Source organism: Actinomyces procaprae, from assembly GCF_004798665.1.
In the GTDB taxonomy this organism is placed as follows: Bacteria; Actinomycetota; Actinomycetes; order Actinomycetales; family Actinomycetaceae; genus Actinomyces; species Actinomyces procaprae.
Genome location: NZ_CP039292.1, coordinates 1,497,372 through 1,555,042 on the forward strand (window position 1 = coordinate 1,497,372; position 57,671 = coordinate 1,555,042).

Genomic DNA, 57,671 nt, shown 5'->3' on the forward strand with positions numbered 1-57,671 from the left:
GTCACCTCCGAGCTGCAGGAGGGCACCAACCGGGTGCTGCGCTGGATCTCCTGGGTGATCGTGCCCGTGGCGCTGCTCCTGGTGTGGTCGCAGCTGCGGCAGAACGGCGGTGTGGCGCAGGCACTGGCCTCCGGGCAGTGGCGCGTCGCGCTGGTTGCCGGAATCGCCGGCGTGATCGGCATGGTGCCGCAGGGCCTGGTGCTGCTCACCTCCGTCAACTTCGCCACCGCCTCCCTGGCCCTGGCCCGCCGCAACGTGCTGGTGCAGGAGCTGCCCGCCGTGGAGGTGCTGGCCCGCGTGGACACCCTGTGCCTGGACAAGACCGGCACCATCACCACCGGCGCTATCCGCCTGGAGGAGGTCGCCGGCCCCGACGGCGGCCCCCCGCCCCGGGCGGTGCTGGAGGCCCTGGCCGCCCTCAGCGACGGCGAGGACCCCAACGCCACCGCCGTCGCCATCGCCCGCGGACTGGTGGACCAGCGGTACCTGGGGGAGCAGGCCGCCGCGGCCGGGGCCCGCGCGGTGGAGGCCGCCGTGCCCTTCTCCTCACGCCGCAAGTGGTCGGCCGTCCGCTACGACGGCGTCACCTGGGTGCTGGGCGCCCCCGAGATCGTCCTGGCCAGGACTCCCGGAGCCGAGGCCGCGCTGGCGCGGGTACGCGAGCGCGCCGCCGACGGCGCCCGGGTGGTGGCTCTGGCCCGCTCCGGCGAGTCCTGCGGCACCGGCGCCGACGACCACCTGCTGCCCGGCGGACTGGAGCCGGCGGCGCTGGTGGTGCTGGCCGAGGAGATTCGCCCCGACGCCGCCCGGACCCTCGACTACTTCCGGCAGCAGGGCGTAGAGGTGAAGGTGATCTCCGGGGACAACCCGGACACCGTGGCCGCCGTCGCCCGTCGGGCGGGCGTGACCGGCCCGGACGGCGGGGCTCCGGTCGCCGTCGACGCCCGCACCCTGCCGCAGGAGGCGGACCCGGACGGTCCGGAGGCCGAGCGCCTGGCCGAGGTCCTGGAGGGCGCGAGCGTGCTGGGGCGGGTGACTCCCGAGCAGAAGTGCGCCTTCGTGCGGGCGCTCAAGTCGCGGGGCCGGGTGGTGGCCATGACCGGCGACGGCGTCAACGACGCCCTCGCCCTGAAGGACGCCGACCTGGGCATCGCCATGGGCAACGGGGCGCCCGCCACCAAGGCGGTCGCCCGCCTGGTGCTGCTCAAGGGGGAGTTCTCCGCCCTGCCGGGCGTGGTGGCGCAGGGGCGGCGGGTCATGGCCAACACCGAGCGCATCGCCTCCCTGTTCCTGGCCAAGACCGTCTACGCTTCGCTGATCGCCGTGGTCGTCTCCCTGACCGCCATCGCCTACCCGTTCCTGCCGCGGCAGCTGACGATCGTGTCCTCGCTGACGATCGGTATCCCGGCCTTCATCCTCGCGCTGGCGCCCAATAGCCGCCGCTACCGGGCCGGCTTCCTGGGGCGGGTGCTGACCCTGGCGGTGCCGGCCGGGCTGGTGGCCGGCTGCGCCACCCTGGCGGCCCGTACCTGGCTGGTGGCCGTGGGGGTTTCGAGCGAGCAGGTGACCACCGGCGCGACCCTGGTGCTGGTGTGCTCCGGACTGTGGCTGCTCACCCTGACGGCCCGGCCGCTGCTGGGATGGCGACTCGGCCTGGTGGCGGCGATGGCGGGCATCGCGGTGCTGGGCGTGTTCGTGCCCGCCGTGCGCGCCTTCTTCCTGCTGGCCTGGCCCGCGGCGGGCACCTGGTGGATCATCCTGGCTGTGTCCGCTGCCGCCGTGGCAGGCATTGAGGCGGTATACCTGCTGCGCCCGCGCCTGGTCGCATACCTGCACGCCCGGGGCCTGGTGAACTGAGCCGGGCGCGGGCGGTGGGCGTCGGCTCCGGCCCTCAGGCCAGGACGCCGATCACCGGGTTCCACTCGTGGGGGATGCGCTCGGCGATGAAGCCCGCCTGGTTGAAGGGGTCCTCCTCCAGCAGGGCCAGGGCGCCGGCGGCGTCGTCGGCGCGCACCACGATGAGCGCGTCGTGCGTGCCCACGTAGGGGCCGGCGGCGAGCAGCCGGTCCTGCTCGGCCAGCGCGGCGTTGAAGGCGCGGTGGGTGGGGCGGAGGTCGGCCATGGCCTCGTCCTGGTCGGTGACGTAGTGGTACTCGACGGCGAAGATCTTGCTCATGCCGTCAGCCTAGCCATCCTCCGGCCCGGACGTCGGCCTCCGGGATTCGCGTCCTCGATCGGCTACGCTCGCGCCATGCTGAGCCGTATTCCGGAGTGGACTATCGAGGCGCCGCAGTCGCCGGTTCCCCGCGAGGTCGTGAAGGTGGGTGGTCTGCCGCTCGGCTGGCCTGTCGGCAGGGATTGGCCGTTGTGCGCCGAGTGCGGATTGCCGATGTCCTTCCTCCTCCAGGCCGGGGAGTCGGCGCAGTTACCTCACATGCCTGCGGATCAGGTCATGTTCGTGTTCAAGTGCGAGCGCGGCAGTGTCTGTGCCTTCTGGGAGCCGGGCACGGGCCGCAACTGCGTTGAGCTGGTCGGCTTCGGTGAACTGAGTGACATAGCAGTTGCTACGCCCGAGGGCACTCCGGTGTTGCTTGAACTGTGGGCACGGCGGTGGCGCGAGCATGACGACGGCGTGGATGCATCCCTGGAGCCCGCGTTCTTCGATGCCCGGCATGACGCTTTGCCGGAAAGTATTGCGTACCCGCACGACTTCAACTTCGCGCTCCAGACCAAGGTCGGCGGCCTTCCCTACTGGACGGCGAACGGGACCGTGGCCTTCCGGTACTCCGGCGGCACGGTTCTCACCGAAGGAGGGGACTGGCACTTGGTACTCCAGCTCGACACCGCGCTGAAGGTGGTCGATCCCATCGGCGCAGTGCAGGCCTACGCAGACTCGCACCCCGTGGGTCCTGCGCGTGAGGGCGCCGCTGAGGTCTATCCGGAGGACGGAAGCGTTGAGATCGCGAACTTCTGCCTGGACGGGATCGGCTATGTGCTCGTTGATGGCTCAGCGCAATCTCCGGAGCCGGTGTTTCTGATCAACCGCTGACGGGGCTGGCTTATGGAGCCGTCCGAGCCGCCACATGGCGGGGACGATCCGGAGCTTATCCGGCTCTTCCGGTTTGGGGGTGTGGTGTCTCGGGCTGCGGCAGGAGTGCTGCCGATGTCCTGGGACATGGCATGGGGTGGGGTGGGGTGTCTGGTGCGTCGGCTGGGCGTTAACAACGCTACTTAACGTTCTGCTGTATACCTCTGGGGCCTGCAGCAGACGGTTAACTGGCGTTGTTAACGCCGAAGTGGCGTTGCAGATGGCGAAGCGGCGCAGTAGACCGGGGGTGGCGCAGCAGACGGTCCCGCTTCCGGGCGCCGGAGCTGTCGGCAGCCAGGTGCAGCCAGGCCTGGCGTTCTGGCGTGGTGAGCCGGCGCAGCTCACCACGCCAGGCTCATCGCGTCCCTCACCCCGCAAGGCGCCGGCCACCACCACACCCACCAGCACCAAGAGCCAACCCGGATCGCCTGGCGGGGACTGTTCGAGGACATGGGTCAGCCGACGACGGCGAGGGCGCCCCTGCCCGGCGGACAACGCCCTCGCCAGCCCGACATCGACCTCACCACCCCAACCACAACCACCGCAACCCGGACCGAAGCCACCACGCCGGAAGCACCACACCCTCAAACCGGAAGGGCCAGGTATCAGCGGCACCCCGCCCCACGCGGTCGAACGGGTGTACGAAGACGGGGCCTTGGCCCTACACTCTGACCCCGTGAACGACTCCCTCGTCATCCGTGGCGCCCGCGAGCACAACCTGCAGGGCATCGGCATCGACCTCCCGCGGGACAAGATGATCGTCTTCACCGGCCTGTCCGGCTCGGGCAAGTCCTCCCTCGCCTTCGACACGATCTTCGCCGAGGGGCAGCGCCGCTACGTGGAGTCGCTGTCCTCCTACGCCCGCCAGTTCCTCGGCCAGATGGACAAGCCCGACGTCGACTTCATCGAGGGGCTGTCACCGGCGGTTTCCATCGACCAGAAGTCCACCTCCCGCAACCCCCGCTCCACGGTCGGTACCGTCACCGAGGTCTACGACTACCTGCGCCTGCTGTATGCGCGCGCCGGCATCCAGCACTGCCCCGTCTGCGACGCCGTCATCTCCTCCCAGACCCCCCAGCAGATCGTCGACCACATCCGCGAGATGGAGGACGGCACCCGCTTCCAGGTGCTCGCCCCCGTCATCCGCGGCCGCAAGGGCGAGTACACCGAGCTGTTCACCGAGCTGCAGGGCCGCGGCTTCTCCCGCGTCCGCGTCGACGGCGCCACCCACCGCCTGGGGGAGGTGCCCGCCCTGAACAAGAAGCTCAAGCACAACATCGAGGTGGTCGTCGACCGGCTGGTGGTGCGCGAGGGCATTCGCCAGCGGCTGACCGACTCGGTGGAGACCGCCCTGGAGCTCGCCGACGGCCTGGTCATCATCGACCTGGTGGACCTGCCCGAGGACGACCCCGGCCGCACCCGCCGCTACTCCGAGAAACGTGCCTGCCCCAACGAGCACCCGCTCCAACTGGACGAGATGGAGCCGCGCACCTTCTCCTTCAACGCCCCCTACGGCGCCTGCCCCGCCTGCACCGGCATCGGCAGCCGACTGGAGGTCGACCCCGAGCTCGTCGTCCCCGATGAGGAACTCACCCTGGCCGAGGGCGCCGTCGCCCCCTGGGCCGGCCACCAGAAGTACTTCACCCGCCAGCTCAAGGCGCTGGGCGAGGAGCTGTCCTTCGACGTCGATACCCCCTGGCGCGCGCTGCCCGAGCGCGCCAAGGACGCGATCCTGCGCGGCAAGGACTTCGAGGTCAAGGTCCGCTACCGCAATCGCTGGGGCCGGGAGCGCATCTACTCCACCGGCTTCGAGGGCGCCCTCAACTACGTCATGCGCAAGCACGACGAGACCGAGTCCGAATGGTCCAAGGACCGTTACGAGGGGTACATGCGGGAGGTCCCCTGTCCCGTCTGCAACGGCACCCGGCTCAAGCCGGAAGTACTGGCCGTACGCGTGGGCGATAAGTCCATCGCCCAGCTGTGCGACCTGTCCATCAGCGAGTGCCGTGACTTCCTGGCCGGGCTTGAGCTGACCGGCCAGGCCGCGCAGATCGCCGGCAGCGTCCTCAGTGAGATCGCCGCCCGCCTGGGCTTCCTCGTCGACGTCGGCCTGGACTACCTGAGCCTGTCGCGCGGCGCCGCCACCCTGTCCGGGGGCGAGGCACAGCGCATCCGCCTGGCCACCCAGATCGGCTCCGGGCTGGTCGGCGTCCTGTACGTGCTGGACGAGCCCAGCATCGGCCTGCACCAGCGGGACAACACCCGGCTCATCGACACCCTGGAGCGCCTGCGGGACCTGGGCAACACCCTGATCGTCGTGGAGCACGACGAGGAGACCATCCGCTCGGCCGACTATGTGGTGGACATCGGCCCCGGGGCGGGGGAGAAGGGCGGCCAGGTCGTCTACGCCGGCGAGGTCGCCGGCCTGCTTCAGGCCCGCGGCTCCGTCACCGGCGACTACCTGGCGGGCCGCCGCGCCATCGAGGTGCCCGGCAGCCGCCGCAAGCCCGCCAAGGGGAAGGCGGTTACCGTCGTCGGCGCCCGGGAGAACAATCTCAAGGACGTCACCGTCACCTTCCCGCTGGGCGTGTTCACGGCCGTCACCGGCGTGTCCGGCTCCGGGAAGTCCTCCCTGGTCAATTCGATCCTGTACCAGGTACTGGCCAACCGGCTCAACCACGCCCGGGGCGTGCCCGGGCGGCACAAGACCGTGCGCGGCCTGGACAACCTGGACAAGGTCGTGCACGTGGACCAGTCGCCCATCGGCCGCACGCCGCGCTCCAACCCGGCCACCTACACGGGCGTGTGGGACCACATCCGCAAGATCTTCGCTCAGGTGCCGGAGTCGAAGGTGCGCGGCTACGGCCCCGGCCGCTTCTCCTTCAACGTCAAGGGCGGCCGCTGCGAGGCCTGCAAGGGCGACGGCACCCTCAAGATCGAGATGAACTTCCTGCCGGACGTGTACGTGCCCTGCGAGGTGTGCGGCGGCGCCCGCTACAACCGGGAGACACTGGAGATCCGCTACAAGGACGCCACGGTCGCCGACGTCCTGGACATGACCATCAGCCAGGCCGCCGACTTCTTCGCCGCCACCCCCATCATCGCCCGCCACCTGAATACGCTGGTGGAGGTGGGACTCGGCTACGTGCGCCTGGGGCAGGCCGCCACCACCCTGTCCGGCGGTGAGGCCCAGCGCGTCAAGCTCGCCACCGAGCTGCAGCGCCGCTCCACCGGCCGCACCATCTACGTGCTGGACGAGCCCACCACCGGCCTGCACTTCGAGGACATCCGCAAGCTCCTGGGCGTGCTGCAGGGGCTGGTGGACAAGGGCAACTCCGTGGTGGTGATAGAGCACAACCTGGACGTCATCGCCAACGCCGACTGGATCATCGACATGGGCCCCGAGGGAGGCAAGAACGGCGGCACCGTGGTTGCCACCGGCACCCCCGAGCAGGTCGCCGAGGTCGAGGGCTCCTGGACCGGCCACTACCTCAAGGAGCTGCTCGAGCAGCGCCGGGCGGCGAGCTGACCGGCTCCGCCGCCCGGGGCTGCTGACCGGCTCCGCTAGGTCGTGTTGTGTAAGTCGCTGGTGCTGGTGGGGCGGTGCTGGTGATGTGGGTGGTGGCCTGGTAGCGGATGGGGAGTTCGTCGCAGCTGGTGGCTACCGGGCTCCAGTTTGAGTGGGCTGCGTGCGCCCGTCGAGGGGGCGAGTGGGTCTTTGCACCGCCCCGGTTGGACCGCCCAAGCCCCGATGGACCGCTTGCGCCCCGTTGGACCGCTTGCGCCCCGTTGGACCGCTTACTTCCCGTTGGACCGCTGTAACCGGTGGCTACGGCGGTCCAACGGTGGGACAGGGGTCCAACGGTGGGACAGGGATCCAACGGTGGGACAGGGGTCCAACGGTGGGACAGGGGTCCAACTGGCAGGCTCAACAGCCACACACCTCCGCCCAAGCACTTACACAACAGGACCTAGTCCCGGGCAGCGCGCTCCGGCCGGGGCCTAGGGCCGTAGGGGGCGAGCGCCTCCCGCAGGCGCACCAGCAGCTCCCGCAGGCGCTCGGGCCACGTGCCGGCGCAGGCCGTCCTGGGCCAGGAATCGGGTCATCGCGTCCTGCACGATCCCGGACACGGGCACGCACAGCGGACGCATCCGCTCCAGCAGCGGCGCGGGCGCGTCGTCGGCGTCGAGCAGGGGGAGGGGGAGCAGCGGATCATCGGCGTCTCCTTCCACCCCGAGCTCACCGGGGATACGACGATCCACCGCGACCTGCCGGACTGAGGCCGCCGGCGGAGTCGGCTCCGATCGCGCCGTGCTCCGCCTGCTCCTGCGCGAAGTGGTTGTATGCGAGCGACAGCCCGAAGCACACGACGCCGGCGACCATGAGCGCCAGGATCCGCGACAGCGAGTTCTGTCCGGCCAGGTCCACCACGGCCAGCTTGAACACCACCAGCAGTACCAGGGTGAGCCCGTAGTGGCGCAGTGTGGTGGCGCGCAGCCGGAATCCGATGACGATGCAGGCGGCACCGGTCGCCAGCACCACACCGGTGACCAGCAGAGAAGCTGCGGACGCGCCGGTGAGGATCATCACCGACCACCACAGGGCGAGGCTCTGTGACACGGCGATAGTCAAGGCGACGCCGGTGCTCCGCAGCCAGGGCAGCAGCATGCGTCCGCCCACGATCACCAGTGCCAGTGCGATGCCCAACAGCGGTGCCTCCAGCAGTGCGGAGCCCAGGGAGCCGGCCCGCAGCAGTACTGCTGCGGCGAGCGCCGTCAGCAGGGTGTCTCCAAGCCAGGCCGACGGCGGCGGGGTGGAGCGGAGCGGAGTATGCAGGTCGACGGCGCCCTCCAGGCGGCCGGCCCGCCCACCGGACAGCAGGGAACGGGGAGAGCACCTGGCGGTGAACAGGCCCAGGCCCGTCAGCCCCAGCGCCGCCGCACCCGCGAGCAGCGGTGCCGGCATCCGGTCCGCTTGTCCTCCGCCGTTGCGCGCTAGCAGGACATCCAGCACCCAGGGGAGGATCAGCACCAGGTCGGCGGCGAGCACCCAGGTCGCGCCCGCGAGCCACGTCGCCCGATCAGCGGACTCCCCGGACTGCGGGGGCGGCGGTGCCAGCAGCGCCTCCAGCAGCACGGTGAGGGCGACGGCCGTCAGCACCGCCAGCAGGGTCAGTAGCAGTGTGCTGCGGGCGGGGGCGAGCCCAGCCACCAGCGCGGCCACTCCCATAATCGGCAGCAACAGTACGGGGGCGCTGTAGCCGAGGCGCACCACGGGAATGGCGGCCAGGCCCACGGCCGCCACCGCCGGCAGCAGCAGGTCCGTGCTCACGGCGAAGACCGCCCCGGCGACGCCGACCACCGTCCCCAGATTCACCGGCGCGACGGCGCGCAACCACACCGGTGTCTTGGCCCGGGGCAGCAGCACCGCCGTGGAAACACATGCCAGAGCCAGGAAGATCACGGATATGCCGTTGCGGGCAGATGCGCTCACGTTTTGGGCGTATCCGAGCTGGAGCACGGCCAGCGCCTGGACGATCCCGACGGCTGCCCACTCGTACATGACAGCGCTGCCCGCCCCTGCCACGGCCAGCAGGCGCGTCGAGTGGTGCGCCTGTACCAGAAGTACCGCGCAGGGCACGGTCAGCAGCACGATCCCCGACTGCGGCTGGGCGAGCAGCCGTTGGGAAGGACCGATCAGCAGCACGGTCGCGGTCACCACCATGGAGGTGCTCGGTAACCATGGTGCCAACCGCATGCCCGAAGTGAACCGGGGTGCCGCTGCCGCCACGGCCGCCAGGGCGACGACGTAGAAGTCGATCAGCATCCAGGTCAGCGGGGCCTGGGCCGGGTGGGCGGCCACCTGCGAGGCGGCGAACCCGATGGTGACCATTGCCCCCAGCGTGGAGACGACCGCGGTGAAGAACTGGCCGGTGGCGCAGGAGACCAGCAGCAGCACGAATGCCCAGACGACCATGAGCATGAAGGCGGCGGTGCTGGGCAGGCCGGCAGTCAGCGCCGCACCAATGATGGCGATGAAGCCGAGCGCGCCGCCCGTGCCGGTGAGAGTGGCGGCCGCCACCTGCTGCTGCTGACGCCTTCTGGCAAGGATCATGCCCGAGCCGACCATGGCGATGGCGATGACACCCAGCGTCCCGACCTTGGCGGCGTCGGGGATCCGATCCCAGACCAGGGCGATCAGGCTCACTGCGGCGGATACGACAAGGAACGCCGCCGCCCCGGACAGCACATAACGGCCGATGTTCTCCTCCTGGCGGCGCTGCTGCTGGGGCTGGTGCTGCCGGGCGGCGAACGCGTCGGCGCCGACGGGTGTCTGCGGCTGGGGCACTGCTGGGACTACTGGGGGCCTCACGGAGGGTACGGGCACGGCGGGCACGGCTGGGGTAGGCCGGACGGGCACGGCGGGCACGGCTGGGGTAGGCCGGACGGGCACGGCTGGGGTAGGCCGGACGGGCACGGCGGGCACCGGATTGGACGAACGCGTCCTTGAGGCGCTTGGCGCCGGGACCGTCGCTCTGGGCGCCTGGACCTCGTCCGGCGCCAGCCGAGCCGCCACCCAGTCGAGCTTGCGCTCCAAGGTGGCCAGGCGCTCAACGACCTCATCAAGCTGCTCGCTGCTGGAATACATGCTTCAAGAATCGCGGAGCGCCGTAACGAAGTCACGTCACCGGGGTGGGGAGGACTCCCCGTCGGAGGCTCCTACCCATCCATGTCGGATGCGTCGTACCCTGCTGCTGCGGTGCGGGCCTGCCGAGCCTGCTCTTGCGCGAAGCGGTTGTAGACCAGGGACAGGCAGAAGCAGGCCAGTCCGGCGACCAGCAGCGACAGGATCTGAGCGATCGAACTCCCATCCGTCAGGTCCAGCAGCGCCAGCTTGACCACCACCAGCATCACCAGGCTCAGGCCGTAGTGACGCAGCGTCGTCGCTCGCACTCCGAAGCCGACGACGATGCACACCGTTCCGGTCGTGAGCACCAGCGCCGTCACCAGCATTGACGTGGGGGAGGCGCCCGTGAGGACCATTGCCGACCACCACAGCGCCACGCTCAAGGAGATCGCGATCGCCAGCGCGGCGCCGGAACCCCTCAGCCAGGGCAGCAGCAGGCGGGCCCCGGCCACAGTCAGCGCCATCGCCAGTAGCACCAGGGGCGTGGCGCCCAGCGAGCCGATGGCGGAGGCGGCGGCGTCGGCCCTCCCCAGCGTCAGCGCGGACTGCGCGGCCAACAGCATGTAACCGGTCCAGGCGATCGCCGGGACGGTGCTCACCGCAGGCGTGCGAAGGTCACGTGCCTCCTCGAGAGCGCCAGCGCGAGCCCCCGTTGCCAGCGTGAGCGGGGTGCAGTCGCGTGTGAACAGGCCCAGCCCCGACAGCGCCAGGGCGCTAGCGCCCGCCACCAGCGGGGCGGCGCTCGTTCCCGGTGCGAGCCGCTCAACCAGTGTCGGGAGGGCCACCACCAGATCGGCGCCGATCAGCCACGCGGCGACCGCCAGTAGTGACGCCCGCAGGTCCGAAACTGGCCGAGGCGGCGTGGCGGGGGAGTCCGGCAGGGCGGTGGGAGGCGCCAGCCTGCTCTCCAGCCAGAGGCTCAGGCCGACGGCGATAAGGAGCGCGACCAGTGCCAGCCACACGGTTGTCTTCGGCACGGGGACCATGGCGAAGGCGAGCGGCACCAGGCCGGCCAGCGGCAGGACCGCCACGGGCATGGCGCTTCCGGCGCGCACCACTGGAATGGAGGCCAGGGCCAGTGCGAGCACCGTGGGCAGGAGCAGCCGCTGATCCACTGTGCAAGCGGCCGCTCCCACACCCAGCATCGCCGCCAGGTTCACGCCGACCACGTTCCGCGGCCAGGGCCCCTCAGCGCCCTCGGGCAGGAGGGCGGCGGTCGATGCCGTTGCACACAGCAGTAGCAGCGCGGCGGCGAGGCTGGAAGTGGTCGGCGCGACCATGACCACCCGGCCGAGGCGAAGCACGGCGAGAGCCATGACGGCGCCCACTCCCGCCCATTCCCACACGACCCCCGCGTAGCCGGGGGAGCGCGACAGCAGACGCCCGGAGTGGTGCGCCTGAATCAGCAGCACCACCGCGGGTAGGCACAGGAGCATCATCCCGGTCGGCGAGTTCACAGCCAGCAGGGTTCCGGGACCGATCAGCAGCGCGGTCGCCGTGACCGCCATAGACGTGGTGGGGAGCCACTCGGCCAGACGCATGCCGGACGCGTAGCGCGGCAGCAGCGCGCACACGGCCGCGAGGGCGAGTAGGTAGCCGTTCACGAGCGTCCAGATCAGTACGGCTCGCCCGGGATGGTCGGCCGCCTGCGCGGCGGCGAAGGCGACGGTCACCAACGCTCCCAGGGTAGAGACGACCGCGGTGAAGAACTGCTGCGTCGTCCAGGAGACCAGTAGCAGGACGAGTCCCCATATGGCCATGAGCGCGAAGGCGGCGAGCGCCGGCATGCCCGCGATGAGCACTGCGCCGATGATGGTGACGAATCCCAGTGCGCCGCCAGTGCCGGTGAGAGTCGCCGCTGCGACCTGCTGGTGGGGCCGGCGCTCCGCCAGCGTGGTTCCCGCGGAGACTACGGCCAGGGAGAGCAGGGCGAGGCCGCCGACCTTCGCCGGATCCGGAATCTGCTCCCAGACCAGCGCTATCAGGCTCACCGCCGCCAACAGCACCAAAAGCGCCGCCGCGCCGGACAGCAGGTAGGAGCCGACATTGCCCTCCCCTCGGGGCGGGGCTGACTCGGCCGCGGACGGCGCCATGACCGGGGCCTGCCCCAGTTGCGGTGGCTCGGGATACGGACGCAGGGCGGCGGGGGAGGCATAAGGGTCGTATGCGTAGGGATCGTTCAAGGGCGGCTCATGAGCGGCGTCGGGCTGGTCCGGGACGGGGCGCGGTGCTGCGGGCGCGGTCGCGAGCCGCGCGAGCCGCTCCTCCAACCCATTGATCTTGTGCTCCAGGGTCTCCAGGCGTGCGCTCAACTCGTCGAGCCGTGCACTGTCGTAGTGCTCCATGAGCCAAGCATCCGACAAGTACGCGGCATTGTCACGGTTTTGATAAGAGAAGTGTCCGGCGGTGGGATAGCCTTTGCCCATGAGCACCACTGGATTGGCCGCCGCACAGGCAAAGATGCGCGACGCCGGCGTCGCGGAGCAGGCCATCGACGTTTTCAGCCACTACTACCAAGCTCTTGAGGAGGGCGCCACCGGCCTGGTCCCCGAGGACACCATCGAACCGCTTACGCAGATCGACTCGATCGACGACGTCGAGGTCGATGAGTCCGCCGCCCGGGAGGCACTGAGCAAGACCGTGCTGATCAAGCTCAACGGGGGCCTGGGGACCTCCATGGGCATGGACCGGGCGAAGTCGCTGCTGCCGGTGCGCGACGGCAAGACCTTCCTGGACCTGCTGGTGGATCAGGTCATGGCCGCCCGCGCACGCTACGGCGTGACTCTGCCGCTGATCTTCATGGACTCCTTCCGTACCCGCGAGGACACGCTCGCGGCGCTCGCCGCCCATCCGGGCATCGAGGTTGACGGTGTTCCGTTGGACTTCCTGCAGAACCGGGAGCCGAAGCTGCGTGCCGACGACCTCACCCCGGTGGAGTGGGACGCGGACCCGAGTCTGGAGTGGTGTCCGCCGGGGCACGGGGACATCTACACCGCGCTGGTCGCCTCCGGGGTGCTGGACGCCCTCCTGGAGCGCGGCTACAAGTACGCAATGACCTCGAACTCGGACAACCTGGGCGCCGCCCCGAGCGCCCGTATCGCCGGCTGGTTCGCCGCCTCCGGTGCGCCCTACGCCCCCGAGATGTGCCGCCGGACCCCCGCCGACGTCAAGGGCGGCCACCTGGCGGTGCGCAAGGCGGACGGCCGCATCATCCTGCGGGACACCGCCCAGACGCCACCAGAGGAGATGCACTACTTCACCGACCAGTACCGCCACCCCTTCTTCCACACCAACAACCTGTGGTTCGACCTGGAGGTGCTGCGGGACACGCTCACCGAGCGGCGCGGCATCCTGGGTCTGCCGCTGATCCGCAACACCAAGACGGTGGACCCCGCCGACCCCGGCTCAACCCCGGTCATCCAGCTGGAGACGGCGATGGGCGCGGCCGTTGAGGCCTTCGAGGGCGCCACCGCAGTGGAGGTGCCGCGCAGCCGCTTCCTGCCGGTCAAGACCACGAATGACCTGCTGCTGGTGCGCTCGGACGTGTATGAGGTCGACGACGACGGCCTGCTGCAGCAGGTGCCGGAGCGCGCCTGCGTGGTGGACCTTGACCCGCGCTACTACAAGCGGATCGCAGACTTCGAGGCGCGTTTCCCGCACGGTGTGCCGTCAATTCGGGAGGCGAGCTCCCTGACCGTTCGGGGTGACTGGACCTTCGGGGACGGCGTGGTCGCCGCCGGGGACGCGACCGTGGACGAGGCGGGGGCCCCCGGGGCGATCACCGACGGCGCCCGGCTGGGCTGAGCCGCCCGACGAAGGCGTGGCCTCAGGCGCTTGCCGACGCGCCTCGCCCCGAGCTTGGAAGCTGGACCGCCTGCGCCAACTTGGCCTGCCTGATTCGTCCCGTGTGTTGCACGACCGCGGGCCGCGTTCCACGACCTTGGTGTGTGTTGCACGACCACCCCGGGGTCGTGGAACGTGCACCGGGGTCGTGCTGTGTCGCCCGGGGTCGTGCAAAGCCGTCCCGGCTGCGGGTGCCGCCGCCTACACGAGGGGCGGGTCAAGCGAACCGGTCGGCGGGGACCGCAAAGTCGGTCTCAAGCACCGCGTTCGCACCGATGACTCCCGGACGAACCCACTGCACCCCCACGACACGCCCGAACCGCACACGCATTCGTGCCGATAACCCCCGATGTCGCGCTGGACCGGCGGGGAGTACACCGCGTGCCGCTCGCAGAGGGGCGTGAACGGCGTGAACAGTTGAGGCCCCGGACCAAGTGGTCCGGGGCCTCAACTGCTTCCGGTGGGCGATACTGGAATCGAACCAGTGACCTCCTCGGTGTGAACGAGGCGCTCTAACCCCTGAGCCAATCGCCCGGCGCGATGCAGACATTATCGGTGGAGGGGGGTTCACGGCAAATGGAGTGCCGGTGAGGTGGATCACCGTCCGTGCATTTGCGTGAGGCCCCCGGGCTGGTGTTATGGTTCAGCCGCGCTCAGGGGAACGCATGGTCCCCGCGAGCGGCACACACGCGGATGTGGCTCAGTTGGTAGAGCATCACCTTGCCAAGGTGAGGGTCGCGGGTTCGAGTCCCGTCATCCGCTCCGAGGCGCCGGGTCCCCCCAGCCTCTCAATGGTGGGTTGGCCGAGAGGTTAGGCACCGGCCTGCAAAGCCGTATACACCGGTTCGAATCCGGTACCCACCTCGGGCGATTGGCGCAGCGGTAGCGCGCTTCCCTGACACGGAAGAGGTCACTGGTTCGATCCCAGTATCGCCCACCACCGCCTTCACCTGCTGGCGCTCAGGCCGGCGGGAACCAGCCCTCCAGCACATGCAGTACGCCGTCCTCGTCATTGGTGGGCGCCATGAAACGTGCGGCGTCCCGGGCGGTCGGGGAGGCATTGGCCATCGCAATCCCGTAGCCCACCCGGGCCAGCATCTCCGCGTCATTGCCGGAGTCTCCGAAGGCCGCCACCTGCTCCGGCGCCAGCCCCCAGCGGTCTAGTAGCACGTCCAGCCCGGAGGCCTTATGGCGCCCGGGCACGATCAGGTCCACGCTGTCGTGCCCCGAGACCACCGGCACCATCGCCCCGTCCAGCGCCTGGGCCAGTCGGTCCAGGAAGGTCTGCGGGAATCCGCGCTCATCCACCAGGGCGATCTTGGACACGCGACGACCGTTGATGTCCGCCGTGTCCGCCACCAGCTCGTACTGCGGGTGGTAGAAGGTCAGCAGCTCCCGCATCGCGGGCGTCTCCGACTCGCGCAAGTAGGCGCCGTCGGGACCGGAGGCGATGAAGGTGAGCTCGTCGTCGAGTAGCTGCAGCGCCCGCTCCAATGCCGTCATGGGCACGTGGGTCTCCCGCAGGCGGACACCGTCGGCCAGGACGATCGCCCCGTTGTCGGAGACCACGCCGTCGGGAGCCGGTCCCTCGGCGGCCGGGAAGAACCCGAGCAGCTGCGCCTCCTGATTGCCGGAGGCGACCACGAAGCGCACCCCCGCCTCGCGCATGCGGCGCCGCAGCGGCGCGAAGCGAGACCGGTTGTAGGTGGAGCCGGTGCGCAGGAAGGTGCCGTCCATATCCACTGCGACGGCGCGCAGGTGATCCGGGAGCCGGGCGGGGGGCCGGGGCAGGACGGGCACGAGTACTCCTGGGCTGGATCGCTGGTCGGTCGGCTGCGCGCCGCGTATGAGACGGCGCTCACAGCATAGGTGGTGCGTTCGCCGCCGGCCACGACTCACCGAGTTCGGTTGTTATGACCACCGAGGTCGGTTGATATGGCGATAGGGTTCCCGCCGTGCTGCCCGATTCCCCCATGTCCGCCCCAGCCATAAGCAGGCGGGCCGTGCCAGTCGTCGCGCTGGGCACTGTCTCGCGCTTGGAGTTCAGCCTGCGCGCGACTGCGTTGATGCTACTGGCGGTCTCGGCGGGAGGGGGTGCGGTCACGACGGCGCTGATCGGAGCCGGGGCGGTGCTCCCCACGGTGCTGATGGGGCCCGCGGTTGCCCGGGTCGCTGACCGCTACGGTGCCAGAGGCGCCGCACTGTGCGGCACTGTCACGAACATCGTCCTGTATGCGGTGCTCATCCCGGTGGCGTTGGGCGCGCGGTCCGCCTGGGTGTACTGGGCGTTTTCAATCGGCTTCGGAGTCGCCCGTCCGTTCGTAGACAACGCGGTGAATATCCTGATCGTCGAGACGTCCAGGGCAGGCGCGATTGAGCGGACCAACGGCGTACTGTCCACCGGCCAGAGCCTCGGCGGGATCGCGGGGCCGGCGCTGGCCGGCACGCTGTTCGCCTGGTTGCGGGTATCGCCACTGTTCGCCGCGATCGTCTTCGCCGTCATCGCGCTCGCATGTGTATTGTGTACTGCGGGTGCGACGCGTCCGGAACGGACCCAGGCGCGGGAGGTGGAATCCTCCTGGAGGCTGTTGCGTGCTAATCGAATGACGCTGGCACTCAGCATCAGTGGTTGTCTCTCGAACGTGTTCGCCGGCTGCTATTCCGCGGTGATTCCGCTGTACCTGTTGAAGATCGTGCAGATGCCGCCGCAGGTGTACGGCGCGAATTCCTCCATCGTCTCGGTCGGCGTCGTGCTGGCCAATGCCGCTTACTTGCTCGTCGTTGCGCGCGTACCCAGTTGGCGGATCGCGGCCTTCGCCGGCGCGCTCAGCGGCATGGCGATGATCGCTATGTCCACGACGCGCGCCGTCCCCCTGCTGCTCGTCTGTACCGGGGTGTATGGAATCGGGCTGGGCGGCTGGAACTCGGGCACCTCCAGCGCGCTGCTGCGCTCCGCGCGCGGCCCGGGACTGCACGGCATCACCACCCTCTACCGTTCCATCGTCTTTGCGGGCGCGCCCCTGGGCAGCGGCCTCGGCGCTCTGCTGGGCTCGCTCGGCCCGGGTTGGGGCGTGCTCGTGGCGGGAGCCGGGACGGCCGCCTGCGCCGTAGTCCTGGCCACCATGGCGGGTGGCGAGGCGGGCGCATAATCTCCTGCCATGGCCGACCCGTCGACATACCGTCCCGCCCCCGGCGACATCCCGACCTCTCCGGGCGTGTATCGGTTCCTGGACGCCGAGGGACGCGTCATCTACGTCGGCAAGGCCAAGAACCTGCGCCAGCGGCTCGGCAACTACTTCCAGGACCTGAGCGCACTGCACCCGCGCACCCAGAAGATGGTCACCACCGCCTGCGCGGTGGAGTGGACGGTGGTGTCCACCGAGGTCGAGTCACTCGCCCTGGAGTACTCCTGGATCAAGGAGTTCAACCCTCGTTTCAACGTCAAGTACAAGGATGACAAGTCCTACCCGTACCTGGCGGTCACCATGCAGGAGACCTACCCCCGCGCCCAGATCGTCCGCGGCGCCCGGCGTCCCGGCGTGCGCTACTTCGGGCCCTTCGTGCAGGTGTGGTCCATCCGCGAGACCCTCGACCAGTTGCTGCGCGTGTTTCCCATCCGCTCCTGCTCGGCCGGCGTGTTCAAGCGCGCCCCCACGCCTCCGGGCGCCCCTGCCTGCTGGGCTACATCGACAAGTGCTCCGCCCCCTGCGTGGGCCGCATCGGGCCCGCCGACCACCGGGCCCTGGCCGAGGACTTCTGCGCCTTCATGTCCGGTCGTACCGGCCCCTACCTGCGCGAGGTCGAGGCGCAGATGCGGGCCGCCGCCCAGGCGCTCGACTTCGAAAAGGCGGCCCGCCTGCGCGACGACGCCGAGGCCCTGCGCAAGGTCATCGAGCAGAATGCGGTGGTGCTGCCGGAGGCCACCGACGTGGACGTGTTCGCACTGGCCCGGGACGAGCTCACCGCCGCCGCCGTCCAGGTGTTCCACGTGCGCGGCGGGCGAGTGCGCGGCCAGCGCGGCTGGGTGATCGACCTGGTTGAGGACGCCACCGACGCCGAGCTGATCGAGCGGCTCCTCCAGCAGGTCTACTCCGACCTGCTCGACCCGGCCGACGACGCCGCCGCACCCGCGGGCACTGCCGCCGGTGCGCCCGCCCGCTCGGGGCCGACCACCTCCCTCGGCGTGGGCGACCGCGCCCCGCCGCCCCGCTGGAGCGCACCGCCCCCGACAACGGCGGCCGCTCGGGCGGGCGCGAGCGGGCCGCCACCAGCGTCGACGACGTTGCGCACACCGCCACCACCGCCGTCCCCCGGGAGGTCCTGGTGCCCGCCCTGCCGCCCGACGCCGAGGCCGTGCGCGACTGGCTGACCGGTCTGCGCGGCGCCCGGGTGGAGCTGCGTGTGCCGCTGCGCGGTGACAAGGCCGCCCTCATGGACAACGTGCGCAAGAATGCCGAGGAGGCGCTGCGCCAGCACAAGACCCGCCGCGCCGGCGACCTCACCCAGCGCTCCCAGGCGCTGGAGGAACTGGCCGAGGCCCTGGAGCTGCCCGAGGCGCCGCTGCGGGTGGAGTGCTACGACATCTCCCACACGCAGGGCACCTACCAGGTCGGCTCCATGGTCGTCTTCGAGGACGGCGCCCCCAAGAAGTCCGACTACCGGCGCTTCATCATCCGCGGCGCGGACGGCACCGGCACCGCCGACGACACCGCCGCCATGCACGAGGTACTCACCCGCCGCTTCAAGCGGCTGCTGGCCGAGCAGAACAGCCCCGGCCCGGTGTCCGGATCCGTGCCCGCCGACGTCGGCGGGCAGTACGTGGAGGAGGCGGCCGACGACGTCGTGGTGGACGCCCCCGGTGGCAGGCCCGCGGGCGCAGTCGGCGGCGCGACGGCGTCGGGAACCGGCTCCGACGGCGTCACGGTGCCGGTATCCGGCCCCGTCGACCCCGACACCGGCCGCCCCCGCCGCTTCTCCTACACGCCCGGGCTCGTCGTCGTCGACGGCGGCCTGCCGCAGGTCAATGCCGCCCGGGCGGTCCTCGACGAACTCGGTGTAGATGTGCCGCTGGTGGGCCTGGCCAAGCGGCTGGAGGAGGTGTGGGTGCCGGGGGAGGAGTTCCCGATCGTGCTGCCACGCACCTCTCCGGCCCTGTACCTGCTGCAGTACCTGCGCGACGAGTCCCACCGCTTCGCGATCACCCATCACCGCAAGAAGCGGTCCGCCGGAATGACACGCTCCGTGCTCGACTCCATTCCCGGCCTCGGCCCCGCCCGGCAGGCGGCGCTGCTGAAGGAGTTCGGCTCGGTCAAGCGGATCCGGGCGGCATCCGCCGAGCAGATCGCGGCGGTGAAGGGTATCGGTCCAACGCTGGCCGCCACGATCCAGCAGCGCCTCACCGCCGAGGGAGGCGCCGGGGGGACCGCAGAAGACCGTGCGCAGCGGACCAGTGCGGCCGCGGCGTCGCCCGCTGCATCCCGGCCGGATCGGTGACACAATCCCGCAGGTGGAGATCCTGCGGGTGTTCAACAACAACGTGGTCCTGGCGCGTGACGAGCTGGGACGCGAGGTGGTCCTGACCGGGCGCGGCCTGGGCTTCCAGCGCAAGCCGGGCCAGGACGCCGACAACTCCCGGGTGGCGCGCCGCTATGTGCTGGCACAGAACGCCGAGAGCGTCGGCGAGGTGATGGCGGCGATCCCGTTGGAGCGCATCGCCCTGATCGAGCGCACCTTCCGCGCCGCCGCCAGGGACCTGGGCACTACCGTGCCGTCGTCGACGATCGTGGCCGTGGTTGACCACGTGAACCAGGCCATGGAGCGGGCGGCCGCGGGCATCGTCATGGACTATCCGCTGCGCGCCGAGGCCGCCCACCTGCACCCGGAGGAGCTGCGGCTGGCGGAGCGGATGGTGGCCGAGCTCAATCACGCCCAGGAGGTCCAGCTGCCCGACGGCGAGGCGGTGGCCCTGGCCCTGCACCTGTTCGCCGCCGCCGTGGGCGCCCCCTCCACGCGGGAGGCCGCCAGGCAGTCGAAGCTGATCGGGCAGGTCATGGGAATCCTCGAGGCCGCTTACGGTGATGACTTCCGCCCCGACTCGATCGACGCGGCACGCTTCGCAGTGCACCTGCGCTACTTCCTGGTGCGTGCCCGCACCGGTGAGCAGCTGGACGACGGCACCGGCACCGCCATCGCCGAGTCTCTGCGCACCCGCTACCCGGGGGCCTATCGAGTGGCCGTGCGGGTGAAGGAGCTGCTGGAGATGCGGCTGGGGATCGCCGTGCGCGATGATGAGACGGCTTACCTGACCATGCACGTGGCCCGCCTGGAGGCCGGCATCGACCGGGCCCGTCCCCAAGCGGACCAGGGGCTGTGACCAAAGGCACCGAGCCGGGTCGTCCCGCCGCGTCGTGGGCAGGCTATATGCTTACCAGAGAGCCCCGAACGGGGCCCAGGATTGTTACCCGCAAGGGGCAAGACCTGAGACGACTCGCATTCTTATGCGCAGCCGCCTCGGGTCTTTTTTGTTTTCCCGCCGCTTGCGGACACCGGATCGAGGAGGATCAGCATGGCCAAGGTCGACTACGCGGCGCTGGCGCCGCAACTGCTGGAGAAGGTCGGAGGTGAGGGCAACGTCCGCTCCATGACCCACTGCGCCACACGCCTGCGCCTGGTCCTGGCAGACGAGTCCAAGGCGGCGACGGCGCAGATCAAGCAGCTGCCCGGCGTTGTCACCGTCGTGCAGGCCGGCGGCCAGTACCAGGTCGTCATCGGCAACGACGTGCCCGTGCTGTATGAGGAGCTGGGGCGGATCACCTCACTGGGGGCGGCCGACTCGGGTGCCGAGCAGCCCGCGGAGGAGGGGAACCTCTTCGACCGGTTCATCAAGCTCATTTCGGCGCTGATCCACCCGGTGCTGTGGACCCTGGCGGGTGCCGGCCTGATCAAGGCGCTGCTGGCGCTGCTGACGACCCTGGGCTGGATGTCAGAAGAAGGCACCACCTACACGATCCTGAACGCGGCCGGCGACTCCGTGTTCTACTTCCTGCCGGTCGTGCTCGCGATCTCCGCGGCGCGCCGCTTCAAGGCCAACGAGATCACCGCGGTCGCCATCGCCGGAGCGCTGGTGTACCCCGACATCGTCGCCCTGGCGGACGCCGACTCGGTCACCTTCATCGGCATCCCCGTGGTGATGGCCTCCTACAGCTCATCCCTGCTGCCGATCATCTTCTCCACCTGGATTCAGGGCTACCTGGAGCGCTGGCTCAAGCGCGTACTGCCCAGTACCATCCGCAACTTCATGGTGCCGCTGCTGGTCCTCGCCATCATGGTGCCGCTGGTGCTGATGACGATCGGCCCGGTTACGACCGCGCTGTCCAACGGCATCTCCGGTGGCATCCAGTCCCTGTTCCGGATTGCGCCCTGGGCCGCGGGCGCGATCATGGGCGCCTTCTGGCAGGTGTTCGTCATGTTCGGCATCCACTGGGGCTTCGTGCCCATCATGCTCGCCGACTACGACAACCCCGGCTACTCGGTCATGACCGCCCCACTGTTCGCCGCCGTCCTGGCCCAGGCCGCCGCCATGCTCGCCGTCATGATCCGCACCCGCTCCGCGCAGATGCGGCAGGTCGCGGGGCCGGCCGCCCTGTCGGCCTTCCTCGCCGGCATCACCGAGCCCGGCATCTACGGTGTGAACCTGCCGCTGAAGCGCCCCTTCATCGCCGGCTGCATCGGCGGTGCCGTGGGCGGTGCCATCATCGCCATCGGCGGCGGGGCCTCATCCGCCTTCGTCTTCCCCTCCCTGATCGCCATGCCCGCCCTGCTGCAGTACGGGAACGTGGCAGCCACCTTCGTCGGGATCGGCGTGGCCGTGGCGATCGGCTTCATACTGGCCTTCGTGCTCGGTTTCAACGAGGCCGACGCCGACTCCGATGCGGTTGACGCCGAGGCGGACGCGCAGGCCACGGCCCCCGCGGAGCCCACCACCACCCTGGGCGCGCCGGTCGCCGGCCGGGCCATGCCGCTGGAGCGGGTCTCCGACCCGGTCTTCTCCTCCGGCGCACTGGGTGGGGGCGTGGCCGTGAGGCCCAGTGGCTCCGGGCGGATCGTGGTCACGGCGCCCGCAGCCGGCACGCTGCTGACGGTTATGGACTCCGGACACGCCTACGGCATCAAGACCGACGACGGCGTGGAACTGCTGGTACACGTCGGCCTGGACACGGTCCAGCTTGAGGGCAGGGGCTTCTCCCCGAAGGTTACGGTGGGGCAGCGGGTGGCCCGCGGCCAGGAGCTGGCCGAGGTCGACCTGGAGGTGGTGCGCGAGGGCGGATACGACCCCACCACCATCCTCGTGGTCACCAACACGGCTAGCCTGGCCGGTGTGGTGCCGGTTGTGGACGCCGATGTGCAGGCCGACGACGTCGTCGTCGAGATCGACCACTGAACCACGAGCAGGCAGCAAGCATTCGCGGTATTCCCGCGTCAAGGAGAATCAGACATGAATACACCGACCACCTTCCCCGACAACTTCCTGTGGGGCGGCGCGCTGGCCGCCAACCAGTACGAGGGCGCCTACGACGCCGACGGCAAGGGCCTGAGCGTGCAGGACGTCATGCCCCAGGGCATCGTCGGCCCCCGCACCGAGGCCCCCACGCCGGACAACCTCAAGCTGGTGGGCATCGACTTCTACCACCGCTACAAGGAGGACATCGCCCTGCTCGCTGAGATGGGCTTCAAGGTCTTCCGCTTCTCCATCGCCTGGTCCCGCATCTTCCCCAACGGTGATGAGACCGAGCCCAACGAGGCCGGCCTGGCCTTCTACGACCGGGTCCTGGACGAGCTGGAGAAGTACGGCATCGAGCCGCTGGTGACCATCAGCCACTACGAGACCCCGCTGCACCTGACCAAGACCTACAACGGCTGGGCGGACCGGCGCATGATCGGCTTCTTCGAGCGCTACGCCCGCACCCTGTTCGAACGCTACGGCAAGCGGGTCAAGTACTGGCTGACCTTCAACGAGATCAACTCCGTGCTCCACGAGCCCTTCATGTCCGGTGGCATCAACACGCCCAAGGAGGAGCTCAGCGAGCAGGACCTGTACCAGGCCATCCACCATGAGCTGGTCGCCTCCGCCTCCGCCACCCGCATCGCCCACGAGGTGAGCCCCGAGCTGCAGGTCGGCTGCATGATCCTGGCGATCCCCTTCTACCCGCTGACCCCCGACCCTCGGGATGTATGGGCGGCCAAGCAGGCCGAGCGCGACAATTACACCTTCGGGGACGTGCACGTGCGCGGCGCATACCCCGGCTACTTCCTGCGCAAGCTGCGGGACAAGGGCATCGAGCTGGACATCACCGAGGCGGACCGCCGCACCCTGGCCGAGCACACGGTCGACTTCGTGTCCTTCTCCTACTACATGTCCTCCTGTGAGACCGCCACCCAGCAGCGCGAGGCCAGCGGCGGAAACCTCATGGGCGGCGTCGTCAACCCCACCCTGGAGGTCTCCCAGTGGGGCTGGGCCATCGACCCGCGCGGCCTGCGCACCATCCTCAACGACTACTGGGACCGCTGGGGCAAGCCCCTGTTCATCGTCGAGAACGGCCTGGGTGCGCGCGACGAGCTGGTCACCGGCCCCGACGGGACCCCGACTGTGGCTGATGACTACCGCATCGACTACATGAACGACCACCTGGTCCAGGTGCGTGAGGCCATCGCCGACGGCGTGCAGGTCATCGGCTACACCTCCTGGGGCTGCATCGACTGCGTCTCCGCGTCCACCGCCCAGATGTCCAAGCGCTACGGCTTCATCTACGTGGACCGCAACGACGACGGCACCGGCACCCTGGAGCGCTACCGCAAGCAGTCCTTCGGCTGGTACCGGGATGTGATCGCCTCGAACGGGGCCAGCCTGAAGGCCTGATCGGCCGCATAACCGAGTAGTGGCCGCAGTCGGCTCGCGGCGGGCGCAACGGGTACTGGGTAGTCTGTGCCGATGCCTGAGGAACGCGCCCCGCTGAGTCGACTGCGGCTGCTGCCGTTGCGCCTGGTCCAGTTCACCGCCATCCAGCTGGCCTGCTGCGCCTTCCCGATCGCGGTGTTCGTCGGCATGGCGGTTTCCGTGCTCGTCTGGAACCGGTTCGACATGCCTTTGGCCCGGTACGACGCGCTGCTCATCTACGTGGTAGTCGTGCAGGTCGCCTTCGTGGCGTTGCGCCTGGAGACCTGGCGGGAGCTGGCGGTGATCTGCGCCTTCCACCTGATCGGCCTGGCGCTGGAGGTCTTCAAGGTGCGTGTCGGCTCCTGGACCTACCCGGACGCCGGCACGGTGCGCCTGGGCGGGGTGCCGATCTTCTCCGGCTTCATGTACGCCTCGGTCGGCTCCTATCTTTGTCAGGCCTTTCGGCGTTTTGATCTGCGCATCTCCGACTTCCGCCGCGGGCCGGTCACCGCCCTGGCAGTGGCCGCCTACGCGAACTTCTACACCCACCACTTCATCTGGGACCTGCGCGGGGCGGTGGCGGTCGGCTTCATCCTGGCCCTGTGGGGCTCCGCGGCGCACTTCACCGTGGGCGGCGACCGCTACCGCATGCCCACCGCGGTCTCATTCGCGCTCATCGGTGTCTTCCTGTGGCTGGCGGAGAACATCGGCACGTTCCTAAATGCCTGGCGCTACCCGGACCAGCAGGCCGGATGGCACCTGGTGCACGTGGGCAAGCTCGGCAGCTGGGCGCTGCTGGTCACGCTCAGCTTCGTGCTGGTGGCCGCCGTCAAGGCGGAGGAGGGCGTGCGCTACGGCGACGGCGAGGCGCGGGTCACCCCGCCGCGGCGCCGTCGCCGCATCCGCTGACCGCCGCTGAGCTAGTGCCCGGGGCGGGAGACGGTGATGGCCTCGGCTGCCTCGCGTGCCCGGCGGCGCGCCGAGTCGACGTCGGCGGCCGCCGCCACTGCCACGCCCATGCGGCGGCCCGGATGCGCGTCGGGCTTGCCGAACAGGCGCACATCGGCACCCGGGACCGCCAGCGCCTGCGCCACGCCCCGGTAGGTGACCCCGGCGCCGGGCTCGGACTCAATGGGGGACTTGACCACGGCGGAGGCGGCGGGGGAGCGCAAAGTGGCATCCACCGGCAGTCCCAGCAGTGCCCGGGCGTGCAGTTCGAACTCGCTCAGCCGCTGGCTCGCGAGGGTCACCATGCCGGTGTCGTGCGGGCGGGGGGATACCTCGGAGAAAAGCACCTCCTGACCACAGACGAACAGCTCCACCCCGAACAGGCCCCAGCCGCCGAGGGCACCGGTCACCGCCGCGGCCACCTCCTGCGCCCGGCGCAGGGCGGCCTCCGGGAGCGGATGCGGCTGCCAGGACTCCACGTAGTCGCCGCCCACCTGCCGGTGGCCGACCGGCTCACAGAAGGAGGTGACGGTCTGCCCGGTGTGCGGGTCGCGGGAGCGGACCGTCAGTAGCGTGATCTCGGAGTCGAAGTCGACGAAGCCCTCCACGATCACCCGGCCCCGGTCCACTCTTCCCTCAGCCGCGGCCTGATGCCAGGCGGCCGCGACATCGTCGGGTCCGCGCAGCACCGACTGGCCGTGCCCGGAGGAGGACATGACCGGCTTGACGATGCACGGGAAGCCGACCAGCGCGGCGGCCGCGGAGAGCTCTGCCTGGGAGGAGGCGAATGCGTAAGGGCTTGTGGGCAGGCCGAGCTCCTCCGCGGCCAGCCGGCGGATGCCCTCACGGTCCATGGTCAGCCGGGCGGCGTGCGCCGTCGGCACTACCCGCACCCGGCCCGCCTCCTCGAGCGCAACCAGGGCGTCGGTTGCCAGTGCCTCAATCTCCGGTACGACGATCTGTGCCCCGGTCGACTCGATCGCTTCCGTCAGCGCCGCCGGGTCGGACATGTCCACGGTCAGGGCGTGCCGGGCGACCTGCTGGGCGGGCGCGCCCGCGTACCGGTCGATGGCGGTGACCTCAACGCCCAGGCGCGCGAGCGCGATCGCCACCTCCTTGCCGAGCTCACCGGAGCCGAGCAGTGCCACTCTCGTGGCGGACGCCGTGCCCGGAGTGCCGATGCCGGTGGCGGGGGAGTGGGATGCGGACACGATCGCCTCCAAGTCCATGCGGGCGCCCGACGCGGGCGCGCCAGGCCGCGGCGTCGCAGCGCCGACTGGTGTGACCACGGTACCGAAACTCGGCGAGCCCATCACAGCCGGTTGTGCAATGCTGTGGGCATGGATGCGAAGGACCCAGCCGAGCCCGGCCGCCGACACGACGACCACGGTGGCAACCGGATTCCGCCGTCGGTGCCGGCCCGGGGTGCCCGGCAGGCCGCTCCGCAGCCCACGAGCGTGCCGCCGCGCCGAACGGTGCGTCACGCCGCCGCGGCCGGCGGGGCGCAGCGGCCGCGCAACCCGATGAAGGACACGGTTCCGCGTGGCATCCCCGCGATCGATGAGGCCGCCGCCCCGGTGCCTCCTGCCAAGCGTCCCGAGATGATCATTGTCACCGGCATGTCCGGTGCGGGGCGCTCACGGGCGGCGAACGCCCTGGAGGACCTCGACTGGTACGTGGTGGACAACCTGCCTCCCCAGCTGCTGCCGGCGCTGGCGGGCATGATGACCACCGTCGGCGCGGGAGTCCACCGGCTGGCCGCAGTAGTCGATGTGCGCAGCCGCGAGTTCTTCGCCTCCTTCATGCAGTACCTGGGGCAGCTGCGCGACGGCGGCGTCAATGTGCGGCTGATCTTCCTGGATGCCTCCGACGCCGCCCTCATCCGCCGCTTCGAGTCCTCCCGCCGCCCTCACCCGCTGCAAGGCACCGGATCGATCCTGGACGGTATCGAGCATGAGCGCACGCTCCTGGCCGGGCTCAAGGGCACCGCGGACGAGGTCATCAACACCACCGACTACTCGGTGCACGACCTGGCCCGACGCATTCGGGAGCTGGTGGCCCACGAGTCGGACCTGGGCCTGCGCGTCACGGTCATGTCCTTCGGGTTCAAGTACGGGCTGCCCATGGACGCCGACCATGTATTGGACGTGCGCTTCATCCCCAACCCGTACTGGGTCACCGAGCTGCGGCACCTGACCGGAAGGGACACGCCGGTGGCCGACTACGTGTTCCAGCAGGACGGTGCGGCCGCCTTCGTCGACGGCTACGTGAATCTGTTGATTCAGGCGCTGCCCAGGTACGTCGAGGAGCTCAAGCCGAATGTCACCATCGCGGTCGGGTGCACGGGCGGCAAGCACCGCTCGGTCGCGACCGCCGAGCGGATCACCGCCGGCCTGCGGGCGGCGGGCTTCAAGGTCGCGGTGCAGCACCGGGACCTGGGCAGGGAGTGAGGCAGTCGTGAGCGAGTCTGTCAGGCCGGACCTGGGCAGGGCACTGAGCGGAGCGGTTGGGGCCGCCGCATCCGGGCGGCGCCCGGCCCGCGCCACCATAGACGCCGCCGGCTGGAGTCGCCGCGGGGAGGAGGGGCCCGCCGTCGTCGCCCTCGGGGGCGGCCACGGCCTGTCCGCCACCCTGCGGGCGCTGCGGCACGTGACCCACCGGCTCACCGCCGTGGTCACTGTCGCCGACGACGGCGGGTCCTCGGGCAGGCTGCGCCGCGAGTTCGACTGCCTGCCGCCCGGCGACCTGCGTATGGCGCTGGCCGCACTCACCGACGAGACCGAGTGGGGGCTGACCTGGCGCGACGTGCTTCAGCACCGTTTCTCCGGCGAGGGCGAGCTGAACAATCACGCCCTGGGAAACCTGCTCATCCTGGCGCTGTGGCAGCTGCTGGGCGATGAGGTCGAGGGGCTCGACTGGGTGGGGCGGCTGCTGAGCATTCACGGCCGCGTCATACCCATGAGTGCCTCGCCGCTGGTGATCGAGGCGGACATAGTCGACGGCGAGACCCGGCAGCGCGTCTCCGGCCAGGTGGCCGTGGCCACGACCCGCGGCCGCATGGAGAATGTGCGCGTGGTCCCGGAGGACGCCGACGCCCACCCCGAGGCGATACGCGCCATCGACGCCGCCGACTGGGTGATCCTGGGCCCCGGCTCCTGGTACACCTCCGTGCTGCCGCACCTGATCCTGCCGTCGATGCGTGAGGCGCTGGTGGGAACGCGCGCCCGCAAGCTGGTTGTGCTGAACCTGTCCGCGCAGAGCGGCGAGACCGATGACATGACCGTTGCCGACCACCTGCGGGTCCTGGCCGAATACGCGCCCGAGCTGCGCCTGGACGTGGTCGTCGCCGACCCCAGCGTGGTTGAGGACACCGCTGACCTTGAGGCCGTGGCGGCCTCCATGGGGGCGGTGCTCGTACTGCGGCAGGTGCGTACCGGGGACGCACTGTGCCACCATGACCCGTTGCGGCTGGCCGCCGTCTTCCGGGACGCCTTCGACGGCGTTGTGGGGGACATCGCCTTCCCGCCGAGCGGCGCCTGAACGCCCTCGTACACCTCATTCCACCCGCCACAGGACCAGGAGCACCACCAAATGTCGCTGACGGTGACCGTCAAGGACGAGCTCGCACGCGTGACCACCGACAACGCCGCCCAGAGGCGAGCCGAAGTGGCCTCCATGCTGCGCTTCGCCGGTGGCCTGCATATCGTGTCCGGCCGCATCGTGGTCGAGGCGGAGCTGGACCACGGCGGCGCGGTGCGTCGGCTGCACCGCGACCTGCGCGAGCTGTTCGGCATGACTCCCGAGGTGCTGGTGGTGCAGGCCGGTTCTCTGCACCGGGGCAGCCGCTACGTGCTGCGCGTGGCCGACCGGGGCCGGGACCTGGCCCGCCTGACCGGCCTGGTGGACGCCCACGGGCGGCCCGTGCGCGGCATGCCGGTCGCCGTGGTGCAGGGAGGCCGTAATGCCTCGGCCGCCGCGTGGCGCGGCGCCTTCCTCGCCCGCGGCTCACTGACGGAGCCGGGCCGCTCATCGGCCCTGGAGGTCACCTGCCCCGGCAGCGAGGCCGCGCTCGCCCTGGTGGGGGCCGCCCGCCGCTTCGAGGTCGCCGCCAAGGCGCGCGAGGTTCGCGGCGCGGACCGCGTCGTCGTCCGCGACGGCGAGGCCATCAGCATCCTGCTGCAGCGGATGGGTGCGGTTGAGGCGAACGCCGTCTGGGTGGAGCGCCGCTCCCGGCGCGAGACCCGTGGCGCCGCGAATCGACTGGCGAACTTCGACGACGCCAACCTGCGCCGCTCGGTGCGGGCCGCCGTCACCTCGGGCGCTCGCGTTGAGCGCGCCTTCGAGATCCTGGGCGACGATGTTCCCGAGCACCTGGTACAGGCCGGCAGGCTGCGCATCCAGAACAAGCAGGCGAGCCTGGAGGAGCTTGGTCGCATGGCCGATCCGCAGCTGACCAAGGACGCGGTTGCCGGGCGCATCCGCCGACTGCTGGCGATGGCTGACAAGCGCGCGCACGAGCTGGGCATCCCGGACACCGAGTCCGTACTCACCCAAGACATGCTCGACATGTGAGATGTTCCGGCGTGTTCGCCCGTGGCGTGCCCGAACCCGCGCGGCGAAGGTCACGTGACGCTAGACTTCACGTGCCGGATCGGACGGGGACTCCCCCGCGAAGGCCGGGGCACACCATGTGTGCGCAAGTACGAGTACGTGCGCCCTTTGGCGCACTAGGAGGACACAAAGTGACCACCCGCGTTGGTATCAACGGCTTCGGCCGCATCGGCCGCAACTTCTTCCGCGCCGCCCTCGAGCAGGGCGCCGACTTCGAGGTCGTGGCCGTCAACGACCTGACCGACATCAAGACCCTCGCCCACCTCCTGAAGTTCGACTCCATCATGGGCCGCCTCGCCGCCGAGGTCACCTACGACGAGCAGAACATCATCGTTGATGGCAAGCCGATCCGCGTCCTGGCGGAGCGCGAGCCCGGCAACCTGCCCTGGGCGGACCTGGGCGTTGACGTCGTCGTGGAGTCCACCGGCTTCTTCACCGACGCCACCAAGGCCAAGGCGCACATCGACGCCGGCGCCAAGAAGGTCGTCATCTCCGCTCCGGCGAAGAACGAGGACGGCACCTTCGTGGTCGGCGTGAACGAGCAGGACTACGACAACGCCAAGCACAACATCATCTCGAACGCCTCCTGCACCACCAACTGCCTCGCCCCCGTGGCGAAGGTGCTGGACGAGGCCTTCGGCATCGAGAACGGCCTCATGGTCACGGTTCACGCCTACACCGGTGACCAGCGCATCCACGACGCGCCGCACAAGGACCTGCGTCGCGCCCGCGCCGCCGCCCTCAACATCGTTCCCACCTCCACCGGTGCCGCCCGCGCCGTTGCCCTCGTCCTCCCGCAGCTCAAGGGCAAGCTGGACGGCTACGCCATGCGCGTTCCGGTCCCGACCGGCTCGGTCACGGACCTGACCTTCAAGCCCACCAAGCCGGCCACCGTCGAGGAGATCAACGCCGCCGTCAAGGCTGCTGCCGAGGGCCCGCTCAAGGGCGTTCTGGCCTACTCCGAGGAGGACCTGGTCTCCACCGACATCGTCGGCGACTCCCACTCCTCCATCTTCGACTCGAAGCTGACCAAGGTTCAGGGCGACCAGGTCAAGGTCGTCTCCTGGTACGACAACGAGTGGGGCTACTCCAACCGCCTCGTCCAGCTGACCGCGCTGGTCTGCGAGAAGCTCGCCTGAGCTCGAGCTGGCAGATACTCACACAGTGAGCACCTGACGGACGCCCGCGCACGCAATCAGCGTGCGCGGGCGTCCGCCCGTTCAAACCAACAAACACTCATCAACACATGCGAGGTTTCATGAAGACCATCGAGTCCCTGGGCGACCTGAAGGGCAAGCGCGTACTGGTCCGCTCCGACTTCAACGTTCCGCTCGACGACGACAAGAACATCACCGACGATGGCCGCATCCGCGCGGCACTACCGACCCTCAAGGCGCTGCTCGACGCCGACGCCAAGGTCATCATTGCCGCGCACCTGGGGCGCCCTAAGGGCAAGGTCAACCCCGACTTCTCCCTCGCCCCGGTCGCGCAGCGGCTCGCCGAGCTGACCGGCGTGAACGTCACGCTGGCCGAGGACACTGTCGGCGAGGGCGCCAAGGCGGCCGTCGCCGCCCTCGAGCCCGGCAACATCGTGCTGCTGGAGAATGTGCGCTTCGACGCCGCCGAGACCTCCAAGGACGACGCGGAGCGCGCCGCCTTCGCCGAGCAGCTCGCCGCCCTGGCGGACGTGTTCGTGTCCGACGGCTTCGGGGTTGTGCACCGCAAGCAGGCCTCCGTGTACGACGTCGCCCGCATCCTCCCGGCCGCCTCCGGGCTGCTGGTCGCCAAGGAGATCGAGTCCCTCGGTAAGGCCGTCAACGACCCCGAGCGCCCCTACACCGTGGTGCTGGGCGGTTCCAAGGTCTCCGACAAGCTGGGCGTCATCGCCAACCTGCTGGGCAAGGCCGACCGCCTCCTGATCGGTGGTGGCATGGCCTACACCTTCCTTGCCGCGCAGGGCCACGAGGTCGGCACCTCCCTGCTGGAGAAGGACCAGATCGACACGGTCAAGGGCTACCTCGAGACCGCCAAGGCCAACGGCGTCGAGCTGCTGCTGCCCGTCGACACCGTAGTCGCCCCCGAGTTCAAGCCGGACGCCCCGGCCACCGTGGTCGACTCCGACGCGATCCCCGCCGACCAGATGGGCCTCGACATCGGCCCCAAGACCCGTGAGCTGTTCGCCCAGGCGATCGCCTCCTCCAAGACCGTGGTCTGGAACGGCCCCATGGGCGTGTTCGAGTTCGCCGCCTTCGCCGAGGGAACCAAGGCCGTCGCCCAGGCGATCTCGGCCTCCGAAGCGTTCTCCGTGATCGGCGGCGGCGACTCCGCCGCGGCCGTGCGCACGCTCGGCTTCGACGAGTCCACCTTCTCCCACATCTCTACCGGCGGCGGCGCGTCCCTGGAGCTGCTGGAGGGCAAGACGCTCCCCGGAATCGCCGTCCTCGAGGACTGAGCGCTCAGCTCCGTTTCCAACCGACCCCATATCGACCGTATCCACTGTTAGGAACATCCACTATGAGCAACCGCACCCCGCTGATGGCGGGCAACTGGAAGATGAACCTCGACCACCTCGAGGCCAACCACCTGGTGCAGGGCCTGGCCATGGCGCTGAGCGACGCCGGCCACGACTACGCCAAGTGCGAGGTCCTGGTCATTCCTCCGTTCACGGACATCCGCACCGTGCAGACGGTCGTTGAGGCCGACTCCCTGGACATCAAGTACGGCGCCCAGGACGTGTCCATTCACGACAACGGCGCCTACACCGGCGAGATCTCCACCGCCATGCTCACCAAGCTCGGCTGCAGTTACGTGGTGATGGGGCACTCCGAGCGCCGCGAGTACCACAATGAGTCGGACGAGCTGGTCGGCGCCAAGGCGCGCAAGGTCCTGGACGCGGGTATGACCCCGATCCTGTGCTGCGGTGAGGCGCTGGAGATCCGCAAGGCGGGCACCCACGTCGAGTTCGTGCTCGGTCAGATCCGTGCCGCTCTCGCCGGCTGGTCCGCCGAGGACGTCGCCAAGATCGTGATCGCCTACGAGCCCATCTGGGCCATCGGTACCGGCGAGACCGCCACTGCCGCGGACGCCCAGGAGGTGTGCGGTGCCATCCGTGAGGCCCTGCGCGCCGACTACGGTGACGCCACCGCGGACGCCACGCGCATCCTGTACGGCGGCTCCGCCAAGCCCGCCAACATCAAGGAGCTTATGGCCGAGGCCGACGTCGACGGCGCCCTCGTCGGCGGAGCATCGCTGAAGGCCGACTCCTTCGCGCAGATGGCCGGCTTCTACGCGTGATCCGAGCAGCTGACCAGGTCGCTTGATCAGCACCGGCGTGTGCGCCCGGTCCCAGAGGGGGACCGGGCGCACACGCGTATTTGACCCGGGATCGGGTATCCTCGCCATGAGCGGGGCCTCTGCGGCCCCTTTGCGACCAGGGCCTGATCGGCCTGAACGACGACGAAGGGAATACGGCGTGGGAGCGCTGACCATCATCCTGCAGGTGCTGCTGGTGCTTTCGAGCTTCTTCCTGATCATGACGATCCTCATGCACAAGGGCAAGGGTGGTGGCCTGTCCGACATGTTCGGAGGCGGCATCACCTCATCGGCGGGCGCCTCGGGCGTGGCTGAGCGCAACCTGAACCGCATCACCATCGGGGTCGCCGTGGTCTGGGCGGCGACCATCATCGGCCTCGGGCTGGTCGCCCGCTTCGCCTGACCGCGCCGGGCAGAACCATCACCGAGTCGCTGAAGGACGCCGTCGACGCCCGGTCCACCGCCGTCGACCCCCGAGGAGACGCGCTTGAGCGGGCGCGGGCTGGCTACCTGGCTCACCTGCGAGTCGAGCGCGGCCTGAGCCCCAACACGCTGGCCGCCTACGAGCGCGACCTCGGGCGGTACGCGGACTTCCTCCGCTCCCGCTCCATATGTACCCCCGGCCGGGTCGGCGAAGCCGACGTGGCCGCCTTCCTGGAGGCCCTGCGCACCGGCTCCGACGGCGGAAGGCCGCTGGCCGCATCCTCGGCGTCCCGCACTGTAACCGCCGTGCGCGGCTGGCACAGGTTCCTTCACGCGGAGGGCACCACCGACACGGACCCGTCCGCGGCCGTGCGCCCGCCCCAGGTGGGGCGGCGGCTGCCGAAGGCACTGACGGTGGAGGAGGTTCGGCGCCTGCTGGAGTCCGCGGGGGTCGACGACTCACCGGTCTCCCTGCGGGACCGGGCCCTGCTGGAGGTGCTGTACGCCACTGGCGCGCGTATTTCGGAGGCGGTGGGCCTGGTCGTGGACGACCTGGATTCCGGCTCCGGCTGCCTGCGCCTGTTCGGGAAGGGACGCAAGGAGCGGATCGTGCCCATGGGCCAGTACGCGTGGGAGGCGCTGGAGGCCTATCTGGTGCGCGGTCGCCCGGTCCTGGCCGCGAAGGGGCGGGGAGTGCCCCAGGTCTTCCTGAACACGCTTGGGCGGCCCCTGTCGAGGCAGTCCGCCTGGGCGGTGCTGCAGCAAGCCGCACAGCGTGCCGGGCTGGCCGCCGGCGCGGACGGTCCGGACGGGGAGGACCGTCACATCTCCCCACACACGCTGCGCCACTCCTTCGCCACCCACCTGCTCGCCGGCGGTGCGGATGTGCGCGTCGTCCAGGAGATGCTCGGCCACGCCTCGGTGACCACTACCCAGATCTACACCAAGGTTACCGTCGACCACCTGCGCGAGGTGTACGCCACCAGCCACCCGCGGGCCCGCGGCTGACGGTCGGCGGGCTCGTCTGAGAGCCCCCGCGGCCACACTTCGACTAGGCTGCCCGTGTGAGTGACGCCAAGCAGCCCGGACTGATCGACCCGCCCGAGAACTCCGCCGAGGGCAAGCAGGAGGAAGAGGAGAAGGTCTTCCCCGTCCCGGCGCCGCTTGAATCACACGGTCCGGCACGCGTCATCGCCATGTGCAACCAGAAGGGTGGCGTCGGTAAGACCACCACCACCATCAACCTGGGCGCCGCACTGGCCGAGTACGGGCGCAGGGTGCTGATCGTGGACTTCGACCCCCAGGGTGCGGCCAGCGCCGGCCTGGGCATCAACGCCCACGAGCTGGACAAGACCATCTACGACATGCTGGTGGCGGCCCGCCCCGACGTGCGCCCGATCATATCCACTCCACCTCCGTGGAGGGACTGGACCTGGTGCCCGCCAACATCGACCTGTCCGCCGCGGAGGTGCAGCTGGTCGGCGAGGTCGCCCGCGAGCAGGCTCTCGCCCGCGTCCTGCGCCCCGTCCTGGACGACTACGACGCGATCATCGTGGACTGCCAGCCGTCACTGGGCCTGCTGACCGTCAACGCGCTCACCGCCGCACACGGCGTCATCATTCCCCTGGAGACGGAGTTCTTCGCGCTGCGCGGGGTGGCGCTGCTGGTGGAGACCGTGGACCGGGTGCGCGACCGCATCAACCCGCGCCTGCAGATCGACGGCATCCTCGCAACCATGGTGGACCCGCGCACCCTGCACTCCCGGGAGGTGCTCGAGCGCCTGTCCGAAGCCTTCGGCGACAAGCTATTCGACACGCAGATCCGCCGCACCATCAAGTTCCCGGATGCCTCGGTCGCCGCCGAGCCCATCACCAGCTACGCCTCCGGGCACCCCGGCGCCGAGGCCTACCGGCGCCTGGCCCGGGAGGTCATCGCCCGCGGCAATGTCGCCTGAGCGCACGCCCGGCCAGTCCCCGCACGCCTCTCAGCCGCAACTGGAGACCGATGCCGAGGCCGCGTCGCCCGTCCCCGCGCAGGTGCCCGGCTTCAGCGTGAACCTGCCTCAATTCGAGGGCCCCTTCGACCTGCTGCTCACACTGATCGCCCGTAAGCGGCTCGATATCACCGAACTCGCCTTGGCCGAGGTCACCGATGAGTTCATCGCCTACATGCGCGCCGACTGGGACCTGGGGCGTGCCTCCGAGTTCCTGGTCGTCGCCTCCACTCTCCTGGCCCTCAAGGCTCACCGGCTGCTCCCGCACGATCCCGATGAGGCCGATGAGGACATGGAACTGCTGGAGGCACGCGACCTGCTGTTCGCCCGCCTACTCCAGTACCGTGCCTACAAGGAGGCCGCCGCCGCCCTACGGGCCCGCGCCGAGACCGCGTCCCGCAGCCACCCGCGCGTGGTGCCCCTGCCGCCCGAGCTGGCGGCCCTGCTGCCCCGGCTCGTGGCGACCATCGACGGCGAGGACCTGGCCCGCATTGCCGCGGATGTCCTCAGCCGCCCCCGCGACCCGGGGGTGCAGACCATCCACCTGCACGAGCGCGTCCCGGTGGGGGAGCAGCTGCGTATTCTCGCCGACCGGCTGCGCCGCCGGGGCAGCCTGACCTTCACCGAGCTGACCGCGGATGCGGGACGCACCGCCGTCGTCGTCGCCCGCTTCCTGGCTGTGCTGATCCTGTACCGTCAGGGCGCCGTAGACCTGGCTCAGGACGCCCCCATGGAGGAGATTACGGTCACCTGGCGCGTGGAGGCGGACGCGTCCGGCATGGCGTCCCTTGAGCTGGAGGAGGAGTTCGCATGAGTGATTCGGGATCATTGACGACGGCGGCGGACCGGCTGCCGGCGCCAGTGGAGGAGGCGGAACTGCGGGCCGCCGTCGAGGCGGTGCTGGTGGTGGCCGACGAGCCGGTCACAGCCGCAGCGCTGGCCGCCGCGCTGGGCCGGGAGGAGCCTGAAATCGTGGCGCTGCTGGAGTCGCTCGCCGACGAGTATGCGGGGGAGCACTCCACGGACTCGGGGACGGAGGCCGGCGGGCGTCAGCATGGATTCGTGCTGCGGCACGCCGCCGGCGGATGGCGGCTGGCCTCTGCACCCAGGTTCAGCGAGCTGGTGGAGCGCTTCGTCGGCGGCGCCACTGCGCCGTCTGTCGCAGGCGGCCCTGGAGACGCTGGCTGTGATCGCCTACCGTCAGCCCATTACCCGCGGTCGGATCGCGGCCGTGCGCGGCGTCAACGTGGACGGGGTGGTGCGCACCCTGCACGCGCGCGGCCTGATTGAGGAGGCGGGCACCGAGCCCTCGGGCGCGATCCTTTACCGCACCACCTCCGAGTTCCTGGAGTACCTGGGCCTGGACTCCGTCGATGACCTGCCGCCCCTGGCCCCCTACCTGCCGGACGTCTCCGCCCTGGGGGACATTGAGGACGAGATCAACGGGAGAGTGTTGCCGTGAGTGCGAGGAAGTACGACGCCCACGCTGACCGCGCGGATGAAGAAGCACGATTCGGAGTGGACTTCGGTGCCGAGGAGTTCTACGACGACGATGACCTGGAGGAGATCGACTACGAAGTCGACGCCCCGGCGCCCGAGGAGGGCGCCGGGGCGGCCGGGGCGCGGGCCTCACGTGCGGATGACCCCTACGTTGTTGGCGGGCAGCGGCTGCAGAAGGTGCTCGCGCACGCCGGCGTCGGATCCCGGCGCGTATGCGAGCAGCTGATCGCCGCGGGGAGGGTGAGCGTGGACGGCGTGCGGGTGACCGAGCCCGGGGTGCGTGTGGACCCGGCCATTCAGGAGATCCGGGTTGACGGCTCGCGGGTGCTGACCGATCCCGACGTCATCACCATCATGCTGCACAAGCCGACCGGAGTGGTCACCACCATGGAGGACCCTGAGGGGCGTCCTACGGTCGCCGAGTACGCGGAGCGGTTCCTGACCGAGCACGCCGAGCAGCTGGGCGGCGCGGAGAAGGCTGCCGCCCTGCGGCTGGTGCATGTGGGGCGGCTGGACGCCGACACCGAGGGACTGCTGCTGCTGTCCAATGACGGCGAGCTCACCCACCGGCTCACGCACCCCAGCTACGAGGTCGCCAAGACCTACGTGGCCGTGGTCGAGGGCCGGGTGGGCGCGGGCCTGCCGCAGCGGCTCCGGCGGGGCGTGGAGCTGGAGGACGGGCCGATCGCCGCGGACCGGGTGGTGATCAAGGAGGCCCGGCCGAGCGGCTCGATCGTGGAGGTCACCCTGCACTCGGGGCGGAACCGGATCGTGCGCCGCATGCTGGCCGCCGTCGGCCACCCCGTCATCCGCCTGTCCCGCACCCGGCTGGGATCACTGACCCTTGGCGGTCTGCGCCCCGGGCAGATGCGGGCGCTCACGGGTGCGGAGATCAACGCCCTGCAGCAGGAGGTCGGCCTGTGAGCGCCGCCGGAAACCCGTCCGCGCCGTTGGCCACGCGCGGCCCGGTGCTGGTGGTCGGCACCGGCCTGCTGGGCACCTCCCTGGCACTGGCCCTGACCGCCGCGGGCGTTCCGGTGCAGCTATCCGACACCTCGCCCACCTCGCTGGCGCTCGCCCGCGATATGGGTGCCGGGCAGGTGCGTGAGGCGCACAGTCCCGAACCGGACCTCATCGTGGTTGCCACCCCACCGGATGTGGCCGCGGGCGTGGTTCTGCGCGAACTGGACGCGCACCCGGACGCGGTGGTCACGGATGTCGCGAGCGTCAAGGGACGGATCGCGGCCGAGGTGCGCCGCCACGGCGGGCGGGACGCGCGTCGCTATGTGGGTTCCCACCCCATGGCCGGGAGGGAGCGGTCGGGGGCGGGCGCGGCCGACTCCGACCTGTTCGCCGGCCGTCCCTGGGTGGTGGTTGCGGATGGGGCGGCCCCGGAGGCTGAACTGGCTGTGCGCAACCTGGCCGTCGACGTCGGCGCCACCCCGGTGAGGATGAGCGCTGCCGAGCATGACGCCGCCGTCGCCGCCGTCAGTCACGTACCCCAGCTGGTCAGCTCGCTCCTGGCCGCACGGCTGGAGACCACCCCGGAGAACGCGCTCGGCCTGGCCGGGCAGGGACTGCGTGACACCACCCGCATCGCCGCCTCCGATCCGCGGCTGTGGTCGGCGATCGTGGTCGGCAACGCCGGGCCGGTGGTGGACATGCTGCGTCGGCTGCGCGGGGACCTGGACGCCCTGATCGACGGGATTGCACCTGCCGCAGTGGACCCTGCCGACCCCGCATACACGGCCGCCGGGGACGCCGCGACCATCGCCCCGGGCGCCGTCGGCGCCATAACCGACCTGATGACCCGCGGCAATGCCGGGCAGGCCCGCATACCGGGCAAGCACGGCGGGGCGCCGCGCCGCTACGCACAGGTGCAAGTGCTGGTGCCCGACTCCGCCGGCTCGCTCGGCCGGCTGTTCTCCGACGTCGGCGAGGCGGGCGTCAACATTGAGGACTTCGCCATGGAGCACTCGCCCGGGCAGAGCGCCGGCCTGGCCATGCTCTCGGTCATGCCGGCCGCCGCGCAGGGGCTGGAGGAGGCCCTGGACGCCCGCGGCTGGCGCGTGGTCGTGTCCTGAGGAGCCCGCGGCGGTCGTCCCGGCGCGGCTGTGGGCGGACTCATCTGCTGCGGATCCGCGTCCGGCCGCGTGATTGTGGGACGCTTACCCCTTGAGGCCGACCGGGCTCGCCGGGGCCCGCGGGGTTGAGTGTTGGAGGAGCACATGGGAATCGTCGTCGCCATTGACGGGCCGTCCGGGTCCGGCAAGTCCACGGTGTCCAAGCGGGTTGCGGCCGCGCTGGGGCTGGCCTACCTGGACACCGGCGCCATGTACCGGGCAGCCGCCTGGTGGTGCGAGCGCACCGGCATCGACCTGGACGACGCCGAGGCCGTCACCCATGCCGTGCAGGCCATGCCGCTGGTGATGGGGCTGGACCCCGAGGCGCCCGGCGTCACCTGCGACGGGGTGGACCTTGCCGAGGCCATCCGCGACCCGCACATCTCGACCGTGGTCTCCAAGGTGGCCACCAACCTGGACGTGCGCGCCGAAATGGCCCGGCTCCAGCGGGAGATCATCCGAGCCGAGGCGACCGGCCTGGCAGGCTCCTTCTCCCGCGGCGCTGGCATCATCGCCGAGGGGCGCGACATCACCACCGTCGTCGCACCGGATGCGGACGTGCGCCTGCTGCTGACCGCCACCGAGCAGGCCCGGCTGGAGCGTCGCGCCGCCGACCTGGACGCGGCCGGCAAGACCGTGGATGCCGCCGCTTTGCGCGATCAGGTGGTGCGCCGCGACCGCGACGACGCCACCGTCTCCCAGTTCCTCACCGCCCCCGAGGGCGTCACTCTCGTCGACACCTCGGAGCTGACCCTGGAGGAGACGATTGCCCGCGTCACCGAGCTGGTGGAGCGGGCGCGTGCCGAGGCCGCCGAGCGCGAGCAGCTGGAGGAGGCTCGCGCCGACGCCCTGCGCTCGGGCCTGGACGACTACGTGCTCGACGAGGAGGACCGGGCGCTGCTGGAGGGGGAGGAGATCCCCAGCGCCCAGGCGGGGCTGGAGGCAGGATTGCCGGTGCTGGCCGTCGTCGGCCGACCGAACGTCGGCAAGTCCACCCTGGTGAACCGGGTGCTGGGCCGCCGGGAGGCCGTGGTGCAGGACGTGCCCGGCGTTACCCGTGACCGTGTCTCCTACCCGGCCGAGTGGGCCGGCAAGCGCTTCACCATCGTCGACACCGGCGGCTGGGAGGTGGACGTGGCGGGGCTGGACGCCGCCGTTGCCGCGCAGGCCGAGGCCGCCGTGGACCTGGCCGACGCCGTGCTGCTGGTGGTGGATGCCCGCGTGGGCATCACCGAGGCGGACGACCGGATCGTCAAGATGCTTCGCCGCTCCGGCAAGCCGGTGGTGCTGGCCGCCAACAAGGTCGACTCGCCCGTGCAGGAGGGCGATGCGGCGGCTCTGTGGGCCCTGGGCCTGGGCGAGCCCTACGCCGTCTCCGCCCTGCACGGCCGGGGCAGCGGGGAGCTGCTGGACGCCGCCGTCGCCATCCTGCCGGAGGTGTCAGCCGTGGCCGGGCCGGAGCGCAGCGACGACCTGCACCGCATCGCCCTGGTGGGGCGCCCCAACGTCGGCAAGTCCTCCCTGCTGAACCAGCTCGCCGGCAGCGAGCGAGTGGTGGTCAACGAGCTGGCCGGCACCACGCGCGACCCGGTGGACGAGGTCGTCGAGTTCGACGGCCGCCAGTGGGTGCTGGTGGACACCGCCGGCATCCGCCGCCGCATCCGCCAGGCGCGCGGCGCCGACTACTACGCGGTGCTGCGCACCCAGGGGGCGGTGGAGAAGGCCGAGGTCGGCGTGGTGCTGCTGGACGCCTCAGAGGCCATCACCGAGCAGGACATCCGCGTGATCCAGCAGGTGGTGGACGCCGGCCGCGCGCTGGTGATCGTCAACAACAAGTGGGACCTGGTTGACGAGGACCGCCGCAAGCAGCTGGCGTGGGAGGCGGAGCACGAGCTCGCCCATGTGGACTGGGCGCCGCGCATCAACCTCTCCGCCCGCACCGGCTGGCACACCAACCGGCTGGCGCGCGCCCTGGACACCGCGCTGGCCGGCTGGAACACGCGCGTGCCCACGGGACGACTGAACGCCTTCCTGGGTGAGTTGCAGGCGGCCAGCCCGCACCCGGTTCGCGGCGGCAAGCAGCCGCGCATCCTGTTCGCCACCCAGGTGCAGACCGCCCCGCCGCGCATCGTCATCTTCACCACCGGCTTCCTGGACGCCGGCTACCGGCGCTTCATCGAGAACCGGCTGCGTGAGGAGTTTGGCTTCGCCGGCACCCCCATCCAGATCGGTGTGCGCGTGCGCGAGCGCCGGCAGCGGCGTTGAGGGCGGCGGTTTTGGCCCGAAACCGGCCATAGGATTCGTAGGCTGAGGCGGTGGAGTCACAGCGCACCGATTACCTGGCGTGGTTGTGCGCGGACACCTCCTGGCAGCTGGGCTCGGTGGTCGGCACCTTCGCGCTGACAATGGTCGCGCTGGACGTCACCGGGTCGACGGCGCAGGCGGGCCTGGTCTCGACGGTCGCCGGATTGGCGGCTGCGGCGCTTTCAATACCCGGCGGCGTGGCGATGGATCGCGTGGATCGACGCTGGGCCATCATTGCCTCCGGGATGCTGCGGGCCGTGCTCTATTCCGCGGTTGCTCTCATGTGCGTGACCGGCAAGCTTTCGCTCGGCCTGCTCGCCGGGTGCGCCGGAGCCGCGGGGCTCATCACCGGTGTGTTCGGCACGGCGTCGGACGCTGCCCTGCCAAGCATTGTCTCCGGCGAACGGCTGCCCGGCGCGCTGGCCGTGAACCGGGGACGTGACGGCGTCGTCAACATAATCGGGCAGCCGATTTCTGGGCTATTTCTGGCGGTGGGCTCCTGGGTGCCATTCGTGGCCTCGGTGGTCGGTGCACTCGGTCAGGCCGTCGGCATCAGTCGCGTGCGGGCGGACCTGCACCCGCTTGCCGACGACGCCCACAGTGCGGCTGCACCAGCGCCGGAACGCGCGGTGACCTGGCGGTGCCTGCTGCGAATACTCACCCGACCGGCCGTGTTGGCCCTGGCATCTTCGGCCATGCTGTCAAACCTCGAGGTCTTGCTCCTGATAGACGGGATGCAGATGGCCCTGCGCGTGGCCGGCGCCTCCACCGCCGCAGTAGGACTGCTGAACACGTTCATGGCGGTGGGCTTGCTCGTCGGTGCGCTGCCCGCGTCGTGGCTAATTCAACGCGTGCGGGCCGGCAGGATCATCGCCGTGGGATCGCTGCTGTGCACGCTCTTGGTGCTTCCCGTATTGGTCCAACCGCGACCCGTCGTCCAGGCGGTTACGCTGGCACTCGTCGGGTTGCCCACCGCGGCCACGAGTGGCTGCACCTTCGGTTACATCCAACACGTGGTGCCGAAAGCCGGACAGGGACGCGCCCTGGCGCTGGTGGGGCTGGTCATCGCCGCGATCTCGGCGGTCGTGCCGGTCACGGCCGGGGTGCTGCTCGAACTCGGCGGCCTGCGCCTGTGCGTGTTGGTCGCCCTCGGCCTCGGGGCGGCGGCAACCGCTGTGGTTGTAGCAGTCACGCCCGCGAGGCGTCTGGCGCGCGCCTCCGAGTGGTGAGGTCTCTGTCCGGGCGGCGCGCCTGCCCGTACGATGCGGCCTTAGCGTTGGGATGACTAACGTTGCCCGGTTGTATCGCCCTTCCCCTCACCGTACGATCGCGGCATGGTCGACACATCGACGTGGATCGCTGAGCTCAAGGAGCTGGAAGCCAAGGACTGGCCCGCCTACCTGAACCAGCGCTCTGGGCTTCCCGGCCCCCGCGCGAACATCGAGCTGATCGCGACGGCCGCGCTGGTAGCCGACTCCGCGGTAGTCGAGGAGCTGCTGGCCGACGGCGGCGAGTACACCACTGCCTGTGCGGCCGCTGCGCTGGGCTACCGGGCGGCCGACGCGGCCTTTGAGCGGCGGGCGCGGGAGCTGGCCACCGACGAGCGCTGGCGTGTGCGCGAGGCCGTCACCATCGGCCTGCAACTACTGGGTGATTCCGACCCGCAAACATTGTTCTCCCTCGTCCTGGCATGGGCGGATGACACGGACCCGTTGGTACAGCGCGCCGCCGCGGTGGCGATCTGCGAGCCGCGGCTGCTGCGTACCGTCGATGGTGCTCGGATCGCCATCGACGTGTGCCGACGCACCACCGATCACCTCATTGCGCTGCCCCCACAGGACCGCAAGGCCCCGGCGGCGCGGACGCTGCGCAAGTCCCTGGGCTACTGCTGGAGCGTGGCCGTGGCGGCCGACCCCGGCGCGGGGCTCCCCGTATTCGCGGCGCTCGACGTCGGCGACCCCGACGTGGCCTGGATCGTCACCCAGAACCGCCGCAAGAAGCGCCTGTCCAAGCTCCTCGGCAACCTAGGCTGACCCCGTAGAGGTGTTGCCTGGGCGGCTCGGCGTGCCACCGGACCGGCGGTGTCAAGATCGATGACAAACGCCGGGGAAGCGCTCTTCTACGCCACTCGGCACCCGCATGGTTCCAACGTTTTGTGAAGCGCCTGGAGCGCTGCGGATGTCGTTTGTCATCGTTTTTGACAGCAAGAGCGCGCTGGCGCCGGGAAGCACCTGACGGCCGCTCGCTAGCCCCACACCCCGGAGGAGCCGCGCCGCCAGGAGCCCACCAGGTGGGTGTCCACGATGCCGATGGCCTCCATGAGTGCGAAGACCGTCGTCGGGCCGACGAACCGGAAGCCCAGGCGCTTGAGCCGGCGAGCCAGCGCCTCCGACTCCGGTGAGCGCGTGGGCGTCTCCGCCAGGGTGTGCGGGGCGGGCGTGGCCGCCGGCCGGTAGGACCACACCAGGCCGGCCAGGCCGCCGTCGACGTCGTCGGCGCCCCGCAGCGCCACGGTGGCCCGGGCATTGTTGATGGTGGCCAGGATCTTCGCCCGGTTGCGCACGATCCTGGTGTCGGCCAGCAGGCGGGCCACGTCGTCGTCCCCGAAGGCGGCCACCGCCTCCGGCTGGAAGCTCGCGAAGGCCTCCCGGAAGGCGGGCCGCTTGACCAGGATGGTGCGCCAGGACAGGCCCGACTGGAAGGCCTCCAGGCTGAGGCGCTCGAACACGCCGCGCTCATCGCGCACGGGCATGCCCCACTCGGTGTCGTAGTAGTCGCGCAGCAGCGGGTCGGCGGCGGCCCACACCGGCCGGGCCAGCCCGTCCTCGCCGATCACCAGGTCTCCCATGCGGTAACCGTAGCGGACGGCCTAGACTGCTTCCATGTCGACAACACGCACACCGGTTGACCCCACCGCCACGGCCGCCTGGAAGCGGCTTACCGAGCTGCACCAGTCCATGGAGCCCGACCTGCGCGCCTGGTTCGCCCAGGACCCGCAGCGCGCCGAGCGCTACTCCTACGAGGTGGGCGACCTGTTCGTCGACCTGTCCAAGAACTTCCTGACCGATGAGGTCCGCGACGCCCTGGTGGAACTCGCCGAGGCCGTGGACGTTCCCGGCCGCCGCGACGCCATGTTCGCCGGAGAGCACATCAACATCACCGAGGACCGCGCCGTCCTGCACACCGCCCTGCGCCGCCCCGCCACCGACACCCTCACCGTTGACGGGCAGGACGTCGTAGCCGACGTGCACGAGGTCCTGGAGAAGATCTACGCCTTCGCCCGCCGCGTGCGCTCGGGGGAGTGGACCGGCGTGACCGGCAAGCCCATCAAGACGGTCGTCAACATCGGTATCGGCGGCAGCGACCTCGGCCCGGTCATGGTCTACGAGGCCCTGCGCCCCTACGTCCAGGAGGGCCTCGAGGCCCGCTTCATCTCCAACATCGACCCCAACGACTGCGCCGAGAAGGTCTCCGACCTGGACCCGGAGACCACCCTGTTCATCATCGCCTCCAAGACCTTCACCACCCTGGAGACCCTCACCAACGCCCGCATGGCCCGCACCTGGCTGCTGGAGGCGCTGGCCGCGCGCGGCATCAGCACCGACGGCGCCGTCGCCAAGCACTTCGTGGCCGTGTCCACCGCCCTGGACAAGGTGGAGGCCTTCGGCATCGACCCGGCCAACGCCTTCGGCTTCTGGAACTGGGTGGGCGGGCGCTACTCGGTGGACTCCGCCGTCGGCACCGTGCTGGCCGTGGCCGTCGGCCCGGAGAACTTCGCCGACTTCCTGTCCGGCTTCCACGCCGTCGACGAGCACTTCGCCACCAAGGCGCCGGCGGAGAACGTGCCCATGCTCATGGGCCTGCTGGGCGTCTGGTACGTGAACTTCTTCCAGGCCGCCTCCCACGCGGTGCTGCCCTACGCCCAGTACCTGCACCGCTTCCCGGCGTACCTGCAGCAGCTGACCATGGAGTCCAACGGCAAGTCCGTGCGCTGGGACGGCAGCCCCGTGGTGGCCGACACCGGGGAGATCTTCTGGGGCGAGCCCGGCACCAACGGCCAGCACGCCTTCTTCCAGCTGCTGCACCAGGGCACCCGGCTGATCCCCGCCGACTTCATCACCGTCGCCAACCCGGCCCACCCGGTCAAGGACGGCGAGGCGGACGTGCACGAGCTGCTGCTGTCCAACTTCCTGGCCCAGACCGCCGCCCTCGCCTTCGGCAAGACCGCCGATGAGGTGCGCGCGGAGGGCACCCCGGAGGCGATCGTCCCGGCCCGCGTGTTCAGCGGAAACCGGCCGACGACGTCGATCCTCGCCCCGGCCCTCACCCCCGCCGTGGTCGGGCAGCTGATCGCCCTGTACGAGCACATCACCTTCACCGAGGGCATCGTGTGGGGCATCGACTCCTTCGACCAGTGGGGCGTGGAGCTCGGTAAGAAGCTGGCCCTGGAGATCGCCCCCGCGGTACGCGGAGACGAGGCCGCCTACGCCGGCCAGGACGCCTCCACCCGGCAGCTGATCGACCGCTACCGCGGCCTGCGGCACTGACCGCGGACGACTCGGTACAGGCATGACGCCGGGAGCGGGGGAGACCTACCCCTCGCTGATCGACGACGCCCGCCTGCGCCCGCTCACCACCGCCGAGCAGCAGCGCTACTCGCGCAATGCACTCGTGCCTCAGGTGGGCGGGCGCGGGCAGCAGCGTATCCGCGCCTCCCGCATCCTGGTGGTGGGCGCCGGCGCCCTGGGCTCGCCCGCCGTCCTGTACCTGGCCGCGGCCGGCGTGGGCACGCTCGGCATCATCGACGACGACGACGTCACCATCTCCAACCTGCAGCGCCAGGTGCTGCACACCACTGCCGCCGCGGGGCGGCCCAAGGTTGACTCCGCCCGGGATGCCGTAGCCGCCCTGAACCCGGACGTGGAGGTGGTCACTCACCGGGAGGCCCTGACCAGCGCCAACGCCATGGAGCTGTTGCGCGGCTGGGACGTGGTGATCGACGGCACCGACAACTTCCCCACCCGCTACCTGCTCGGGGACGCCTGCGTGCTGCTCGGAATCCCGCTCGTGCACGGGGCGGTGCTGCGCTTCGACGGTGAGGTGACGGTCTTCGACGCCGAACGCGGTCCCTGCTACCGCTGCGTGCACCCGGCACCGCCCGACCCGGGCGCGGTACCGTCCTGCGCCGAGGCCGGGGTACTGGGGGTGCTGCCCGGAATCGTCGGAGCCATGCAGGCCGCCGAGGCACTGAAGCTAGTGATCGGGGGAGCGCGCCCCCTGGTGGGCCGCATGCTTCTGGTCAACGCCTGGGACGGGCGCGGTGCGGAACTGCCGATAAGCAAGAACCCCGACTGCCCGCTGTGCGGCACCCAGCCAACCATCACCGAGCTGGTGGACTATGAGGCCTTCTGCGGCGCCCGGCCGCAGGGGAGGATGACTCTTGCAGAGGAGAGCGATATGAACACGATCACCGCCGACGGTCTGCGTGACCGCATCGCCGCCGGGGAACTGCCCGGGCGGGCCTTCACACTGCTGGACGTGCGCGAGCCGCACGAGGTCGAGCTCGAGACGATCGATGGCTCCGTGCACATCCCGCTCGCCCAGGTGGTCGAGCGCCGTGGGGAGCTCGATCCGAGCCGGGAGCTGATCGTCTACTGCGCCGGTGGCGTGCGCTCCGCCCGCGCCATTGCGGCCCTGGAGGACGCCGGATACGCCGGCCCCATGACCAACCTGGACGGCGGTATCAAGGCCTGGGCCGCCTCCGCCTGACCCGCCGAGGTCGGTAGATCTTACGTGCCGAGGTCGGTAGATCTTACGTACTGAGGTCGGTTGAAGTGGCTGCGATGGACCTGCGGGAACGGTGAGCGGTGTCACCGCCCTCGGATTTCGACGACGGCGCCCGGATGGGCTATCGTCTTCCATGTTCCGAGTGGCGCGAGCCGCGCGGGCACGGGCTGTGGCGCAGCTTGGTAGCGCACTTGACTGGGGGTCAAGGGGTCGTGGGTTCAAATCCCGCCAGCCCGACCAAATCCTCCTAAGCGCCCGCTTCGCGATGACACTTGGCGCTTGTGTGAACCGGTGTCCTCTTGAACGAGTCGGAGAACGCACCGACAATGGCTATCAGGAGAATTCACTTGACCACAGACCGCGCCGAAGACAGTAGCAGCAGCGTTGATTTGGAAGAGACACGGTCCTCCCTCGTTGCCGAACCCGACGACGCCGAGCTGGCGTTGATGCTGGCAACGGCAACTGGCATGGGGCGTGCTCAGCTGCGTGAGCTCATTGAGCGGCGGGCGCGTGAGCGGGAGGCGGGTAACTGACACCTCTCTGTGGTTCCGGTAGGCGTGTCCGCCCTGGTAATGTTCGGGCCGCTCACGCTGGGAGGCGAAATGCGTCTCACCAGGTCAAGACCATCGACCCAACCGATGCAAGGAAGCAGCAGGTGCCGATATGGCCTTCGACTACAAGAAGGAATACAAGGAGTTCTACGCCCCGCCCAGGCGGCCGGGCATCGTTACCGTTCCCGTGATGAACTTCATCGCCGTGCAAGGCAGCGGCGACCCCAACCGCGAGGACGGCGAGTATCAGCAGGCAATGAGCTTGCTTTACGCCATCGCCTTCACCATCAAGATGAGCAAGCGGTCCGGACACCTGATGGAGGGGTATTTCGACTACGTCGTGCCGCCGTTGGAGGGGTTCTGGTGGCAGGAGGGTATCGACGGCGTCGACTACGCCCACAAGGACCAGTTCCAGTGGGTCTGCGCGATCCGGCTGCCCGACTTCGTAACCGAGGCCGAGTTCGCCTGGGCCGTCGAGGAGGCGACGCGCAAGAAGGGCACCGACTACTCCAAAGTGAAGTTCATGACACTCCAAGAGGGGCTATGCGTGCAGTGCCTTCACGTGGGTCCCTACGATGACGAGCCCGCGACCATAGCGCTCATGCACGAATTCGCGCGATCAGAAGGCTATGCCCCAGACTTCTCCGAAGCGCGCCGCCATCACGAGATCTACCTGAGCGACGCTCGGCGAGTCGCTCCCGAGAGACTCAGAACTGTGATTCGGCATCCAATCGCCGGGATCTCGTAGGACTCACCAGGGGAAGGAGCGATCTCCTCTCAGGGAGGTAGAGACGTTCTGTATCATATCGTGCTTCCGAATGATTCAAACGGCATCGCTTTTGCTAACAATCTTTCCTTGTAACCATGAGGGTGCCGCGACAGCCAGGAAGGAACACGCACCGACGATGCAGACCCACGATTCCCTATTCCCAAGGCTCCTGCCAACACTGCTATGCGTCGTTGCCGTGCTCGCGCTGGCGGACAGCGTGCTGGGCACCACACCCGGGATCGGACCGGTCCTGGAGTTCATCTTCCTGTGGATCATTCCGCTGCCCTCTATAGACTGGCTGACCGCGGTTGTGCTGTTCCTGCTTGCGGCGAGCACGGATAAGCGCAAGCGGGCAGCCTGGACGGCGCTTACCGTGATGACCGTGCTGGTGACACTGCTGTACGCACTCGTGCTGGTCACAGCGCTTCAGGACGATGAATTGGCGGACATGCGCTACTTCCTGACGGTTAATGTGGCCACGCTGCTGGCGTTCCTCGTGCTTCTGGCGTTGTACCGCCGCAGCTACACGGTGCGTTCCCAGCCCGGCAACACCTGGCGCGCCCTGGCGGTCTTCCTAGTCTCGGCGGGATCCGTCACACTGGTCGCCATCGTCATCAAGTTCGCCATATCGGGTGTGGGCCTGCAGCAGCTGAGCGAGTTGTTCGTCGGGGATGTGTCGCCCCAATGGCTGGTCAGCCTGCTCGGCTTCGCGTGGGCGGTCAGCTTCCTCGCCGCCTTCTGGATGCTGTTGCGCTCCCAGAAGCAGATCGCGCAGATGTCCGTTGCGGAGGAGACCCGTGTGCGCACATTGCTGGCTGAACATCCGGCGGACTCACTGGGGTACTTCGCCACTCGTCGGGACAGGTCCGTACTCCTGGTCGGCGACTCCGCCGTGGTTTACCGGGTGGCCAAGGGCGTGGCCCTGGCCTCCGGCGACCCCCTGGGGGACCCCTCCACCTGGTCGGCGGCCGCGCGTGCCTTCACCCGCCGTGCGGTGGAATTCGGCTGGACTCCAGCCGTGATCGGGGTCTCCGAGGCGGGCGCCCGGGCATATGCCGATGCCGGCCTGCGGGCGCTGCACATTGGGGACGAGGCCGTGCTCAACTTCGCACGCGCACGGATCGATGACATGCCCGAGGTACGCCGGCCGGTTCGTCGCCTCAAGGAACTCGGGTACACGGTACGGATACGCCGGCATCGCACGATCCCCGCCGACGAGCTAGCGGCCCTGGCCTACCTAGCACAGGACTGGCTGGGAGGTGAGACGGAGCGCGGCTTCTCCATGGCGCTCGGCCGCCTGGGCGACGCCTCCGACGGCGAGTGCGTAATGGTGGAGGCGCTCTTCCCGCCCGGTGACGAGCGCGGGGAGGTCGCCGCTCTGCTCTCCTTCGCCCCGTGGGGATCCGACGGCCTGAGCCTTGATGTGATGAGACGTCACCCAGAGGCTGATAACGGCGTAACTGAGCTGATGGTTTATGCCCTGATGACAGAGGGCGTTGAGCTCGGCATCACTCGGGCTTCACTCAACTTCGCGGTCTTCCGGTCTGCGTTCGTGGAGGGTGAGAGGATCGGTGCCGGCCCCGTTCGGCGTCTGTGGCGCCGACTGCTGCTGCTCGCCTCACGCTGGTGGCAGCTGGAGTCCCTCTACCGTTCCAATGCGAAGTACAATCCCGACTGGTTCCCACGGATGATCTGCTACCCCGATGGCGGGGATATGGCCCGCGTGGCCTTTGCCATGGGAGTCGCGGAAGGATTCGTGTCCCCTCCCGCATGGTTGTCATCGACCACAGGTATTCAGCAGCCGCGCCGCGACGACGAGGAGTCGGCCCGCCTGGCGGCCATTACCAAGGGAACGGTCAGTACCACCCCGCCCAGGCAGTACACCAAGCAGTTCGCGTCGCGTCTGGCTTCACGAGAGTCCATGCTCGCCGTCGGACTCGACCCATACCCGCCATCGGTCCAGGTCACGGACTCCTGCGTTGACGCCTCCGGAACGTGCTCTGTGGCCGGCAGAGTCTTGGCGGTACGCGACCACGGCGGCGTCGTCTTCGCTGATCTTCGGGACCGCAGCGGCGACTTGCAGATTCTCCTCGAGCGTTCCACGACCGGCGCCGACGACGTTGCCCGGTTCCGGCGGTTGATACGCGCCGGTGACCAGGTGGTCGTCTCCGGCACGATGGGAGCGTCGCGTACCGGAACACGCAGCCTGCTGGCGTCCAACTGGTCCGTCACCTCCAAGGCGCTGCGGCCCCTGCCGGACAAGTGGCGGGGCATACGCGATCCCGAGACTCGGGTGCGGCAACGTCACCTGGCGCTGATCGTCGACCCGAAGGAGCGTGCGATGGTGACGGCCCGGTCCACAGCCATCCAGGCGGTCCGCCGGGAGCTAATGGGACGCGACTACCTGGAGGTGGAGACGCCCATACTCCAACCCGTGCATGGCGGCGCGAACGCACGCCCGTTCAAGACACACATCAACGCCTATGATCTGGACCTGTACCTGCGTATCGCCCCGGAGCTGTATCTCAAGCGACTCATGGTCGGCGGCATGGAGCGGGTCTTCGAGATCGGCCGCAACTTCCGCAATGAGGGCGCCGACGCCACGCACAACCCGGAGTTCACCATGCTGGAGGCCTATCAGGCTTACGCCGACTATGGCGTCATGAAGGACGTGGCGCGTGATCTGATCGTGGGCGCGGCACGGGCAGCGCTTGGCACCACCGTGATTCGTGGCAGGGTGGCCGGTGTGGACCATGAAATCGATCTGGCGGAGCCGTGGCGGACGGTGAGTGTGTGCCAAGCCGTTTGTGAGGGGCTGGGTGAGGAGGTCGGACCGGATACTCCCGTCGAGATGCTGCGCCGGCACGCCGACGCCATCGACATGCGCTACGACCCGCGTTGGGGCTGGGGAACGATGATGCAGGAGCTGTACGAGCATCTGGCGGAATCCACCACCGTCGCCCCGACCTTCTTCACCGACTTTCCGGCGGAGACCTCTCCGTTGACCAGGCCACACCGCGAGGACGCCCGGTTGGCCGAGCGCTGGGACCTGATCGTATTCGGCGCCGAGGTGGGCACCGCCTACTCCGAGCTGGTGGATCCGGTGATTCAGCGTGAACGCTTGACTGCTCAGTCCTTGGCGGCCGCCGGGGGTGATCCCGAGGCCATGGAGCTGGACGAGGCCTTCCTAGCGGCGCTGGAGCAGGGAATGCCGCCCTCGGGTGGGCTGGGCATGGGGCTGGACCGGTTGGTCATGATGCTCACCGGCGCGTCGATTCGCGAGACGATCGCCTTCCCGCTGGTCAGGCCGGAGCTATGACCGGTCACCGAGGACGACTCGTACTCGCTTTGTTGACCGTTGTCACCTACAACAGCTGGCTGGCGTGGGGGCTGAACGGCGACCCGCAGGCGTTATCCGGCTACCTGTCCGAACTGGCGGCGCAGGACCAGCCATACCAGTGGTTCTTCCGCTTGGGGGACTTGGCGGCCGCCGTCGTCTTCGTCGTCATCGCCGCGCTGGGACGACACGGTTGGAGCCGCTGGCTCGGCGGCCGCGCCCCGCATGTAGCGGTGGCGCTGGCGCTGGTGGCCGTCGGCACGGCTCTGGATACCCTGTTCAACCTGCCGTGCGCGGAGAGCCGGGACCCGGTGTGCGCGGGAACCCCCAGCGTGATCAGGCACTTGCATGAGGCGGCCTCGGTGCTCGTGTCCGTGGCGCTGGTGGCGATGATCGCCCTGGTGGCGTTGGGGATGTTCGAGCGGGACGGCTGGACTGGGCGGGTATGGGCCGTGGTCGGTTTCGCCGTCGTCGTCGGGGCGCTGCTGCTTTTCAGCGCGGCCGCACCGGCACTGGCGCCGGGGACGCAGGGCGCGGTGCAGATCATTCAGGTGGTGGCGTGCTCGGCGTGGATTGCGCTGTTGGCGTGGCGGCTCGAGGATAAAGGTGAGGACCAGAAGGAGGAGAATGGCAGACGATCGGCGAATCACTGAGCGGCGTTGCGCGAGCGGACACACGGTCCGGGCGCGAGACGGATACGGACCGGCCGTGGTGTTCCTGAACGGTTGCGGACTGTCCGCCGCCGGATGGAACGAGGTGGTCGCCGCTCTGGAGGGAAGACGGGTTATCACTCTTGACCGTCCCGGGCACAACGGCACCAGGGCTGCGGGGCCGCCGTCACTTGCGGACGAGACCCGCCTCCTCGCGGAGCTGCTGGACGCGGAGGCGGCGCCGGTGGTCGTAGTGGCGCATTCCATGGCCTCCTTCCAGGCGGAGGCGATCGCCCGCCTACGTCCCGAGCGGCTGGTCGGGGTGGTGCTGGTGGATCCTTCGGTGCCGCCGCCTTGCGCCCGGTCCTCCGCTGCGGCGGGGGCGTTGGCAAGCCTCGCGGCGCGCATGGTGCGGCTGGGGCCGGTACGTGGTGTAGCCGGCAGGATGCTGCGGGCGGGCATGCGGTCCCAGACGGTACGGCCGCAGGCAATCGACTCCCCCCGGTGGCGTTCCCTGTGGAGCGGCGAACAGGCCCTGGCGGCCGCGGCGGCCGAGTGGCTGTCCTACCGCGACCAGGCGGCCCAGTTGCTGGTTCTGCGCGCCAGGCAGAAGGCGCCGGCACCCGCCCGAGTCGCCGTGCTGGAGGCACCGCCGTTCAACGGCGCGACGGCGGTTGTGAGCCTGCTTTCGGCCTTCCGCACGTCACGCATACGGCGCGTGTCCGGTTCCCGGCACCTGATGATGCTGGATGCACCACCGGTGATCGTGGAGGAGATTGAGCGGCTGTCCTAGCCCAGCGGCGTTCCGGTCGCCTGCTCCAGTTCGGCCAGCAGCCGATCCTGGAAGTCGACGTCGGTGGCACGCCGGTCGGGTTGCTGAGTGCGCTGGTGGTGCCAGTAGGCGCTTACGTGGGTGCGTGGGTCCTCACCGAGGGCCAGCCAGGCCTGGGTGCGGTGCCCGGCCTCCAGGTCGTCCGGGGCGCCGGCGCCGCCCATGCGGGTGGGCACCCAGCCCGGGTCGACGGCGTTGGCCCACGTGCCCGGACGGAGCCGACCCACCGCGGCGGCCAGCGCCGTCACCAGCAGTTTGGAGTCCGAGTACGACACCGTCGGCCGCGTGCCCGTCCAGTCGACTCCTGCCAGGCGGGTGGTGTTGAGCCGGGCACCGCGGTGCATGCTGGAGGAGAGGTACACGTGGCGCTGTGCGGGCACTAGGGCGGTGAGCAGGTAGGGGGCGATGACGTTGACGGCCAGCACCAGGGCCTCGTCCATGGTGCCGGCATTGTGGACGACGGCGTCCACACCTCCCAGAGCGGCTACCTGCTCGGCCACCTCCCGCACCTGCGTCTGCTCCGCCAGGTCCCCGACGACGCCGGGCACGTCCGCACCCACGGCGCGGCCGACGGTGTCGAGCTGCTCGGGGCGGCGCACATGCGCCACCACCTGTGCCCCGGCGTCCAGCAGGTCGCCCAGGGCGCCGAGGCCCAGACCTTGGCTCGTTCCGGTCACCAGTACACGTGTCACTGTGGTGTTCTCCATTCTCCTCGGTCGGCTTGACGATAACGTTACCGCCTCACGGTCGAGGAGCGGCGGTCATGAACGATCGTGGCCGGCTGCCGCAAGTAAGAGTTCCGCCCCGGCGTGTGCGGCGACCAGTACGGGCAGGGAGGCAGCCAGCCCGGCCGGCGACACGCGGGAGGGCACGCCCTGGGCCCGAAGTGCGCAGCGCGCCCAGGCGCCGTAGCCGATCACCAGCGGTGCGGTGAGAGCCCCGGACACGTACCCGCCCCGGACCGCACACGCCGCCAGATGGGCGAAGCCGTGCAGGCCCCAGGCCGCGGCCGCGTTCTGGAACCAGGCGGAGCGACCGCCGCTGCGGAATCCCGCCACCGAGGCGCCGACCCAGTGAATCCCGATCAGGGCGATCGCCAGACGCACATGCGCCTGACTCCACCCCTCGCGCCGCGCCCCTTCCGGAAGCGGCATCCATTCCGGCGCGCGGCGTAGCAGCCAGGTGGAGGAGGCCCGGTAGGTGAATAGTTCCTCTCCGTCGTTGAGCAGATAGCAGGCGGCCAGCCCCAGCGCCGCCGCCTTGACGCCGGCGGGCCGCGTCATGAGGTGAAGCTCCGCCAGCGCCGCGCGGCCAGGTACCCGGCCCCGTGCAGCGCGACGCCGACGACGGGGAAGGCCGGAATGGTCCACCGGGCCGCCCTCGGCTCGACGCCGTCGGCCCGCAGAGCCGCCTTGGCGAAGCCCCAGAACGGGAGCACGACCGGGAGGGCGGTGGCGCAGCCGGGCGTGTAGCCGCGGGCCAGTGCTGCCGAGCCCAGGTGCAGGAAGGCGTGCATGCCGTAGCCGTAGAGCATCGCCTGGTAGAAGCCCGAGCGGCCGCGGGTGCGGTAGCCGTCCGCGGAGGCCGCCGCCATCAACACCCCCATCAGGCTCAGTGCCACATACACCTGGTCGCGCGACATCCCCCGCGTGCGTACGTCCTCGGGCAGCAGTGGCAGGGCGTGGAGGAAGGGGGGACGGCGCCCGGGCATGGTCGCGTACTCCTCCAGGTCGTGGACCGGCCAGGAGAGAAACAGTCCTGAAGTCGCCAAGTCAACTCTGTCCATGGGGCCTCCCAGGATATCGCTACCAATAGTTGCGCAACCTACAGTAGCGGAAGTGGGTGTCAGATGGAAGAATTGCGTGCGATCCGGTGACAGGATGAGGAGGACGCCGTGGCGGGCAGGCCAGACGACACGGGTGAGGCGGGCCGACGGGCCGGGCTGCGCGCCGGCACTGCTCGGCGCACAGATGCGGGCCGCGGCGGACGGCCGCGCGACACTGCGCTGGACGAACGCATCCTGCGGGAAACCTTCGCTCTGTTGACCGAGGTGGGGCTGCGCGGTCTGCGCATCGACGCGGTAGCTGCGCGTGCGGGCGTCCCCAAGTCCACGATCTACCGGCGCTGGCACTCCCTGGCCGAGATTGCCGTCGACGCCGTCGACGCCGCCCTCGGGCCGCGGGAGTTCCCGGCGGGTAAGGACCCTTTGGTCGACCTCGCTCGCATCATCGTCCACACCTGGCGACTGCTCATGCGCCCGCCCCTGACGACGGCGCTGCCCGGCCTGGGTATGGAGCTCGCCGGGCACCCCCGGGCGGCCGCCGCCTACCGGGAACGCGTGATCGCGCCCCTGCGGGACGGGGCGATTGCCGCCGTCGCCCGCGCGGTGGACACCGGAGCGTGGAACGGACCGGACCCGGAGACCTCCGTGGACATGCTGGTGGGCACTTTCCTGTACCGGCTGACCTACCTTGGTCAGACCCCGGACCTGGAGGAGGTGTTCCGCGTGGCGGAGCTGATTGCCGGACGGGAGCTGCCGAGGTCTCGCGTGAAGCAGCACTCCGAGATATAGCGGCGCTTCGAGTTCTGGGTGCGGTGGACTTCGGGCTTGCCCACCAGGGGTCTGCCGGAACTGGGTCTGTGCGTGGGGAGGGGTGAGGCGCTTACGCCTCTCCGACCCTCCGAACCGGCATGGCGAACTCTCAAACGCGAGGAGCCAGATTGATGCCGCGTTTACGTCCCGGAAAACCGCAGCCTAATTTCATTGTTTTCCCAGATTGGGTGCTCGCCGTATCGAATTGGTGAATTCTCCCACGGTTGCATGAGTGGCGTACTAAATTGCCTCCCAGGTGGTCGGCCGACGCCACCCAGTCAATACTTCATCAGTGCTCACACATGAAAAGAGGCTCCCATGTGCACGGGAATCAGGTTCACGGACAATGAAGGCAATATGTACTTCGGGCGAAACCTGGACTGGAGCACCTCCTACGGCGAGCGCGTCGTCGTCGTGCCCCCGGGCTTCATGATCCGCTCGGCGTTCGGCGAGGACGCTCCGGCAGCACACGCGGTGATCGGCATGGGCATCGTCTACGAGGACTACCCCCTGTACTTCGACTGCGGCAACGACGCCGGCCTGGCCGTCGCCGGGCTGAACTTCCCCGGCTACGCCTGCTACCAGGACGGGCCGGTGGTCGGCAAGACGAATGTGGCCGCCTATGAGTTCCCGCTGTGGATCGCCGCCAACTTCACCAGCGTCGACGAGGCGGAGGCGGCGCTGGCGGAGACGGCCATCGTGGCCAAACCGGTCAGTGACAGCCTCGGCGTCTCGCTACTGCACTGGATCATCGGCGACGGGCGGCGCAGCATCGTGGTGGAATACATGAAGGACGGCATGCACATTCACCACAACCCGGTGGACGCATTGGCCAACCAGCCCACCTTCGACTGGCACATGGAGAATCTGCGCACCTTCATCACCGCCAGCGGCGACCTTCCCGATGCCGCCCATTGGCGCGACGCCGAACTCACGCCCTTCGGGTCCGGCGCCGGCATGCGGGGAATACCCGGCGACTACTACTCGCCGTCAAGATTCGCCAAGGCCGCATTCCTCAACGCCCATTACCCGGTTAAGGACAACGAGGCGGAGAACGTCTCCCGCATGTTCCACACGCTCGGCAACGTCTCCATGGTGGATGGGGCCGCGCTCATGGCCGACGGCGCCTACGAGCGCACGCTGTACACCGGCTGCTTCTCAACGCGCACCGGCACCTACTACTACTCGACCTACGACGACCCGGCGCTTCGCTGCGTGAGCCTGGCCGACTGCGCGGCTGCCGATGCGGCCCGGCTGCTTGAGCCGGAGCCGCGTATCTGGCGCCCATAGCGGCGGCGGTCGGGACTGCTGCAGGACCAAGCCGCTCCGGTCGGCGGTGCGCGCCGTATCCGCGACCTGGCGGAGACGGCGCGCACCGCCGTCGTCTGGAACAATCTTCGCCGTGACAAGTTCCGTACCTCCCGCCCCCGGTATCAGTCGCCCCTTGCTGCCGTCAGCGCCCATAGACCTGCGCCTGGTCGTCTCGGACATGGACGGCACGCTGCTCGACGGAAACGGCCTGCTGCCGGCCGGTTTCGCCGACGCCGTCGCCCGCATGCAAGCGCACGGAGTGCTGTTCGCCCCGGCCTCCGGTCGCCAACTCGCCAACCTGCGCGCCGTGCTCGGTGAGGCGGTGTCACGCTCACCGATCATCGCTGAGAACGGCACCCTGGTGGTTCAGGGCGACCAGGTGATCCACTGCGAGACGATAAGCGTCGATGACACGATCGCCGCCGTCGACACCACCCGCGACCTGCGCATCGACGGCTACGACGTCGGCGCCGTCCTGGCCGGAGTCGACTGCGCCTACATCGACCGGCAGGACCCGCCGTTCGTGGAGGAGGTCTCCCGCTACTACCACGAGCTCGAGGTAGTCGACGACCTGCTGGCCGTGCCACTGGACCGCACCCTGAAGGTGGCCGTCTACGACTTCGGCGACGTCGAGGCCGGCAGCTCCCAGGCACTGAAGACCGCCGTCCCCGGCGTTCAGGCCGTGGTCTCCGGCGAGCACTGGACCGACCTCATGCCCCGTGCCGCGTCCAAGGGCCGGGCACTGGCCGCCCTACAGGAGCGCACCGGCATCACCCCGGAGCAGACGGCGGTATTCGGTGACTACCTCAATGACTTGGACATGTACGACCACGCCGCACTGTCCTTCGCCATGGCCAACGCCCACCCCGGCATTCAAGCCGTCGCCCACTGGATCGCGCCGGCGAACACTGACAACGGGGTCCTGCGCACCATCGACGTCCTGCTGGACCGGCTCGGCTGACGCCGATCCGACCCGGCGCTGCCAGGGCCAGTAGTCCTGCTGTACGCGGCGCCACACCGGGCGCCACTGCTCAACACGGGCTGTTCAAGGCCGCTCCCAATGCGGACACGGCC

46 protein-coding genes, 5 tRNA genes and 3 pseudogenes (2 of these 54 cut by a window edge) are annotated in these 57,671 nt (G+C 69.8%); 43 read left to right on the plus strand and 11 right to left on the minus strand.

The window, feature by feature from the left end; genetic code table 11:
- Positions 1-1,857 carry the 3' portion of an HAD-IC family P-type ATPase gene (locus E4J16_RS05945; protein WP_136313507.1) on the plus strand. Its footprint begins 624 nt before the window's first position, so only the last 1,857 of its 2,481 coding nucleotides appear in the window; its start codon lies beyond the left edge, outside the window; the stop codon is at positions 1,855-1,857.
- 34 nt (positions 1,858-1,891) lie between these two features.
- On the opposite strand, the gene E4J16_RS05950 is transcribed toward E4J16_RS05945, so the two are convergent.
- Positions 1,892-2,176 (minus strand): YciI family protein, encoded by a 285-nt coding sequence (locus tag E4J16_RS05950; protein ID WP_073332442.1) that lies wholly within the window; start codon positions 2,174-2,176, stop codon positions 1,892-1,894.
- 75 nt (positions 2,177-2,251) lie between these two features.
- Here E4J16_RS05950 and E4J16_RS05955 point away from each other — a divergent pair, with 75 nt between their 5' ends.
- The 3 genes from E4J16_RS05955 to E4J16_RS15680 all read left to right on the plus strand — a co-directional run bounded on the left by E4J16_RS05955 (position 2,252) and on the right by E4J16_RS15680 (position 7,369).
- Entirely contained in the window at positions 2,252-3,049 is a 798-nt protein-coding gene (locus tag E4J16_RS05955) for a hypothetical protein (RefSeq protein WP_136313508.1), read from the plus strand.
- Between the two features lie 715 nt (positions 3,050-3,764).
- Positions 3,765-6,617, plus strand: a complete 2,853-nt coding sequence (gene uvrA, locus E4J16_RS05960; RefSeq protein ID WP_136313509.1) for an excinuclease ABC subunit UvrA — start codon at positions 3,765-3,767, stop codon at positions 6,615-6,617.
- A gap of 539 nt (positions 6,618-7,156) precedes the next feature.
- Entirely contained in the window at positions 7,157-7,369 is a 213-nt protein-coding gene (locus E4J16_RS15680) for a hypothetical protein (RefSeq protein WP_240038310.1), read from the plus strand.
- On the opposite strand, the gene E4J16_RS05970 is transcribed toward E4J16_RS15680, so the two are convergent.
- Positions 7,329-9,437, minus strand: coding sequence for a DUF2157 domain-containing protein (locus tag E4J16_RS05970; protein WP_168709466.1), 2,109 nt, complete (start codon positions 9,435-9,437; stop codon positions 7,329-7,331). The genes E4J16_RS15680 and E4J16_RS05970 overlap by 41 nt on opposite strands.
- 371 nt (positions 9,438-9,808) lie before the next feature.
- Positions 9,809-12,121 carry a DUF2339 domain-containing protein gene (locus E4J16_RS05975; RefSeq protein ID WP_168709467.1) on the minus strand — a complete coding sequence of 771 codons (2,313 nt, stop codon included), beginning with the start codon at positions 12,119-12,121 and terminating at the stop codon, positions 9,809-9,811.
- A 79-nt stretch (positions 12,122-12,200) separates the two neighbouring features.
- On the opposite strand from E4J16_RS05975, the gene E4J16_RS05980 reads away from it, so the two are divergent.
- Complete coding sequence (locus E4J16_RS05980; protein ID WP_136313512.1) at positions 12,201-13,580, plus strand: UTP--glucose-1-phosphate uridylyltransferase; 1,380 nt, start codon at positions 12,201-12,203, stop codon at positions 13,578-13,580.
- Between the two features lie 500 nt (positions 13,581-14,080).
- Here E4J16_RS05980 and E4J16_RS05985 read toward each other — a convergent pair.
- Positions 14,081-14,153: transfer RNA gene (locus E4J16_RS05985), tRNA-Val, on the minus strand.
- A 155-nt stretch (positions 14,154-14,308) separates the two neighbouring features.
- Between E4J16_RS05985 and E4J16_RS05990 the strand changes: the two genes are divergently transcribed.
- From E4J16_RS05990 to E4J16_RS06000, 3 genes are all read left to right on the plus strand, one after another.
- Positions 14,309-14,381: transfer RNA gene (locus E4J16_RS05990), tRNA-Gly, on the plus strand.
- Between the two features lie 31 nt (positions 14,382-14,412).
- A tRNA-Cys gene (locus E4J16_RS05995) sits at positions 14,413-14,483 on the plus strand.
- 1 nt (position 14,484) lies between these two features.
- Positions 14,485-14,559: transfer RNA gene (locus E4J16_RS06000), tRNA-Val, on the plus strand.
- Between the two features lie 20 nt (positions 14,560-14,579).
- Here the strand turns inward: E4J16_RS06000 and E4J16_RS06005 are convergent.
- Positions 14,580-15,419 carry a Cof-type HAD-IIB family hydrolase gene (locus tag E4J16_RS06005; RefSeq protein ID WP_136313513.1) on the minus strand — a complete coding sequence of 280 codons (840 nt, stop codon included), beginning with the start codon at positions 15,417-15,419 and terminating at the stop codon, positions 14,580-14,582.
- A gap of 173 nt (positions 15,420-15,592) precedes the next feature.
- Here E4J16_RS06005 and E4J16_RS06010 point away from each other — a divergent pair, with 173 nt between their 5' ends.
- The 8 genes and pseudogenes from E4J16_RS06010 to E4J16_RS06035 all read left to right on the plus strand — a co-directional run bounded on the left by E4J16_RS06010 (position 15,593) and on the right by E4J16_RS06035 (position 24,462).
- Entirely contained in the window at positions 15,593-16,768 is a 1,176-nt protein-coding gene (locus E4J16_RS06010) for an MFS transporter (protein ID WP_136313514.1), read from the plus strand.
- Positions 16,769-16,777: 9 nt separating this feature from the next.
- A pseudogene (locus E4J16_RS16200) lies at positions 16,778-16,993 on the plus strand (GIY-YIG nuclease family protein); the annotation flags it as partial.
- A 335-nt stretch (positions 16,994-17,328) separates the two neighbouring features.
- Positions 17,329-17,988, plus strand: coding sequence for a UvrB/UvrC motif-containing protein (locus tag E4J16_RS16205; protein WP_420809328.1), 660 nt, complete (start codon positions 17,329-17,331; stop codon positions 17,986-17,988).
- On the plus strand, positions 17,943-19,112 hold the full coding sequence (gene uvrC, locus E4J16_RS16210) for an excinuclease ABC subunit UvrC (RefSeq protein WP_420809329.1): 1,170 nt from the start codon (positions 17,943-17,945) through the stop codon (positions 19,110-19,112). Before E4J16_RS16205 ends, uvrC begins: the two co-directional genes overlap by 46 nt.
- Positions 19,113-19,125: 13 nt before the next feature.
- Positions 19,126-19,992, plus strand: coding sequence for a PRD domain-containing protein (locus tag E4J16_RS06020; protein ID WP_136313515.1), 867 nt, complete (start codon positions 19,126-19,128; stop codon positions 19,990-19,992).
- A 192-nt stretch (positions 19,993-20,184) separates the two neighbouring features.
- The gene (locus E4J16_RS06025; protein WP_136313516.1) at positions 20,185-22,059 is read left to right on the plus strand and encodes a beta-glucoside-specific PTS transporter subunit IIABC; all 1,875 of its coding nucleotides are present in this window, start codon (positions 20,185-20,187) and stop codon (positions 22,057-22,059) included.
- A gap of 54 nt (positions 22,060-22,113) precedes the next feature.
- On the plus strand, positions 22,114-23,535 hold the full coding sequence (locus E4J16_RS06030; protein ID WP_136313517.1) for a glycoside hydrolase family 1 protein: 1,422 nt from the start codon (positions 22,114-22,116) through the stop codon (positions 23,533-23,535).
- A 72-nt stretch (positions 23,536-23,607) separates the two neighbouring features.
- Entirely contained in the window at positions 23,608-24,462 is an 855-nt protein-coding gene (locus E4J16_RS06035; protein ID WP_136313518.1) for a DUF817 domain-containing protein, read from the plus strand.
- Positions 24,463-24,473: 11 nt separating this feature from the next.
- Here E4J16_RS06035 and purT read toward each other — a convergent pair whose 3' ends face one another.
- On the minus strand, positions 24,474-25,712 hold the full coding sequence (gene purT / locus E4J16_RS06040) for a formate-dependent phosphoribosylglycinamide formyltransferase (protein WP_240038312.1): 1,239 nt from the start codon (positions 25,710-25,712) through the stop codon (positions 24,474-24,476).
- A 312-nt stretch (positions 25,713-26,024) separates the two neighbouring features.
- Between purT and rapZ the strand changes: the two genes are divergently transcribed.
- The 16 genes and pseudogenes from rapZ to E4J16_RS06120 all read left to right on the plus strand — a co-directional run bounded on the left by rapZ (position 26,025) and on the right by E4J16_RS06120 (position 42,800).
- Positions 26,025-26,951: an RNase adapter RapZ gene (rapZ, locus tag E4J16_RS06045; protein WP_136193139.1), complete on the plus strand. Its 927-nt coding sequence runs from the start codon at positions 26,025-26,027 to the stop codon at positions 26,949-26,951.
- Positions 26,952-26,994: 43 nt separating this feature from the next.
- Positions 26,995-28,041, plus strand: coding sequence for a gluconeogenesis factor YvcK family protein (locus tag E4J16_RS06050; RefSeq protein ID WP_136193138.1), 1,047 nt, complete (start codon positions 26,995-26,997; stop codon positions 28,039-28,041).
- Between the two features lie 51 nt (positions 28,042-28,092).
- A complete protein-coding gene (gene whiA / locus E4J16_RS06055) occupies positions 28,093-29,073 on the plus strand; it encodes a DNA-binding protein WhiA (protein WP_136193096.1) in 981 nt (326 codons plus the stop codon).
- 170 nt (positions 29,074-29,243) lie between these two features.
- On the plus strand, positions 29,244-30,251 hold the full coding sequence (gene gap / locus E4J16_RS06060) for a type I glyceraldehyde-3-phosphate dehydrogenase (protein ID WP_136193095.1): 1,008 nt from the start codon (positions 29,244-29,246) through the stop codon (positions 30,249-30,251).
- Positions 30,252-30,370: 119 nt separating this feature from the next.
- Complete coding sequence (locus E4J16_RS06065) at positions 30,371-31,564, plus strand: phosphoglycerate kinase (protein WP_136313519.1); 1,194 nt, start codon at positions 30,371-30,373, stop codon at positions 31,562-31,564.
- A 62-nt stretch (positions 31,565-31,626) separates the two neighbouring features.
- Positions 31,627-32,406: a triose-phosphate isomerase gene (gene tpiA, locus E4J16_RS06070; RefSeq protein ID WP_136193093.1), complete on the plus strand. Its 780-nt coding sequence runs from the start codon at positions 31,627-31,629 to the stop codon at positions 32,404-32,406.
- Positions 32,407-32,584: 178 nt separating this feature from the next.
- Positions 32,585-32,827, plus strand: coding sequence for a preprotein translocase subunit SecG (gene secG, locus E4J16_RS06075; RefSeq protein ID WP_136193092.1), 243 nt, complete (start codon positions 32,585-32,587; stop codon positions 32,825-32,827).
- A 107-nt stretch (positions 32,828-32,934) separates the two neighbouring features.
- A complete protein-coding gene (locus tag E4J16_RS06080) occupies positions 32,935-33,855 on the plus strand; it encodes a site-specific tyrosine recombinase XerD (RefSeq protein WP_204520014.1) in 921 nt (306 codons plus the stop codon).
- Positions 33,856-33,911: 56 nt separating this feature from the next.
- Positions 33,912-34,801: pseudogene (locus E4J16_RS06085) on the plus strand (ParA family protein).
- Positions 34,791-35,654 carry a segregation and condensation protein A gene (locus E4J16_RS06090; RefSeq protein ID WP_136313521.1) on the plus strand — a complete coding sequence of 288 codons (864 nt, stop codon included), beginning with the start codon at positions 34,791-34,793 and terminating at the stop codon, positions 35,652-35,654. The pseudogene E4J16_RS06085 and the gene E4J16_RS06090 overlap by 11 nt, the downstream one beginning before the upstream one ends.
- Positions 35,651-36,302, plus strand: a pseudogene (gene scpB, locus E4J16_RS06095) (SMC-Scp complex subunit ScpB). The gene E4J16_RS06090 and the pseudogene scpB overlap by 4 nt, the downstream one beginning before the upstream one ends.
- Before the next feature lie 56 nt (positions 36,303-36,358).
- Positions 36,359-37,264: a pseudouridine synthase gene (locus E4J16_RS06100; RefSeq protein ID WP_136314609.1), complete on the plus strand. Its 906-nt coding sequence runs from the start codon at positions 36,359-36,361 to the stop codon at positions 37,262-37,264.
- Positions 37,261-38,424: a prephenate dehydrogenase gene (locus E4J16_RS06105; protein WP_136193087.1), complete on the plus strand. Its 1,164-nt coding sequence runs from the start codon at positions 37,261-37,263 to the stop codon at positions 38,422-38,424. Before E4J16_RS06100 ends, E4J16_RS06105 begins: the two co-directional genes overlap by 4 nt.
- Before the next feature lie 144 nt (positions 38,425-38,568).
- On the plus strand, positions 38,569-40,728 hold the full coding sequence (gene der, locus E4J16_RS06110) for a bifunctional cytidylate kinase/GTPase Der (protein WP_136313522.1): 2,160 nt from the start codon (positions 38,569-38,571) through the stop codon (positions 40,726-40,728).
- A gap of 50 nt (positions 40,729-40,778) precedes the next feature.
- Positions 40,779-41,996: an MFS transporter gene (locus E4J16_RS06115; RefSeq protein ID WP_136313523.1), complete on the plus strand. Its 1,218-nt coding sequence runs from the start codon at positions 40,779-40,781 to the stop codon at positions 41,994-41,996.
- A 105-nt stretch (positions 41,997-42,101) separates the two neighbouring features.
- The gene (locus E4J16_RS06120; RefSeq protein ID WP_136313524.1) at positions 42,102-42,800 is read left to right on the plus strand and encodes a HEAT repeat domain-containing protein; all 699 of its coding nucleotides are present in this window, start codon (positions 42,102-42,104) and stop codon (positions 42,798-42,800) included.
- A gap of 212 nt (positions 42,801-43,012) precedes the next feature.
- Here the strand turns inward: E4J16_RS06120 and E4J16_RS06125 are convergent, their stop codons facing one another.
- Positions 43,013-43,615: a DNA-3-methyladenine glycosylase I gene (locus tag E4J16_RS06125; protein WP_136313525.1), complete on the minus strand. Its 603-nt coding sequence runs from the start codon at positions 43,613-43,615 to the stop codon at positions 43,013-43,015.
- Positions 43,616-43,649: 34 nt separating this feature from the next.
- Between E4J16_RS06125 and pgi the strand changes: the two genes are divergently transcribed.
- The 8 genes from pgi (at position 43,650) to E4J16_RS06165 (ending at position 52,654) form a co-directional block, all read left to right on the plus strand.
- Entirely contained in the window at positions 43,650-45,314 is a 1,665-nt protein-coding gene (gene pgi / locus E4J16_RS06130; protein ID WP_136313526.1) for a glucose-6-phosphate isomerase, read from the plus strand.
- A 22-nt stretch (positions 45,315-45,336) separates the two neighbouring features.
- The gene (gene moeB / locus E4J16_RS06135) at positions 45,337-46,536 is read left to right on the plus strand and encodes a molybdopterin-synthase adenylyltransferase MoeB (protein ID WP_136313527.1); all 1,200 of its coding nucleotides are present in this window, start codon (positions 45,337-45,339) and stop codon (positions 46,534-46,536) included.
- Positions 46,537-46,717: 181 nt separating this feature from the next.
- Positions 46,718-46,794 (plus strand) — tRNA-Pro (locus tag E4J16_RS06140).
- 107 nt (positions 46,795-46,901) lie between these two features.
- Positions 46,902-47,087, plus strand: coding sequence for a hypothetical protein (locus E4J16_RS06145; protein ID WP_136193080.1), 186 nt, complete (start codon positions 46,902-46,904; stop codon positions 47,085-47,087).
- Between the two features lie 130 nt (positions 47,088-47,217).
- Entirely contained in the window at positions 47,218-47,853 is a 636-nt protein-coding gene (locus E4J16_RS06150) for a GyrI-like domain-containing protein (protein WP_136193079.1), read from the plus strand.
- A gap of 157 nt (positions 47,854-48,010) precedes the next feature.
- Positions 48,011-51,193 carry a bifunctional lysylphosphatidylglycerol synthetase/lysine--tRNA ligase LysX gene (lysX, locus tag E4J16_RS06155; RefSeq protein WP_136313528.1) on the plus strand — a complete coding sequence of 1,061 codons (3,183 nt, stop codon included), beginning with the start codon at positions 48,011-48,013 and terminating at the stop codon, positions 51,191-51,193.
- 32 nt (positions 51,194-51,225) lie between these two features.
- Positions 51,226-51,864 (plus strand): DUF998 domain-containing protein, encoded by a 639-nt coding sequence (locus tag E4J16_RS06160; protein WP_240038314.1) that lies wholly within the window; start codon positions 51,226-51,228, stop codon positions 51,862-51,864.
- A gap of 55 nt (positions 51,865-51,919) precedes the next feature.
- Entirely contained in the window at positions 51,920-52,654 is a 735-nt protein-coding gene (locus tag E4J16_RS06165; RefSeq protein WP_168708127.1) for an alpha/beta fold hydrolase, read from the plus strand.
- Here E4J16_RS06165 and E4J16_RS06170 read toward each other — a convergent pair.
- From E4J16_RS06170 to E4J16_RS06180, 3 genes are read right to left on the minus strand one after another with little or no spacing between them, the layout of a single operon-like run.
- Entirely contained in the window at positions 52,651-53,400 is a 750-nt protein-coding gene (locus E4J16_RS06170; RefSeq protein ID WP_204519963.1) for an SDR family NAD(P)-dependent oxidoreductase, read from the minus strand. The genes E4J16_RS06165 and E4J16_RS06170 overlap by 4 nt on opposite strands.
- A 54-nt stretch (positions 53,401-53,454) precedes the next feature.
- The gene (locus E4J16_RS06175; protein WP_136313530.1) at positions 53,455-53,976 is read right to left on the minus strand and encodes an HXXEE domain-containing protein; all 522 of its coding nucleotides are present in this window, start codon (positions 53,974-53,976) and stop codon (positions 53,455-53,457) included.
- Positions 53,973-54,479 (minus strand): HXXEE domain-containing protein, encoded by a 507-nt coding sequence (locus tag E4J16_RS06180; protein WP_136313531.1) that lies wholly within the window; start codon positions 54,477-54,479, stop codon positions 53,973-53,975. The genes E4J16_RS06175 and E4J16_RS06180 overlap by 4 nt, the downstream gene beginning before the upstream one ends.
- Before the next feature lie 108 nt (positions 54,480-54,587).
- On the opposite strand from E4J16_RS06180, the gene E4J16_RS06185 reads away from it, so the two are divergent.
- The 3 genes from E4J16_RS06185 to E4J16_RS06195 all read left to right on the plus strand — a co-directional run bounded on the left by E4J16_RS06185 (position 54,588) and on the right by E4J16_RS06195 (position 57,558).
- Positions 54,588-55,265 (plus strand): TetR/AcrR family transcriptional regulator, encoded by a 678-nt coding sequence (locus E4J16_RS06185; RefSeq protein ID WP_240038316.1) that lies wholly within the window; start codon positions 54,588-54,590, stop codon positions 55,263-55,265.
- A gap of 339 nt (positions 55,266-55,604) precedes the next feature.
- Entirely contained in the window at positions 55,605-56,576 is a 972-nt protein-coding gene (gene bsh, locus E4J16_RS06190) for a choloylglycine hydrolase (protein WP_136193071.1), read from the plus strand.
- A 112-nt stretch (positions 56,577-56,688) separates the two neighbouring features.
- Entirely contained in the window at positions 56,689-57,558 is an 870-nt protein-coding gene (locus tag E4J16_RS06195; protein ID WP_240038318.1) for an HAD family hydrolase, read from the plus strand.
- Positions 57,559-57,628: 70 nt separating this feature from the next.
- Here E4J16_RS06195 and E4J16_RS06200 read toward each other — a convergent pair whose 3' ends face one another.
- Positions 57,629-57,671 carry the 3' portion of an alpha/beta hydrolase gene (locus tag E4J16_RS06200; protein WP_136313532.1) on the minus strand. It continues 1,028 nt past the right edge of the window, so only the last 43 of its 1,071 coding nucleotides appear in the window; the start codon falls outside the window, past its right edge — the gene reads right to left on this strand; the stop codon is at positions 57,629-57,631.

Excerpts from the sequence above, each read along its gene's own strand:
- E4J16_RS06090 (WP_136313521.1), top strand. The coding sequence starts at position 34,791 with ATGTCGCCTGAGCGCACGCCCGGCCAGTCCCCGCACGCCTCTCAGCCG.
- E4J16_RS06030 (WP_136313517.1), top strand. The coding sequence starts at position 22,114 with ATGAATACACCGACCACCTTCCCCGACAACTTCCTGTGGGGCGGCGCG.
- E4J16_RS06175 (WP_136313530.1), bottom strand. The coding sequence starts at position 53,976 with ATGACGCGGCCCGCCGGCGTCAAGGCGGCGGCGCTGGGGCTGGCCGCC.
- E4J16_RS06150 (WP_136193079.1), top strand. The coding sequence starts at position 47,218 with ATGGCCTTCGACTACAAGAAGGAATACAAGGAGTTCTACGCCCCGCCC.
- E4J16_RS05950 (WP_073332442.1), bottom strand. The coding sequence starts at position 2,176 with ATGAGCAAGATCTTCGCCGTCGAGTACCACTACGTCACCGACCAGGAC.
- tpiA (WP_136193093.1), top strand. The coding sequence starts at position 31,627 with ATGAGCAACCGCACCCCGCTGATGGCGGGCAACTGGAAGATGAACCTC.
- E4J16_RS05980 (WP_136313512.1), top strand. The coding sequence starts at position 12,201 with ATGAGCACCACTGGATTGGCCGCCGCACAGGCAAAGATGCGCGACGCC.
- E4J16_RS06065 (WP_136313519.1), top strand. The coding sequence starts at position 30,371 with ATGAAGACCATCGAGTCCCTGGGCGACCTGAAGGGCAAGCGCGTACTG.
- pgi (WP_136313526.1), top strand. The coding sequence starts at position 43,650 with ATGTCGACAACACGCACACCGGTTGACCCCACCGCCACGGCCGCCTGG.
- E4J16_RS06035 (WP_136313518.1), top strand. The coding sequence starts at position 23,608 with ATGCCTGAGGAACGCGCCCCGCTGAGTCGACTGCGGCTGCTGCCGTTG.
- E4J16_RS05975 (WP_168709467.1), bottom strand. The coding sequence starts at position 12,121 with ATGGAGCACTACGACAGTGCACGGCTCGACGAGTTGAGCGCACGCCTG.
- E4J16_RS06180 (WP_136313531.1), bottom strand. The coding sequence starts at position 54,479 with ATGGACAGAGTTGACTTGGCGACTTCAGGACTGTTTCTCTCCTGGCCG.
- E4J16_RS06025 (WP_136313516.1), top strand. The coding sequence starts at position 20,185 with ATGGCCAAGGTCGACTACGCGGCGCTGGCGCCGCAACTGCTGGAGAAG.
- rapZ (WP_136193139.1), top strand. The coding sequence starts at position 26,025 with ATGAAGGACACGGTTCCGCGTGGCATCCCCGCGATCGATGAGGCCGCC.
- bsh (WP_136193071.1), top strand. The coding sequence starts at position 55,605 with ATGTGCACGGGAATCAGGTTCACGGACAATGAAGGCAATATGTACTTC.
- E4J16_RS06120 (WP_136313524.1), top strand. The coding sequence starts at position 42,102 with ATGGTCGACACATCGACGTGGATCGCTGAGCTCAAGGAGCTGGAAGCC.
- lysX (WP_136313528.1), top strand. The coding sequence starts at position 48,011 with ATGCAGACCCACGATTCCCTATTCCCAAGGCTCCTGCCAACACTGCTA.
- der (WP_136313522.1), top strand. The coding sequence starts at position 38,569 with ATGGGAATCGTCGTCGCCATTGACGGGCCGTCCGGGTCCGGCAAGTCC.
- whiA (WP_136193096.1), top strand. The coding sequence starts at position 28,093 with ATGTCGCTGACGGTGACCGTCAAGGACGAGCTCGCACGCGTGACCACC.
- moeB (WP_136313527.1), top strand. The coding sequence starts at position 45,337 with ATGACGCCGGGAGCGGGGGAGACCTACCCCTCGCTGATCGACGACGCC.
- E4J16_RS06170 (WP_204519963.1), bottom strand. The coding sequence starts at position 53,400 with ATGGAGAACACCACAGTGACACGTGTACTGGTGACCGGAACGAGCCAA.
- E4J16_RS05955 (WP_136313508.1), top strand. The coding sequence starts at position 2,252 with ATGCTGAGCCGTATTCCGGAGTGGACTATCGAGGCGCCGCAGTCGCCG.
- E4J16_RS06125 (WP_136313525.1), bottom strand. The coding sequence starts at position 43,615 with ATGGGAGACCTGGTGATCGGCGAGGACGGGCTGGCCCGGCCGGTGTGG.
- E4J16_RS06010 (WP_136313514.1), top strand. The coding sequence starts at position 15,593 with ATGTCCGCCCCAGCCATAAGCAGGCGGGCCGTGCCAGTCGTCGCGCTG.